Here is a 55,946-nt window from a genome sequence, read left to right as displayed (position 1 = left end):
CATCCCTACACACTCGATGTGAAAGACGTGGCCTGGTACAGCGTCTACGAGGTCGGCCACAGGCTCACCGACAAGTTCGACGAGGTGCCCGAGGGCGACGCTCGGTGCCCGCGCGTGTTCATCACCGGCGACGCCTGCCACACCCACAGTGCGAAGGCCGGGCAGGGCATGAACGTCTCGATGCAAGACGGCTTCAACCTCGGCTGGAAGCTCGCCCACGTGCTGACGGGCCGGGCCTCCGAGGAGCTGCTGAAGACGTACTCGGGCGAGCGGCAGGTCATTGCGAAGAACCTGATCGACTTCGACAAGGAGTGGTCGACGCTGATGGCCAAGAAGCCCGAGGAATTCGAGAACCCCGAGGAGCTCGCGGAGTTCTACGTGCGCACGATCGAATTCCCCGCCGGCTTCATGACCCAGTACGCGCCGTCGATGCTGATCGGCGATGCGGCGTATCAGGGCCTGGCCGAGGGGTTTCCGGTGGGCAAGCGCTTCAAGTCGGCTACGGTCGTGCGCGTGGCCGACGGCAACCCGATTCACCTCGGTCACCATGCTCAGGCCGACGGCCGGTGGCGCCTGTATGCCTTCGCCGGCGAACGGGCGCTCGGCGGTCGGGAGGCGCTGGCCGAGTGGGCCGTATGGCTGGAGACTGCCCCGGAGTCGCCGCTCGTGCGACACGTCGCCGCAGGCGCAGAGTTCGACAGCGTCTTCGATGTGAAGGCCGTCTACCCCGAGGCCCACATCGACGTCGACATCTCCTCGGTGCCGACGGTCTTTCTGCCGCGCACCGGGCCATTCGGCCTGATCGACTACGAGAAGGTCTACGCGGCTGCGCCGGAGCGGAGCATCTTCGCGGAGCGGGGCATCGACTCTTCGCAGGGATGCGTCGTGGTGGTCCGCCCCGACCAGTACGTGGCCCACGTGCTTCCGCTGTCGGCGAAGACAGAACTCTCGGAATTCTTCGCGGGTGCGATGCTCCCGGCCACAGCGCTGGTTGAGTAGCGAGGAAGGAACCGACTATCGAAACCACGGGGTGATTTCGATACGCCGGCTCGTGCCTCGTGCGGCTACTCAATCAGCGCATCGGGCACCGCGCGCTCAATAACTCGCGCGTCGCTCGAAACGTGCTCCGTTAGCGCGCTGAGACGCGAAGTGATCCACCGGTCCGACGGCTAAGTGAGGACATTTTCGTTGCACGTCGTGCCGTAGCGCTGAATGTCGGGGCCGGATCGCTCGGGCTTTTGCGTGTCGAGCAGATTGTCCTCGTTTAGCCCGGCGGGGCAGCCTTTAGGCGACCACGGCGGGGTGATTTCGATACGCCGGCTCGTCCCTCGCGCGGCTACTCGATCAGCGCAGCAGAGGGTGATCGCTCAGTAGCTGGCTCGGCCCTCTTCGGAGCCCTCGGCGACGTACTTCGCCGCCAAGCCCTCCGAGGCTCGGGCGAGCAGCGCGACATCGGCTCCGACGAGAATGAACGACGCCCCGGCAGACAGGTAGCGACGCGCGAGCGGTTCGGCGAAGGCGTTGACCCCCGCCGTCGCCCCCGCCGCCACGGCTGCGGCGATGCAGCGCTCGACCGCGGCGACGACATCCGGGTGATCCTGCTGACCGAGCACGCCCATCGAGGCGGCCAAGTCGGAGGGGCCCAGAAAGATGCCGGCGATGCCGTCGACCGCGAGGATCGCGTCGATGTTCTCGACCGCCGCGACCGACTCGATCTGCACGATCACCGAGATGCGCGACGCGGCGGTGGCGAGGTAGTCGTCGGTGCGGTTCCAGCGCGAGGCGCGGGCGAGAGCAGACCCCACACCCCGGATGCCGCGTGGCGGGTAATGCACGCTGCGTACGGCGAGTTCGGCGCGTTCCGCGGTGTCGACCATGGGAACGAGCAGCGTCTGGGCGCCGATGTCGAGGTACTGCTTGATGATCACGGGGTCGAGCACCGGGGGGCGCACGACGGGCAAAATCGGGTAGCCGTGCACTGCCTGCAGCTGGGCGAGCAGGGATTCGACGCTGTTGGGCGTGTGCTCGGCGTCGATGAGCAACCAGTCGAGCCCCGAACCTGCGCACAGTTCGGCGATCAGGGGGCTGCCGCTGCAGACCCACATGCCGGCGAGCGACCGATCGTGGGAGGCGAGGGCGGCGGCGAAGCCGGCATCCGGATCTATGGGGCTCACTGGAATCGGCATGTCACCACCCCGAGCGGCCCGTAGTCGGCGAAGACCGAGTCGCCCGCGTAGACCCACATCGGCCGGGTGAACGAGCCGGCGAGAATGAGCTCGCCCGCCTTGAGGGTGTCGCCGTGCGGAAAGATCTTGTTGGCGAGCCAGGCCACGCCGTTGGCCGGGTTGTTGAGCACGCCGCCCGCGAGCCCGGTCTCTTCGATTCCCTCGTTGCGGTAGAGCATGGCGCCGGCCCAGCGCAGATCGAGTTCGTCGGGGCGAACGGGCCGACCGCCGACGACCATGACGCCCATGGCCGCGTTGTCGCTGATGGTGTCGACGACCGTGCGGCCCTCCATCTCGATGCGCGAGTCGAGGATCTCGAGCGCGGGCACGACGTATTCGGTGGCCGCGAGCACGTCGAACAGCGAGCAGTCGGGCCCGCTGAGATCGGCCTTCAGTCGAAAGGCGAGCTCGACCTCGACCCGCGGATGTGAGTACCCGCCCCAGTCGAGCACGCTGCCGCTCTCGAGCACCATGTCGTCGAAGATGAGTCCGTAGTCGGGCTCGGTGATGCCGGTGGCCGCCTGCATCGCCTTCGAGGTGAGGCCGATCTTGTGGCCGACCAGTCGTCGGCCCGCAGCCTCATTGCGCGTGCGCCAGAGCGACTGCACGGCGTACGAATCCTCGATGGTCATCTCGGGATAGCGGGCGGTCAACCGCGGAACGGGGGTGCGGGTGCGTGCCGCCTCTACCAATTCGTCGGCGATCGCAGCGATCGTCGTGTCGTCGAGCATGACGTCCTCGTCTCTTCTCGCTCCCCGTGCGGGCCGCTACTTATGCTGACACGAAGATAAGGGTGTGCATCGTTGATCTTATCGTATACGATCCAAGCATGACGTACGAAGAAGTCCCGTCCGAGGCGCTCGTGACCCCCTACGACTCCACCGGAGCTCAACGCCCCGGCAAGGTCATCGCGCTGCACCTCAACTACCCGAGCCGCATCGCCCAGCGCGGGCGCACGCCGGCCCAGCCCTCCTACTTCGTCAAGCCCAGCACCTCCGTGGCCTCGAGCGGCGTCATCGAGCGCCCCGCCGGAACCGAGTTGCTCGCCTTCGAGGGCGAGATCGCCCTGGTGATCGGTACGAGCGCTCGCGGCGTGAGCCAGGCGGATGCGTGGGCGCACGTCGCCGCCGTCACCGCGGCCGACGACTTCGGCGTCTACGACCTGCGCTACGCCGACAAGGGATCGAACCTCCGCTCCAAGGGCGGAGATGGCTTCACCCCGCTCGGCCCGAGCCTCATCGACGCGCGATCCGTCGATCCCGCCGCCCTGCGCATCCGCACCTGGATCGACGGCGAACTCGTGCAGAATGACACGACCGCCGAGCTCGTCTTCTCGCTCGCCCAACTGGTCGCAGACCTCTCGCAGCTCATTACGCTCGAGCCCGGCGATGTGATCCTGTCGGGCACACCGGCCGGGTCGAGCGTCATCGTTCCCGGCCAGACCGTCGAGGTCGAGGTCGATGCTCCGGATGCGCCGGGCGCGCCGAGCACGGGCCGTCTCGTCACGAGGGTGGTGCAGGGCGAATCCGATCCGGGAGCATTCGGCGCCGGCCCGAAGGTCGACGATCTACAGCGCGCCGACGCGTGGGGCAGCCGAGAGGCCGCCGGCCTCGAGCCGGAGTGGCAGCTCACCGAGGAACGGCGGGCCAAGCTCGCCTCGGTAGCCACCGCGACGCTCAGCTCGCAGCTGCGGAAGAGGGGTTACGACGACGTCTCGATCGACGGCGTGCGCCCTCTGCATCCGGGCGAGAAGATGATCGGGCGCGCGCGCACCCTGCGCTTCATTCCCGCCCGCCCCGACCTGTTCGCCAGCCACGGGGGCGGCTACAACGCCCAGAAGCGCGCCTTCGACGGGCTGAACCCCGGCGACGTGCTCGTCATCGAGGCGCGCGGTGAGGCCGGCACGGGAACGGTCGGCGACATCCTGGCCCTGCGCGCCCAGGTGCGCGGCGCCGCCGGAATCGTGACCGACGGCGGCATCCGCGACATCGCCGCGGTCGCCGCTCTCGGCATCCCGGCCTATTCGCAGGGCGCGCATCCGGCTGTTCTCGGTCGACGTCATGTTCCGTGGGACGTCGATGTCGCCATCGCCTGCGGCGGCGCAGCGGTGCAGCCGGGCGACGTGGTCGTGGGCGACGGCGACGGCGTGCTGGTGATTCCGCCGCAGCTCGTCGACGAGGTCGTCGAAGCCGCCATCGAGCAGGAGCGCGAAGAGGAGTACATCGCCGAGCAGGTCGCCGCCGGTGAGCCCGTCGACGGCCTCTACCCGATGAACGCGGCCTGGAAGAAGAAGTACGTCGCCGCGAAGGGTGAGAACCGTGGCGAGTGAGTCTGCGAAGGGCGAGGTCGTGACCGAGAGCAAGTCCGAACTCGCGTACCGCTTCGTCAAGGCGCGCATCGAGAACGGCAGCTACACGCCCGGGTTCCGGCTGGTACTCGGGCAGATCGCCAAGCAGCTCGAGGTGAGCGTCGTGCCGGTGCGGGAGGCGATCCGTCGGCTCGAAGCCGAGGGCGCGGTCACCTTCGAGCGAAACGTCGGCGCGCAGGTGGCGATGGTCGACGAGCGCGAGTACTTCTACACGATGGAGACGCTGAGTCTCGTCGAGGGCAGGGCCACAGCTCTCTCGGCGCCGTTCGTGACCGCGCTCGACCTGAGCGAGGCGCGCGACATCAATGCGGAGATGCGCGACTGTCTCGACCATTTCGACCCGCACCGCTTCACCGAGCTCAATCGGCAGTTCCACGCGGTGATCTTCGAGCACTGCCCCAACCCGCACATCCTCGATCTCGTGCACCGCGGCTGGAACCGCCTCGCCGTGCTGCGCGATTCGATCTTCGGCTTCGTGCCCGGCAGGGCCCAGGAGTCGGTCGACGAGCACGAGCGCCTGCTGCAGCTGATCGAGAGCGGTGCCGAACCGCTCGAGCTCGAGCTCGCCGCTCGCGCCCACCGAACCGGAACGCTCGACGCGCTCCTCAATCACCAAGCGAATCAAGGACGATGACCATGACGACAGAGACACCAGGTACCCAGCCGACCGCGCCGACACAGCACATTCCGGATGGCCTGCCCGAGCGCATCCGGCATTTCATCGGCGGCGAGTTCGTCGACAGCGTCGGCGGCGAGACCTTCGACGTGCTCGACCCGGTGACGAACGAGAACTATGTCGCCGCCGCCGCAGGGCAGAAGGCCGACATCGACCTCGCGGTCGCGGCCGCCCGCAAGGCGTTCGACGAGGGTCCCTGGCCCCGCATGCTGCCGCGCGCCCGTTCGCGCGTGCTCAACAAGATCGCCGACATCGTCGAGTCGCGGGATGCCCGGCTCGCCGAGCTGGAATCGTTCGACTCGGGCCTTCCGATCACGCAGGCCCTCGGCCAGGCGCAGCGGGCCGCCGAGAACTTCCGCTTCTTCGCCGACCTGATCGTCGCCCAGTCAGACGACACCTACAAGGTGCCGGGTCGGCAGCTGAACTACGTCAACCGCAAGCCGAAGGGTGTCGCCGGACTCATCACGCCGTGGAACACGCCATTCATGCTCGAGAGCTGGAAGCTGGCACCGGCACTCGCCTCGGGCTGCACGGTGGTGCTCAAGCCCGCCGAATTCACGCCGCTGTCGGCGAGCCTGTGGGCAGACATCTTTCGCGAGGCGGGCGTGCCCGACGGCGTGTTCAACCTCGTCAACGGCCTCGGCGAGGAGGCCGGTGACGCGCTCGTGAAGCACCCGGATGTGCAGTTGATCTCGTTCACGGGCGAGAGCTCGACGGGCCAGCTGATCTTCGCGAACTGCGCTCCGACGCTCAAGGGCATGTCGATGGAGCTCGGCGGCAAGTCGCCGGCCGTCATCTTCGCCGACGCTGATCTCGACAAAGCGCTCGACTCGACCCTCTTCGGTGTCTTCTCGCTGAACGGAGAGCGGTGCACGGCGGGCTCGCGCATCCTCGTCGAGCGCAGCGTCTACGACGACTTCGTGGCGCGCTTCGCGGCCAGGGCTAAGAACATCGTGGTGGGCGACCCGCACGATCCGAAGACCGAGGTGGGGGCGCTCGTGCACCCCGAGCACTTCGCGAAGGTCATGAGCTACGTCGAGATCGGCAAGGAGGAGGGCCGGTTGGTCGCCGGCGGCGGTCGCCCCGAGCACCTGCCCACGGGCAACTACGTGCAGCCCACCGTCTTCGTCGACGTGAAGCCGGATGCCCGCATCTTCCAGGAGGAGATCTTCGGCCCGGTCGTCGCGATCACCCCGTTCGACACCGAGGAAGAGGCGCTCGAACTCGCGAACGGCGTCAAGTACGGACTCGCCGCGTACATCTGGACCTCGAACCTCGAGCGGGCGCACCTGTTCGCTCAGGCGGTCGACTCGGGGATGGTGTGGCTCAACTCGCACAACGTGCGCGATCTGCGCACTCCGTTCGGCGGCGTGAAGGCTTCGGGCCTCGGCCACGAGGGTGGCTACCGCTCGCTCGACTTCTACTCCGACCAGCAGGCCGTGCACATCACTCTCGGCGACGTGCACACCGCGCGCTTCGGCGCGACAAGTCCCGCCGCCCGCTGACCTCACCACCACCTTTGACGAAAGACGATTCAATGACGAATTCCACCCCGGTTCCCACGCCCACCGAACTCACGCCGCCCGACATCCTGCGCTGTGCCTACATGGAGATCGTGGTGACCGACCTGGCGCGGTCGCGCGAGTTCTATGTCGACATCCTGGGTCTCGTCGTCACGGAGGAGGACGAGAACGCGATCTATCTGCGCAGTCTCGAGGAGTTCATCCACCACAACCTCGTGCTGCGCAAGGGCCCGATCGCGGCCGTCGCCGCGTTCAGCTACCGGGTGCGCACGCCCGAAGACGTCGACCGCGCAGAAGCCTGGTATCAGGCCCTCGGATGCCGCACCGAGCGCAATCGCGACGGCTTTGTCAACGGCATCGGCGACTCGGTGCGGGTCACCGATCCGCTCGGCTTTCCGTACGAGTTCTTCTATTCGGTCGAGCACGTCGAGCGCCTCGCATGGCGCTACGACCTCTACGGCCCGGGCGCCCTCGTGCGCCTCGACCACTTCAACCAGGTCACTCCGGACGTGCCGCGCGGCCGCAAGTACCTCGAAGACCTGGGCTTCAGGGTCACCGAAGACATCCAAGACGAAGACGGTGTGACCTACGCGGCCTGGCTGCGCCGCAAAGACACCGTGCACGACACCGCGCTCACCGGCGGCGACGGACCCCGCATGCACCACATCGCTTTTGCGACGCACGAGAAGCACAACATCCTCTACATCTGCGACAAGCTCGGTGCGCTGCGCAAGAGCGACGTGATCGAGCGCGGCCCCGGCCGGCACGGCGTCTCGAACGCGTTCTACCTCTACATCGCCGACCCGGATGGTCACCGGGTCGAGATCTACACGCAGGACTACTACACCGGTGACCCCGACAACCCGGTGGTGACATGGGATGTGCACGACAATCAGCGCCGCGACTGGTGGGGCAACCCTGTGGTGCCCAGCTGGTACACCGAGGCGTCCCTCGTGCTCGACCTCGACGGCGAACCGCAGCCGGTCATCGCCCGCACCGACGCCAGCGAGATGGCGGTCACGGTGGGCGCCGACGGGTTCTCGTACACCCGCAAAGACGACACGGTCGAGGGCTTCAAGCTCGGGAACACGCTGTGAGCCTCGTGGCCGGATAGCAGTCAGGGCTCGGCCGTGAGGGCGGTTCGGAGGGAATCCACCAGTACCTCGAGACCAAGCACGTGCTCACCCCAGAACTGTTCGCGTGAGCGCCGCGCTGGTCGAGTAGGCCGCCCGCGGCCATATCGAGACCCCTGCGACAGTGGTTTCGATACGTTCGTTCCTCACTACTCAACCAGCGCGGGCGTCAGTGGTTTCAATACGTTCGTTCCTCACTACTCAACCAGCGCGCGGGCGATGTCGGCCACGGCGACCGTGCGACCGGTGCGGGCCGACTCCTGCGCCGCCAGCACGATGTCGAGCGTACGCAGACCCACGCCACCGTCAGGCTGGGGCTGCGTTCCCGTGCGCACCGCGTCGATGAACCGCGAGAGCAAAGCCTCGTCGAAGTTCGGACCGTAGGGTGCCTCGATCGGCAGGCCCGTCGCGGTGTCGAGGCCGCGTGCGCGCGGCCCGAAGAAGTCGACGGCCACGGTACCCGCGGTGCCGGCCACGGTCACGGAGACGCCGCCCCAGGTTGCCGCCGTGTCGGGCTGGCTCCACGAGCAGTCGATGGCGGCGATCACGCCGTTGTCGTAGCTGATCGTGACGAGACCCGCCGTCTCGGCGCGGGCGCGCTCGGCGTGCAGTTTCTGGTTGGTCACGGCGGTCACCGACACCGGGGCCGTACCCATCAGCGCCTCGAGCAGGTCGGCGATGTGCACGACATGATCAACGAGAGCGCCTCCGCCCGAGAGCTCGGGATCGGTGAACCAGGCGCGCTCGCTGGGCAGTTTGCCGTTGTTGCTGCCGCGAACAGAGAAGATCTGACCGAGCTGCCCTGCGTCGTACTCGGCCTTCAGACGCGCGAAGGTGCTGGCGAAGCGCACGGGGAACGCGACCATCAGGATGACGCCTGCGGCGTCTGCCGCCTCGAGCATCGCCACACCGTCTTCGTGACTCGTGGCCAACGGCTTCTCGCACAGGATGTGCGCCCCGGCCTTGGCCGCGCGTTCGACGTCGGCCCGGTGGCGGGCGTTCTCACTGGTGACGATCACCGCATCCGGTTGCCACGCCATGAGCTCGTCGTAACTGTCGACGTACTCGACGCCCAGCTGTTCGGCGAACGCACGACCGCGCAACTCGGTCGCTGGATGCTCGCCGGGGTCGGAGGTGAGGAGGCTCACCGAGGGCATGTTTCTGAGCAGTTCGATGTAGCCGCGAGCGTGGGTGTGCGCGAACGACATGACGGCGATCTTCAGGGGGCGATCGGAGGTGTGCATCGTCGTCTACTTTCCGTCGAGGTCGGCGGCAGAAGCCTGGGCTGAGGGCAAGTCGATGTCGACGGGTTGCCCCGTCTCGAGCGAGAGTAGAGCGGCGTTCGCCAGTCGAACGGCCTCGGCGCCCTCGGCTGCCGACACCCGCGGCACGGCACCGCCGGCGAACGCATCGGTGAACTCGCGCAGCTCTGCGAAGTAGGGGTTCTCTGCGGGGTCGACCTCGGGCAGCAGCCCGCTCGGCCCGTCGACGCTGGCGAGGTGCGCGATGTAGTTTCGTTCGGCCGCAGATGAGTGGGCGAGAGACCCTTCAGTTCCTGTCACCGAGTACTCCGTGGTGAACGGCAGGTGCGACGGCCCCCAGATTCCGGCGATGTGGCTGATGGCTCCCGAGCTGTGGGTCAGCAGAACGTGCGCCGCCTCGACGGGCGTCGTCGCATCCCCCGCCTGAGATGTCACCGCAGACACACGCACGACAGGTCCGGCCACCCATCGCGCGATGTCGATGTCGTGGATCATCTGGTCCATGATGATGCCGCCCGACAGCGCGCGATCGGCGAACCACGGCGTGCGGGTCGGAAAAGCGCCGGAGCGGGAGAAGCGCAGAACGGCCAGGTCGCCGAGCCGGCCCGAGTCGACCGCCTCTTTCAGCAGCACGTACTCGGGAAAGAACCGCACGACGTGGGCGGGAAACAGCATGAGGCCGAGCTCATCTGCGAGTGCCGCGAGCTCGTCGACCTCGGCATCGGTGCGGGCCAGCGGCTTCTCACTGATCACGTGCTTGCCGGCCTCGAGCGCGCGCTTCACCAGGGAGTGGTGGGTGAAGGTCGGGGTGGCTACGTCGACGAAGTCCACCGCCGCCAGCAGCTCATCGATGGTGTCGACGACGGTTCCGCCGTAGCGTGCGACCAGCTCGGGCGCGCCCGCCTCGGAGTAGACGTAGACGTCGGCACCGAGCGTGAGCAGATGCGGCAGGTGCGAGTTGCTGATGCCGCCGGCGCCGATGAGGCCGATGCGGAGCGGGGTGTGTGTCATGGCTGTCTTTCCGTCGGGGGAGGAGAGGTGGGCGGATGAAGAGCTGGCGGGCGCGGCAGTCATCGCCTCCGGGCGATGACGTCGCGAATTCGGGGCAGGTGGATGCCTCTGGCCGCCATCACCGCGCGGGTGCGGCGACGTTCGCGCAGCAGGGCGATGATGCCGACGGCCCAGATCGGGAACTGCACGAGGAAGGCGAGCTTGAACGCGGCGAGTGAATAGGTCGCGGGAGTTCCCGCGCCCTGCACGTCCATCGCGATGCCGATGAACAGGATCGCTATGACGCTGGCGAGGAAGCCGCCGCCGTTGACGATTCCCGTGGCGGTTCCCAGCCTCTGGGCGGGGTTGTGCGCCCGGGTGAGGTCGAACGCGATCATCGAACCGGGTCCACCAGCGCACAGCGCCGCGACCAGCGCGAAGATCACGGGCAGGGGAGCGGCGCCCGGCCAGAGGATGACCACCGCCCAGAGTGCGGCCTGGGCTCCGACGACCGCCAACACGATCCACGATCGGCGCAGCGGATGCCGGGCGGACGCGGTGCCGACGACGGGGCCCAACACGAGCCCGACCAGCACGTAGAAGGTGAAGATCAGCGACGCGAGCTGCACAGACAGTCCGAGTCCCTCGACGAGGAACGGGTAGCCCCACAGCAGCGCGAACGCGTTGCCCGCGAACGGCGTGGAGAAGTGCGACCAGAACGCGAGCCGCGTGCCCGGGTGCTTCCAGGCATCCACAAACCCTTGGCGCAGATCGGGGCGGCTCGTGACGACCGTGATCGCGCCGGTCCGTTCGGGTTCGTTGCGCACCGCGGCGAAGGTCAGGATGCCGGCCAGCGCACCGACACCGGCCAGCGATACGAACGCGGTCGGCCAGTTCGTCGCGTGCAGCAGAGCGGCCAGCGGAATGACCGAGACGATCTGGCCGAACTGGCCGAGCAGTCCGGTGAACTGGATGATGATCGGGGCGCGCTTCACCGGGAACCACGCGGCAATCACCCGCAGGATGCTGGGGAAGATCGCGGCATCGCCGGCGCCGAGCAGAACACGGGCTGCGATAGCGATGTGCACGTCGGGGGTGAGAGCCATCACGAGCTGTCCGGATGCCATGACCAGCATTCCGACGGTCATGACGCGTCGCGAGCCGAAGCGGTCGAGCAGCAGGCCGACGGGGATCTGCATCGCCCCGTAGACCAGCAGCTGCAGCACGGCGAAGAGAGCGAGCGTCGACGCGTCGGCGTGGAAGCGCGCCGACGCCTCGGTACCCACGGCCGAGAGCGAGGTGCGGTTCACGATCGAGACGATGTAGGCCAGAACGCCGGCGCCCCAGATGAGCATCAGCCTCCGGTCGAGCGCACTGCCGGCAAGCGCGGGCCTAGGCATCGGCTGCTCCCTGCGGCCCCGAGCTCAGCGAACGGAGTGTCTGCCGGGCGAAGCCCGCATCCGGAACCCGATCGGCCCAGCCGATGATCGCCGCGCCGATGAGGCCGCCCACCGCGCCGAGTTCGGATTGCTCGATGCGCGGGGTCGAGCGCCAGCCGAGCCGGGCGGCGATGGCCTCGCGGAGCGGCACGATCAGGATGTCGCCCGCCGCCGAGACGCCCCCGCCGATCACGATCACGGCGGGATCGAGCACGGCGGTGATGCCCGCGAGCCCGACAGACAGGGCGTCGACCGCGTCGGCCCAGACGCGCGCGGCTACCGGGTCGGTGTCGAGAGCGGATGCGATCGCCCGGGTCGACGACGCGACGGTTCCGCCGTGCTCGCGGTACCTCTGGAGGATCGTGGTTCCCGACGCGTAGGCCTCGATGCACCCGCGCTGCCCGCACGTGCAGAGCACGCCGTTCGGAACGACCTGCATGTGGCCGAGCTCGCCCGCGGCGCCGGTGGCTCCTTCGATGAGAACCCCGCCCGAGACGACGGCAGACGAGACCCCGGTGCCGATCGGAACGATGAGGGCGTTGTCATACGCGACGTCGTAGCTCGCGCCCTGATCGGTGCCGGATGCGCCGGCGCCCCGGGTCGCCCGCTCTGCGACGGCGGCCGTGCGGGCGTCGTGGCCGACGCTGACGACGACGGCGAACTCGGCCTCGAGCAGGCTCCGCAGCGGAAAGTCGTCCCATCCGAGATTCGCGGCAAAGCGCACGGCTCCCGACTCGGGGTCGACCAGGCCGGGCGAGGCGATGCCGATGCCCGCGGTCGTGAAGCCGGCCGCCGTTGCCTGCTCGATGAGCTCGCCCGCAATGGTCAGAACGCTCGCGTAGGCGTCGCGGCCGCTATCGAACGTCGCGGTGGTCTGTCGTGCGACCACCGTGCCCGCGGTGTCGACGGCCGCGCCCTTGACCGTCGTGCCGCCGATATCGATCGCGATCACGACCTCGAGGGCCGAGTGGTGCGGGTGGATCACAGAACTACTCTCTGTTCTCAGACGAAGGTCGGGGGTGTGTACTCGGTGTGTTCAGGCGGGCATCGCGTCGTCGAGCTCTCGAACGAGTTGCTCGATGCGGGCCGGTGCCAGCACCTCTTCGAGAATGAGGTGCGCGGCTCCCCGCACGCCAGCGTCGCCGGGGCTTCGCGCGGCGCGCACGTCGAGGTCGTTGCCGACCAGCGGAAGGCAGCGTTGAAAGAGTTCGGCCCGGATGGCGGCGACCAGGGGCGCCGACGCAGACATGGCCCCGCCGAGGATCACGTCGCGGGGATTGAAGAAGTTGACGATCGACGCGAGGACACCGCCGATCGACGTGCCAGCGCTGCGCAGTATGTCGACGACCTGGGCGTCGCCCCCGCGCCCGAGTTCGACGACGTCTGCTGCGGTCTGCACGGTGTAGCCCAAGTGCGACAGCCGCGCCACGATCGCGCCGCCACTCGCCACGGATTCGAGGCAGTTCGGGGTGCCGCAGACGCACGAGATCGTGGAGGTGCCCTGCACAGAGGTGTGGCTGATCTCCCCGGCCGCACCGCCGGCACCGCGGTGCAGTCGACCGTCGGACACGATGCCGCATCCGATGCGGGTGCCGAGTTTGATGGCCAGAAGCTGGTCGCTGCTGTGGTCTCCCATCGTCTGCTCGGCCAGCGCGATGAGGTTCGCGTCGTTCTCGACGACCACCGGCACGCTGGTGAACTCTCTGAACAGGCCGGGCAGGTCGGCGTTGTGCCAGCTGGGCATGAACGAGGGAAGAACGACGCGGCCGCTCGGGTATTCGATCGGCGCGGGGAGGCCGATGGCTACGCCGAGAAGCCGAGTGTCGTCGAGAGCGTTCGTGGCGATGAGGCGTCGCAGCGCTGCCCACAAGGCCTCGGCGGCAGCGGCCGGGCCGTCTTCGATGGCCACGGGCACATCTTCTACGACGAGCAGCTTGCCTGCGAGATCGGCGATGCCGACTTGCACGTGGTGAGCACCGACATCCATCGCCCCGACGAACCCCGCGCCGGTCGAGACCTCGAGTGAGCGGGCCCGCCGGCCGCCGCGGGACCGCTCGTCGCCGGCCTCGCTGACGAGGCCGAGTCGAATGAGAGAGTCGATTCTGAGCGATATCGTCGAGGGCGCCATACCGATGTGGCGCGCGAGCGCAGAGCGAGAGGTGGCTGTGCCGGAGCGGATCAGGCGAAAGATGTCGCCCACCGATCCCGGGGCGAATTCCGCCTCTCGGAAAAGGTCTGCTCGTGTCATACACTCACCATATAGGCCGAGAATCGAACGAAGTCGTTCGAATCACAAACTACTTGCGGTGGCAATCAAACGGTAACTCGTGTGAAACATAGGAACCATAGTTTTTACCCAGGCACCCGATTCAACCCCTTTCGCTCCATCACCCCCACACTCAGTTCCCCCCCCAGCAAGTCGAGGAGTCAGCATGAATGGCAAGAAACGTTCCTGGACAGGAGTCATTGCCGTGTCCGTCGCGGTCGCCCTGTCGCTCACCGCCTGTGCTCCCGGAGCAGGGTCGGCTCCCGCCGAGTCGAGCGGCCCGGTGTCGAAAGACGTCGCCGGAGCTGGCGACGTCACCCTCACCGTGTGGGATCAGAACACGGATGAGGGCATCACCGACGCGCAGGAGAAGCTGAACGCGGCCTTCTCGGCCAAGTACCCGAATGTGAAGATCGACAGGGTCACGCAGTCGTTCGCAGACCTCAAGACCACTCTCAAGCTCGCGCTCTCGGGCGACAACCCGCCTGACGTGGTTCAGGCGAACCAGGGATACCCCGACATGGGTGCGTTCGTTCAGGGCGGTCTCATCCGTTCGCTGAACGACTACGACGGACTCTACGACTGGAGCTCGTATTACCCGGAGTCGCTGCTGAAGATCAACTCGTTCAGCGCCGATGGCAAGACCTGGCAGGGCGACAACCTGTATGGGATCTCGCAGACCGGCGAGGTGGTGGGCATCTACTACAACAAGAAGATCCTGACTCAGCTGGGCGTCGAGGCTCCGACCTCGCTCGACGAGCTCGAGAAGGACATGGCGGCTGCGAAGGCCGCCGGCATCCTGCCCATGGCCTACGGCGACATCGAGAAGAGCCCGGGCATCCACCTCTTCGGAGTGGTGCAGGCAGCGATCGCCGGGTCGGACGCGGTGAACAAGCTCGTCACGGGCGCCGACGGCGCGTGGACCGACGACGCGTCGGTCACGGCGGCGAAGACCATCCAGGACTGGTCGAGCAAGGGCTACATCACCGAGGGCGCCAACGGCGTCTCTCGCGATGATGCCCTCGCCCAGTTCGAGGCCGGCCAGTCTGCCTTCTACATCGTGGGCACCTGGAAGCAGGCCGCGATCTCGGAGGCGATGGGTGACGATGCCGGTTTTACCACGCTCATCCCCAAGGGTGCGGATTCGCCGGTGACGACGGGCGGCGAGGGTCTTGCATGGGCCGTCACGACGGGCTCGAAGCACCCGGATGTCGCTGCCGCCTACATCGACTTCATCAACAACGCAGACGCGGCCAAGACGTTCATCGACGAGAACAGCCTGCCCTCGGTGATTCCGGCGGACTACACGCCGAAGCCGGGTCTCGAGACGGATGTCTTCGACACGTACGGCAAGGTCACCTCATCGGGTGGGCTGGTGCCGTACCTCGACTACTCCACGCCCACGTTCTATGACACGCTCACGAGCGCGGTGCAGCAGTTGACGGACAAGCAGGTCACGCCCGAGGCCTTCACAGAGATCCTTCAGAAGGACTACTCCGGCTTCGTGGGAAGCAAGTAAGGACTCCGTATGACCGTCACCACTCGGCTTCGCTCGGGTGAGACGCGACCGGCGGGTGCGGCCCCGAGCCGCGCTCGCCGGCGCCGCGTCGCCTCGCTCAAGGCGTTCCTCTACGTCGCTCCGGCGCTCGCGTTCTCGCTGATCTTCCTCATCGTGCCGACGCTGCAGACGGCGTGGTACTCGCTCTATGACTGGAACGGCCTGAGCGTCGCCACCTGGGCCGGTGTGCAGAACTACATCGACATCGTTCAAGACGAGCAGCTTCGCGACTCGTTCATGCACGTGGGCGTGCTCGTGGTGTTCTACTCGTTCCTGCCCATCGCCATCGCCCTGCTGCTCACGATGGTCATCTCGCGGGCACATGCCCTTCGCGGCATGTCTTTCTTTCGCACGGTGCTCTTTCTTCCCCAGGTCATCGCATCCGTGGTGATCGCCACGACCTGGCTCTCGATCTACTCCCCGAACGGGCTGCTGAACACGCTGCTTCGCGCCATCGGGCTCGATTCGCTCACGCGTGTGTGGCTGGGCGACTTCAACACCGCGCTCGTCTCGGTGGGCTTCGTCGGAACCTGGCTCAACGTCGGCCTCTGCCTCGTTCTCTTTTTGAGCGGGGTGGGCAATGTGCAGCCAGAGCTTTTCGAGGCCGCTCGGCTCGACGGAGCGAGCGGCCTGCAGGAGTTCTTCGGAATCACGCTGCCCGCGTTGCGCGGCCAGATCACCGTGGCCCTCACCCTCACCGTGGTGTCGTCGCTCAAGACCTTCGACCTCGTCTACATCACCACGCGCGGAGGCCCAGGCAACAGCACCTCGGTTCCCGCCTTCGAGGCCTACAACCGCGCGTTCAACTCAGGCCAGGTCGGATCGGCCGCAAGTGTCGCGGTCGTGCTGACCATCGGCATCCTGTTGATCACGGCCCTGATCGGGCGACTGCAACCGAAAGACACCGAATGAAGCTCTCGCTCGGCGAAAAGCTCGTCACCTACCTCGTTCTCGTCATCTTCGCGGCGTTCGCGCTGGTGCCGCTGCTCGGCGTCGTCATCACCGCGATCAGCCCGTCGAGCTCGACGAGCGGGTTCCGGATGCCCGAGACGATCGACCTCGGCAACTTCGTGGAGGCCTGGGATCGCGGTCACTTCGCTCAGTACATCGTCTCGAGCCTCATCGTGACGATCACCGTGATCGTCGTCACCACCGTGCTCAGCGTGATGGCCGGGTTCGCCTTCGCCAGGCTGAAGTTCTTCGGGTCGAACATCATGTTCTTCGTGCTGCTCGCGGGTCTGCTGCTGCCGGCCGAAGCGTTCATCATTCCTCTGTACTTCAACCTGCGGTCGGCGCATGTCACCGACAGCTACTGGGCGCTCATCCTGCCGCAGATCGCGCAGTCGCTCGCATTCGGCATCTTCTGGATGCGCAACCAGTTCATGTCGTTCCCCGGTGAGGTCATCGAGGCGGCCAGGCTCGACGGCGCAACCGATCTGCGCACGCTGTGGCAGATCATCGTTCCCCCGTCGATTCCGTCGATCATGACGATGTGCCTGCTCGTGGCCATGTGGACGTGGAACGAGTTCCTGATTCCGCTTGTGATGGTGACGCAAGACAACCTCCGCACCGCGCCCCTGGGGCTCGCGTTTTTCCAAGGGCAGCACGCGACGGACTACTCGCTGCTCGCGGCGGCGGGCATCATCATCGCCGCCCCCATCGTCGTGTTGTACTTCTTTCTGCAGAAGCGCTTCATTAGCGGCATGCTCGACGGCATCTCGAGCCGATGACAGGCAGGAACGTGACTGTGAACGAGGCAAACGACCACGACGCGCTGTTCGATCTGCTCGCGATCGACGAGGCGGACCGAGCAGACTGCGTGCGCGTGCTCCAGCGTTCGGATGATGCGGAGCAGGTCGCTCTGGTCACGGCGGCGCTGCTGCGCAGCTTCGGCAGCTTCAACCAGATTCGCGTCGACGAGCCCACGCAGGAGCCGCTCGTCTGGCTGAAGGCGTTCTTCGAGCTCACCCCGCACGTGGTGGAGTGGAGCCGTCGTCACGACATTCCTGAGCGCGTGACGCGCGACACGCTGGCCGACGTCGGGCGCCACCTCGCTATCAGCCGCCGGGTCACGGGAGAGTTCGGACTGCAGACCTGGCGGTGGCTCACGTACCACTTCACGGTGCGCATCTTCGCTTTGGGCAGGCTGCAGTTCGCACTCGAGCGGGCGGCGCCCACCTCCGAGGTCGACGGAGTGATCAAGGCGGGCGACTGGGTGCTCGCGGTGCACATTCCCGAGTCCGGGCCGCTGCTGCCCGACCTCGTCGACGAGAGCCTCGCGTCGGCCAAGGTGTTCTTCGCGGAACACTTTCCGCAGCATCCGGTGTCTGTGGTCACCTGCGATTCGTGGATGCTCGACCCCTTTCTGCTCGACCGCGTCGCGCCCGAGAGCAACGTGGGATCGTTCGTGCGCCGCTTCACGCCGATCGGCCACTCGAGCGACGGCCACACCGACGCGCTGTACTTCGTCTTCCGCACCCGCGACCTGAGTCGCCTCGACGAGCTGCCGCGCGACACGTCGCTGCAGCGCGCCGTGCTCGAGCGCTTCGAACTCGGCGAGACATGGCAGGTTGCGTGGGGGTATCTGAGGCTCTGATGGGGCGGTCTTTGTGGCGGTGTCGGGGCATCTTCGTGGCTGTGTCAACGGGCCGCTGTGAGGCGTGCTAGGATTTCATCTGGTCTTGACCTGCGCCCTTAGCTCAGCTGGATAGAGCGTCTGACTACGGATCAGAAGGCCAGGGGTTCGAATCCCTTAGGGCGCACAACACCATCAGCCCCCGACTCTACGGAGTCGGGGGCTTTTTTGTTTAAGCCACCGGCCAGCCAATCGAGACTGACCTCGGTGAGGCGTGCCCAGTTGACGAACACCGACGCGACAGGCTCCGACTTCCCGGTCTCGTAGTTGCTTACCGATCCTCGTGACACGCCCAGCGCGTCGGCTAGGTCGCCCTGTTCAAGTCCTGCCATCAGCCGCGCCGCACGTAGCCGACCGTGGATTGTTGTCCTGCTCTCGGTGATTGTCATGAGGACAACTTTATAGCTGTCATGTGGAAATAATCGACACGCCGCGAGCAATGCAGACATTCGTACGTGATGCCATCAGGTTGAACTCATGTACAAATTCTCCACATTGTGGATAACCCTGTGAGTGACCTGACCAATTCAGGCGGTTACATCGTTCGTCGCATGCTCGACGTGGACGAGAACTACACGACGATTCCGAACGCGTACCTGCGCGACCGACGCCTCTCGTACAAGGCCAGAGGCATCCTCGGTGACCTGCTCTCGCACAAGGAGGGCCGCAAGGTCAGCCTCAAGGAGTTGGCTGGTAGCCCCGACGACGAGCGCGACAACGCCGAGGGTATCGCCGCCGTGCGTACCGGAGTCAACGAGCTAGAGCGTTTCGGCTACCTCGTTCGCGAGAACCAGAAGGCCCGCGACTCGGGCAAGTACTACACCGTGTGGGCGCTTACAGACCCGACTGCGCCTCTGTTCGAGATGCCCAAGAAAACCGCATCTCAAAATCGCACACGGCCAGATTTGCCATTCGATAATCGCACGGCCACCGCATCCGATAATCGCACGAATAAAGAAACCTACTTAAGAAACCTATCTAAAGAGACAGCCCAAGCCGGTCACAGTACAGGCGAGCGAGAGATTGAGGCGCAGCGCGCCCAGCCTTTCCCGGTCGCTGTCGCTCCCATGGCCTCCGGCCCGGAGAATGACGCCTCTGGCGGCTCGCTGTTGGACGCTGACGCGTCAGAGCGCTACCGCGCTCACGTGGCTCAGAACCTCGCAGACGGCACCACCACCTCGCGCACCTTCGACATGAAGGCGTCACTTCGCCGCGCCGTCGAGCCGGTCGACCACGAGATGCCCACGCCGTGCCCCAAACACAAGTTCATGCCCTGTTTTCCCAACCCGAAGACAGGCATCTGCCCGTCGTGCGGGACTAACTACAACACCGGAGAAGTCGCATCATGACCGAGACACAGCAGCCCAAGCGCCCCACATGGTCGGAGGTCGCACGCCGCGACCTCTACGACCAGTTGAGCGCACTTACCACCGAATACCTCACAGAGGCCCGCCTGTGGCACGACGAGCCAGGACACGAGACAGTCGCACGCGCAGCATCGCAAGTGAGCTTCATGGCACAACTCGTGCAAAGCGACTGTGCCGAGAGCATCATGCGCCTCGGAGATGACTGGCTCAAAGCAGCACGGAGGACGCTCCCCGAGGTGCGAGCGATCCGCGAACGCCGCACCCTGATCGGCGGTGCACGATGACCCCGCTTGAGTTCTTCATCTACGGCACCATCGCAGTCCTCGCATGGTGGCTATTGCTCGAAGTCAGCGAACGCAGCCGCACCGAGTGGCACCCCCTCGGACGCTGCCCCAAGTGTGGCCGTGCGCTGATTCCGTACCCGGCGTGCAACGAGTGCGACTCGTGCGGCTACTGCGACGACGGCCAGCCAGCGGAGGCGCACGCATGAGCCGCCACCACCGAGCGCAGAAGTGGTCAACCCACAGCCCGAAGCTCCGCAAGATCATCCAGCCGCAGCTACCCCAGAAGTGCATCGACTGCCCACATCCTGTGATGCCCACCGACAAGTGGCAGGTAGGACACCGCAACGCAGCGGGCACCGGTGGCCCGCCCACCCTCGCCAACGTCGGACCCTCGCACGCCTGGTGCCCGTACTGCCGCAAGCGGTGCAACCAAGTCGCGGGCGGCAAGCTCGGCGCCCGCATCTCGAACCGCAACCGCAACGCACGAAGGGACATTCGCGAATGGTAGGCAACTGTGAGGCGTTCGGCTTCCTCGATGATCACAGCCTCAACGATGTGATCGAACACGAGTGCGTGCGAGAGGCGGGCCACGCGCCGCCGTGTGTCATGCGTGTCGTGACTGGCGGCGGCAGTGAGCCGTGGTCACCAGCATCACCATGGTCGGCGGCGACTCGATGAGCGCGCAGGCGGTCGAAACGGTCGCGGATGACGCGTTTTTTGACAGAACCCCCATACCTCCGCTCGGGGGCAGAACGACTTTCCCTCCCCAACTGTGGGAAAAGGTAAGAAACCGGGCGATCCCGCCGAGATGGGTCGGGCGGCTCGATGACACCCCTGAGCTTCGTCAAGAATTCCTAAAGGGCGCGTCGATGATGGGCTTCGAGCTTGTCGACCTCGATGACCCCGAGGCGATCCGGGCTCTTCGTGAGATGGACCCGCCCCGCGATCCGCTCATGCCGCAGCAGCTACTCATCGCGGACGCCCTCAACGCCGGGAACAAGCGGTCAGTCGTGGAGATACCGCGCCGCGCCTCGAAGACGACAACGATCCTGTGCTGGTGCCTCGGTCGGTGCGCCTCACGTAACCGGTACAAGGTGACGTACTCGGCTCAGACCGGCAGTGCCGGGACCGCCACGCTCGATGAGTGGGCACGCGACGGCCTCGACCGCATCGCCCCGCCCGACGAGATGGACCTCGCCCCGTGGATGCGTGGCCGCAACTACAAGCCCAAGGCGCAGACCCGGCACGAAGCTCTGTTCGGCATGAGCATCGAGACTGCCGAGGCCGCACCTGTCGGTCGCGGCTTCAAGGTCCTCAAGGGCAACACCAAGACCGGCATCTACTTCGACAACGGGTCGAGCTTCGTCGTCCTCAAACCCGAGGCAGGCGCCTACCGAGGTAAGGCTGCTGACATCTCTTGGCTGGACGAAGCTCAGGAGATTGACCCCGAGGACGGCGCCGCTCTGCTCGCCGGAATCATGCCCTTGCAGGACACCCGCCCGGGTAGTCAGATCGTCATCAGCGGCACCGCAGGAGAGGCGCCGGTCGGCCCGTTCTGGAAGTTCCTGAGCATGCTCCGAGGCGGTAACCCGACCATGGGTGGCATCGACTTCGCCGCCGATCCCGACACGGATTGGCAGCTACTCGAAGACGAGACTTACGCGCTCGATTTGCTCGAGACCGTGCACCCGGGCGTCGGCACCCTGACGAACCGCGAGTCGATGGCTGAGAACTACCAGACGATCCCGTTGCCTCAGTGGGTCCGCGAATACCTCTCGATCTGGCCCGAATCGTTCGGCGTCAAGGCCATCGACCCCGGCTTGTGGGACTCGCGTGGCTTGGCCCGCAAGAAGCCGATCCCGGCACGTGTGGCCTTCGCCATGGCGATCAAGCCCCGGGGCGGCGTGGCCGCGATCTGTGCCGCGTGGCGCGACTCCAAGGGCATCGGGTACGTCGAGCTTGTCGCTTACCAGGGCGGCACAGGTTGGATGCCCGAACGCGGCCAGACCCTTACGACGACATACCGAGGCTCGACCATCGCCTACGACACGATCTCATCCGAAGCTCTCGCGACCGTGACCGAGATGAACCGCCTTCGACCCAAGCCCCGCGTGCGCAAGCAGACGTGGCCCGAACTCGCCGCTGGATGCGTCCAGTTCATGCGCGACCTGGAGAACGACAAGCTACGCCACTTCAGGCAGAAGGACCTCACCGCCGCGACCGACAAGGCCACCCGCCGCGAGGTGCGAGGCGAGAACGGCCAATGGCTCTGGGGCGCCGACAGCACCGACGACATCACACCGCTCATCGCCGCGACCAACGCACTCGCGAACTGGGACAAGTACTACGCCCGCGCAGCCACCGCAGGACCATCCACGCCGATCATGGGGGACTAACCGCAATGACCATCAAACTCGACATCTCGCCCTGCTCTGTCATCGTGGTCTGCACCGACTGCCCCCACTGGCAGGCGTTCGCCGGAGCGACCCGCGCAGACGGTCGCCGGGTCGCCGCCGCACACGAGGAACTGACGCACCCCGACTCTCACCAATGGCGCGACGCGGTGACACGACACGCCGCCGATTCCATCGAACTACGGACGCATTCGGATAGTTCTCGTCGTGGGAATACGCGACAGACTCGGACTCGGCAAGCGCACTAGCGACCTGCTCGCCGTCGGACAGCAGGGGATCAAATCCCCGCTGTCCGAGGGCGCGCTTACCGGCGTCGTATTCGGGGATCTGTTCGAAGGCTTCGACCTCGCCGCGACCCTGCCCCTCTCCCGCTCGCAAGCCATCGCGGTCCCGGTTGTCTCGAAGGCCCGTAACCTCCTCGTCGCCACAATCTCGAAGTTCCCCCTGGTCGCGCTCAAGGGCGACGCGGTTCTCGATTCGAGCCGCCAGCCGACATTCCTCTACCGGACCAACACCGCCGTCAACCCGCAGACCCGCATGGCCTGGACGATCGATGACCTGATCTTTCACGGCTGTTCGGTCTGGTACGTCGAGCGCAGCGGCGAGGCGATGGACACCGGACGCCGCCCGATCCTCCACGCCGCGTGGGTCCCGTTCGATGACTGGTACATCGAGGACGGCACGATGTTCATCGATGACACCGCTGTCTCGGATGACGACTTCATTCTCTTCGACCACGTGTTTGAGGGCCTTCTCACGGTCGGGAATCGCACCCTTCGCGGCGCACGCGACACGGAGGAATCGTGGGTCGGTCGCGCTCGCAACCCGATCCCGCTCATCAACCTCAGGCAGACCGACGACCAGCTGACCGAGACCGAGGTCAAAGCCCTCGTAGACGCGTGGGCCAAGGCCCGGATGTCGAAGAACGGCGCTATCGGTTCCACTCCGCCGTCTATCGAGATTCAGGCGCTCGGCGATGTCTCGACCGACCTCATGGTCGAAGGCCGCAACGCGGTCCGCACCGACATCGGATCGTTTCTCAACATCCGCGCCTCAATGCTCGACGGCACCGCAGGCGTCGACTCCCTCACCTACACGACCAACGAGGGCGAGCGGAACCAGTTCTACGAGTTCGACCTGCCGTTCTGGACCCTCTTCATCGAGGCCCGCCTGTCGATGGATGACGTGGTGCCGCGAGGCGTCCGCGTCCGCTTCGACAAGTACGACCTGTACAACCCACCCACCGCCACCGGAACCCCAACAGAGGACTAACACTCATGGCAACCAGCAAACCCAAGACCACCGACGCGCCCGCCGACGACGACGGCCTCGACTTCCCCGACGAGGCACCCGCCTCGACGCCCGCCCCTGATGGCGAGCAGACGGCAGAGCAGGCCGCAGCGGAATGGATCGATGACGGCAGCGCCACCCGCGCCGCCGCGCTCATGGCCGCAGCGGCGTTCAAGGCCTCCGCGAACATCTCGGTCGCCGACCTCATCGACACCGCCCGCGAGCTTGAGCCCTACCTCAACGGCGTCACGGTCGCGATCACGGGGACCGTGGTTGACCTGTCCGAGGGCGGTGCCGCCGAATGACCAACGTCCAGATTGAGGGCGGGACCCTCTTCGCGAATCAGGCCGACCGCATCGTGTCGGGCCTGCTCGTGCCCTATGGCGAGGTCGGGCGCACCAACCTCGGCAAGTTCTCCGTGGACCCGGGAATCATCACGATCCCGCCCGATGTGACCGTGCTGGGCGCGAACACCGACCATACCCGAGAGAACCCCGTGGCCAGGTTCGTCACGGCTGTCGAGACCGAGGCGGGAATCGTCGCCTCGTTCGCCATCGGGAAGAACCCCGAGGGCGATCTGCTGCTCGCCGAGATAGCGGACACGACCAACCCGGATGCCCGCCGCAGCCTCTCGTCGGAGGTCAAGAATCTCGTCATCAGAGCGGGCAAAGCGGCGGGCGGCGTCCTGTTCGGTGCCGCCTTCGTCAAGGCCGGCGCTTTCCCCTCGGCCACTCTTCTCGCCGCAGATGTCGGCGAGGACGAAGAGATCGAGGACGCGCCGCTCGCCGATCCGAAACCGGACGGCGAACCGACCGTGACCGTCGAGAAGTTCACCGACGAATTCACGGATGAGGACGGCGTGAAGCACAAGCGCACCACCACGACGACGACCAAGGTCGACGGCGGCACCACCACGATCACAACCGCAACAGTCATCGAAGAACCAGAAGGAGACCCCGCCGTGGGAAACAACCTGCCCAACACCCTCATCGCTGGCAAGTCCGGCGAGAAGGCAAAGCCGCACCTGTCCCTCGCCGAGGTCGGCGCGATCCTCTACGCCTCCCGCATGGGCAACGTCGACAAGGAGGCCCTGCTCAAGGTCGAAGACCAGAACGGCACCAGCCTCTTCGCCGCCCTCGCTGACGTGAAGTTCGACGGCACAGGTGGCCTCGCCCCGGCGATGGGCCAGCCGCAGTGGCTCGGCGAAATCTGGCAGGCCGTCGTCTACCAGCAGCAGGTCCTCCCGCTGTTCGCCCACGAGAACCTGACCGCGATGACGTGGCAGGGCTTCAAGTGGGTCACCAAGCCCAAGGGCGGCGACTGGGCCGGTAACAAGACCGACGTGCCCGGGAACACGCTGAGCCTGCTCCCGGTCACCGGCACCGCCGACCGCTACGCCATCGGCCACGACATCGCCCGCGAGTTCGTGGACTTCAACGTCGTCGGATTCTTCGAGTCCTACGCCAAAGCAGTCGGTGAGGACTACGCCGCATGGGCAGACGGCAAGGTCCTCGCCAAGGTCCTCGCCGGAGCGACCCCCCTCGCAGGCGATGCTCTCACCACGCTCCCCGGCGTGGCAGGCGGCACCATCGGCTCTGCCGCCTCGGCCATCGTTGACGGCATCGCCGCCATCGTGCCGACCGGCACCATGCCCGACTTCGCTCTCGTCGCGACCGCGCTCTGGAAGCAGATGGTCAAGATGCCGCAGTCGAACGTTCTCGGCTACCTGAATGCCGCGCTCGGCTTCAAGGAGGGCGAGCTTGACGGTTTCAAGATTCGCCCGAACGGGCAGATCGGAACGGGCAAGGTCCTCGTCGGCGCCCGACAGGCCGCGACCGTCTACGAACTGCCCGGAGCGCCGATCCGCATCGACGCCCTCGACCTCGCCAAGGGTGGCGTCGACAAGGCCGCGTTCGGCTACTGCGGTACCAACATCAACGACGCCCGCGCACTGCAACTGGTCACCGCCGCCACGCAGTAACAGACCGGCTGGCCCGCCTCGGACACCGATCCCGTGCGCGGGCCAGCCCCCCCACCCTCTACCCGAAAGGGCCACCATGGCACTCGGCAAATGGCTCACCGTCGAACAGATCGAGGATCTGTGGGAAGACGACGCGCCCTCAGAACCGAAGCTCACGATGGTCGTCCGCGCCGCCCGATCCGACTGCCGCCGCTACGCGATGGTCCCCATCGACACGCTGAACGACGACGACGAGGAACAGGGCGACCTCATCGCAAGCTTCCACGACGCCCAGTTCATGCAGACCAAGAACACGTGGAACGCCTCACGAGTCGACGCCGACGGCGGCACCGGGGAAGGCGACTTCATCGTGCGACCGTTCCCGCTCGACTGGCAGGTCAAGGCCAAGCTGCGACCCAAGGGCGGGGCACCGGCCATCGGATGAGTACCCCACGCCAGACCCTCGCCACCGTACTCAAGCCGCTCATCCCGACCGGCTGGAGGATCGTTCCTGACGAACGAACCACGGGCATCTCCGACCAGACCAAGGTCACCTTCAAGCTGACCCAGATCACCCGCAATGCCGCCGCCCCGCAGGCCGCGCACGACATCGAGTTCATCGTCACCATCACCAGCCCCCGCGAGGACATCTCGAAGGCAGAAGACGAACTGGACGACGACGTGGTGACGCTGCTGCACGCACTCGATACCGCCGGTATCCCGTGGACGGTAGCCACAAAGGTCCTCGACAAGGACCGGCTTGGCTACGACATCACCCTCACCCTCACCAGCGAAAAGGACAAGCACTAATGGCAAACATCGCCGTCAAGCCCCGCGTCTTCAAGAACTACGGACTCAAGATCGACGCCGACAACTACGAGGCCCATGTGTCGGCGGTCTCGCTCGATCCGGCTGTCTCGACCCAGACGTGGAAGGGCGCCGCCCCGGGCGCGGTCTTCACCGACATGGGCGACCCCGTGTGGACGGCTGGCCTCTCCTACGCGCAGGACTGGGAGACCCCGAACAGTCTCTCTGCGTACCTGCTCGCGAACGTCGGCAAGAAGAAGCTCATCGACTTCTACCCCCTCGCGTCTGGCCCCAAGTTCACCGTGACCGGCCTCATCGTGCCCGGATCGGTCGGCGGCGCCATCGACGCGTTCGGGCAGTCCACGGTCACGCTCGGCGTCGACGGCCAGCCGGTGTTCCTGCCGGGTGCTGTCGGCGTGCCTGCCACGACCAGCGTGACCCCGGTATCGGGACCCGTGGCCGGTGGCACCCTGGTCGAATTGAACGGCTCGGGATTCAGCGGCGCCACCTCGGTTCTGTTCGGCACCGTACCGGCTACCAGCTTCATCATCGAATCCGACAACACCATCTTCGCCATCACCCCCGCAGCGGCGGCGGGATCGAAGCCCGCGAAGGTCACCACTCCGGTAGGCGTGGCGACGGTCCTCGGCGCGTACACGTTCGTCTAGGCCGTCATGCGAATCAGCGTCTTCAACTCGAAGGAACTTCAAGGCGTCACCGTCGCTATGAAGTCTTTCGACCGCGAAGTCGCCAAACAGATTCGCAGGGTTACCAAGGCCGTCGTCGCTCCCGAATGGTCGAAGGCCGTTCGTGAGCATGCCAGCACCCGGCTACAGCAGCGGGTGCTGGCAGACACCTCTCGTGTCGCCGTGTCTGACCAGAACGTCACGCTCAAATCGGCCTCGGTCGGGCGAGCCCTATCGGGTGGAATCAAGCCCTCGGAGGCCGTGGCCGCAGCCGAGTTCGGCGCGAACCGTGGCGAGTTCACCACCTACCGAGCGACCTCCAAGAAGGGCAAGACCTTCAACGTTCGCCGCCGCACCAAGGCCCAGCTTCCCGCCCGTAAGAAGACCGGCCACGCGGTCTATCCCGCCGCCGCCGACATCATCCCCCGCATCGCATCCCTGTGGGTCCAGACCACAGTCCGCACGTTCTACGAACTGATTGAGAAGAGGTAACCCCGATGGCTAAGGGCATCAGCATCGGCGTAGCGTCCGACACCCGCGAGTTCTCAAAGGGTGTCAAGGACGGTGTTATCAAGCCTCTCGAAGACGCCTCGGACGCTCTCGACGCCGTTGCCAAGGACGGCGACAAGGCGGGCGACAAGCTCGAAAAGGCGTTCGATGAGGCACGCAAAGACACCTCCAAATTCAAGGACGAGCAGACCGAACTCGGGCGCGCCATGCAGCGCGCATCGAAGGAGGGCGGCGACTCCTACCGGACCAACGTCAAGGATGGACTCGACAGCGGCAAAGAGTCCCTCGGCGAGTTCAAAGACGAGGCCCAATCAACGGCGAAGGAGACCGCCGCGTCGTTCGATGGCTCGGCTGACTCCATCGTGGGCGCGTTCCAAGAGATTGCTGCGAACGCGTTCGGCGGATTTGGGCCTGCCGGAATGGTCGCCGGTCTCGCCGCAGCTGCCGGTATCGGCATCATCTCGGCCGCGATGCAGAACGGCGACGAGACCGGCGAAAAGCTGCAAGCTCGGATCGGGGAAATCACCGACGAACTGATCGACTCGAAGCGCGGCGGGGTCTCTCTCGACTACCTCGTGGACAAGCTCAAGTCGCTGGCCAGCGAGGCCGAAGATACGAACCTCGAAGACCTCGCTAAGACCGCGAAGGACTCGGGCAGTGACTTCCGGGATCTCGCACAGGCGTACTCAGGCAACGCCGACGGCCTGAAAGACCTCCGTCGCCAGGCTGACGACTACCTCAAATCTCTTCGCGATCAAGCGGATGCCGTGGACACCACGACCAACGCGGGCGTTAAGGCGTACTCATCTCTGATCAAACAGGCCGACGCTCAAGAGACCTACCTCGGTTATCTCGACCAGTCGGTCGATGTCGCCAAGACCGCAGCGGAGGCCCAGGAGAACTACGCGAAGGCGGGCGGTCCTGAGCTTGAGCAGAAGGCCGCGATTCTCGCCGGTCTGTCGGATCAGATCAGCGACGCCGCGAGTTCGTGGGAGGACTACCAGAACAAAGAAACGGGCGCGATCGACATCGCCGCCTACCTCGCGAACATGCAGGCCCGCATCGACGCGAACAACAACTATGTTGCCAACCTCGACATCCTCAAGGCGCAGATGACCCCGGAGGCATTCGAGCAGGTCATTCAGGGCGGGCCAGACCTTGCCCCTTTGGTCGACTCTGTGGCCCACGCCTCGCCCGAAATTCAGGCTCAATTCGCGGCCACCTATGCCGCCGCCGCTGCGCAGGCGAACGGCGAAATCGCGGGCATCGACAGCAACGTGGATGTCACCGTGACGACGAAGGCCGACACGAAACCGGCCACCGCCGATCTGTTCAAGGTCCGCGATGACAAGTCGATTATCACGACCATCGGCACCAAGGCCAACACGCAGCCCGCCGCCGACCAGATCGCCGCCGCCGCAGCGCAGCCCCGGACCGCCACCATCGAGGCGACCGTGGACCTGTCCGGCGCTCGAACCGCGCTCGAGAACTTTGTCAACAAATCGCGTACCACGACCATCACCGTCAAGGCGCAGACCCCCGACGGAAAGCAGGTCTACTAATGCCCCAGATCAGCCACGGCGGCATAACCATCAACCCGTTCCTACTGACCTACTCGTGGGACGAAGAGATGAACAACATCCGTCACAAGATCATCGGACGCTCTGACGACGACATCACGTTCAAGCCCGCGAGCCTGCGCGCCGGGACCCTCGGAGTCCTCTGCATGGACGAGGCCGAAGCCCTCGCCGTACGTGCCCTTCACCGCGACCCGGGCACGTTCGTTCTGGTCGATGACGAGGTGACCTCGGCGTCGATGACCTATGTCCCGGTCGGCACAATGCGTGTCGGTATCGACCCGGAGACCCTGACCCGGTGGCTGCTCGCCATCGAGTTCCAAGAGGTGCCCGCGTGACCCTCTCTATCCACACCTACTCCGCGAAACTGACCACGCCAGACGCGCCCCTCTCGATCAAGGGCGGGTCGATAACGCTCGATGAGGGTTGGTCGCCCTACGTCCGGGGCACCATCACCATCGCTATCCCGGCCCTCGCCACGCTCGCCCGCCTCGACCCGCGCACGAACCCCCGGCTGTCGGTCTCGGCGGGCTGCACGTTCCAATGGAATGGGGTGGACCTGAACGGGTTCTATCTACCCCCAACCTCCCGCACCTTCAACGTCGTCCTACGAGAGCGCACGGTTGACCATGTGGCCGGAGAGGTGACCCTCACGCTCGCCTCGGATGAGGCCCTGCTGCAGGACTACGCCCTCGTTGCCACCGCGCCATTCGAGCGCCCGGACCCATCGGGCCTTGCCGCGATCAAAGCCGTTCTGACGATGGCCCTAGGAGTGACCCCGGTAGTCGCCGCAGCTATCACCACGAAGACCTTGACGAACATGCTCCCCAACCCAGGCGGCGAAACGAACGTCGCCGGGTTCGTGACCGCGGGAGGTAACGGCGTCGCGGTCGGTCGAAATAGCTCGGTCAGGCGGACCGGCACCGCCTCAGTCGCCGTCTACACGGATGGCGGCGCCTCGATGGCCGTCATCATCGCGCCGAACGTCAACCCCATCAGCGGGCACGTCGTGACCCCGGGTAAGTCCTACACCTTCAGCGCCTACTCGCAGGCCAATAAGCAGTACTTCGCGTCGGTCGCGCTCCGCTTCCACGATGTCAGCGGCACCATGATCGGCGGCGACGTGGCGACCGAAAAGAAGCTGCTCACGACCGACTCGTGGCAACGCTTCACCGTGTCCGCGGTGGCCCCGCCCGGTGCCGTTTACTGCTGGCCGATCTATTACCCGGACACGCCGCCCGCGGGCGTGACCTACTTCCTCGATGACCTCATGCTGCACGAGGGAAGCTCGCCCCTTCCCGCGTTCTCCGGCGCCACCGCCTCGACTCCCGACGTCACATACTCATGGGTTGGCACGGCGAACGCATCGATGTCGAGAGCCGCCGTCAAGGCATATGTGGACCCTGCCGCGACCGTGTGGAAGCCGGGAATGACGGCATGGGATTACCTCGAACCCATCCTGAGCTCGTTGCAGATGAGGCTCTTCTGCGACGAGTCCCGGGTGTGGCGGCTGGTCGATTCGAGTTACGTCGTCGCCGGGTCGCTCCGCATCTCCGAGGCCCGCAACCTTGTCAACGCAGCCGACCAGATCAGCCGTGCCGGTGCCGGTGAGTGGTACGACGCCGTGGTCATCGAGTACACGTGGACCGAAGCAGACGGAGCAACGAGAACGGCCTACGACGCCGCGAGCGTGCCCGGTTTCACGAAGGTACTTTCCCTCAAGTACGACACCCCTTATCCCGGTCCTGGCGCCGCTGACTACATCCTCAAGCGGGCGCAGGGCAAGGGGCGCCTGCTGACCCCCACAGCTATCAGTGACTACTCGGCTCAGCCCGGGATGGAACTGGTCGGCACGTTCCCCAACTCGCCCGTATCGACCGGTTACGTCACCGCCGTCACGTGGTCATTCGAGGACGACGAAATGGATGTCACCTCTCGTGGTCTCACCGACACACCCCTGACGGCTTGGGCACTCGCCCCGGTCGGACGCCGCTGGCAGGACATCGCAGCGGGCGTCAAGTGGAACACCTACACCCCATAGAAAGGCGCCCCCATGGCCAACGGAGACGCAGCCGCCGCGAAGGGCATCGCGGTCGTACCTGCCAGCAAAGACCTCAAGCTCGGATACGACGACATCAACCGCGCCCTCGACCTCATCGCGGGCCTCATGGATTCGGTTGCGAGCGTGCAGACCGCCGCCCTCGCCCTGCTCCCACCGGGCACCTCAATTCAGGGTTACTGGCGGGTAGCCCCAACCGGGTACGTCCTCGAAGCGGGCCAATACCTACTCAAGGCTGGAACCTACGCCAACCTTTACGCGGCCATCGGCGACATTCACAACGACGCCGGGACCCCGACCGGTTACTTTCGGGTCCCCGACAGCCGCGGGCGGGTGCAAGCAGGCCTCGCCCCAGCCGCGTTCGGCAACCCTGACTTCACCTTCCTCGGTGGCACCCCCGGCGTGTATCAGGTGAGCCTGACCGCAGCGCAGAACGGCACGCACACCCACGGCGTCAACTCCGTGATTCAGGGCCTCGTCGGTTACGCCGTGGAGATGCAAGGCACCGGCACCATCGGTCGCGGTATCACGGGACCCACGAACACCGGGACCGACGCGTCGGGCAGTGGGGCGCCGCACAACAACGTGCAGCCGACCATCATCGTCAACCGCGCCCTCAAGTTCTAACAGGCCTCAAACGCTTTGTAATTACACCCGCATAGGAGAGAACCAAATGGCACGAAATGGGCACCTCGACATATCCACCCTTGTCGACTGGGACGGCCACGGGAACTACCTGACCCCCGAGGCTTACAGGCAGTGGCTCGCATGGCGGCTCGCCGTCTATCGCGAGACCGGCGAGTGGATGTTCACCAGCGAGGCATACCGCCCCGAGGGTAACCGCGGCGACCTCGCAGCGGGCAACTACAACACGCAGTGGTACTGGTGGGAATGGTACGACGGCGACAGCCGATTCGCCGCCCGCCCCGGCACCACCTCGGCCCATGGGCTAGCCGAGGCCGTCGACATCATCTCGACCGTCTACGGGAACAACGGCGACTCCGAGATGCACCACACCATCGAGCGGCTAGGACGCCTCTACGGATGGGTCTTCGACATCCCCGGCGAACCCTGGCACGCCCACTACATCGGCAATCCGACCATCACCGCAGCACTCGACATTCAACCCCTAGGAGACGAAAACATGGCATGGACCGAAGAAGAGGCAACCCTCGTACGCGAGATTCACGCATCACTCAGGCAGCCCGACCGCGAGGGATTCCCCGGCGCACCCTCGACCATCGATCAAATCCAGTATCTCGCTCAGACCCTGCTCGGTGACCCGGGGACCGCTGAGCGAGTCCGCATCGAAGCTCTGAACAGGTGGCTTGTCGGGCGCCTCGGGACCGAGGACGGCCCCTCGCTTGTCGACCGCGTGCTGGCGATGGAGAAGAACATCGGACTGATCCTCGCGAAGCTCGCCTAACCCTGCCCCGATCACCCCTACAAGAGAAAGCAACACATCATGAACAAGACCGCAGTATTCATCACCTTCGCATCGGTCGCGACGGTCTCGATCATCACGGCTGCAGTTCTTCTCGCCGTGCGCCCGGATGCCTCCGCGACCCTCATCCAACTCATCGGTACGGCCCTCGCCCTTATCGCGGTGTTCGCCGGAACGGTCTACGGCCTCGGCAAACAGGGTGAGAAGATCGACACCATCCAGCGCCAGACCAACGGCACCAACACCGCCCTGCACGCCGAGAACACTCGCTTGACGAACCTTCTGATCCAGCGCGGCATCAACCCTGACGCCGACACCATCGAGGCCCGCAAGCCTGCCCACGCCCGCGAGTAGCAGCAGGCACGACAAAGCCCCGGGAGCCTCACGCTCCCGGGGCTGTTCGTCGTTACTTCCCGTACCTCTGTTGCGCCGCCTGCCGCGTGATTCCCAGCGCCGACCCTACCCACGCCCACGACCGTTCAAGCTCGGCGCGCTGGCCCGTGACAGCGGTCACGATAGCGTCGTCAAGCTCGGCCCGAAGACTCATCAGCGCAGCCAGTTCCGGCTCATCAGCTTGAGCAACACGCCGACCCCCGGCCCGGATCATGCGCCGCAGCATCGACAGGTATTCCTCGGTTTCAACGGCCATGACCTAAGCCCTCATCCCCATCGATTGACTGTCAACCTCGCCTTGACGCTCCCAGCGCCCCGCTCCGAACGCTCGAACGGACTCGCCAGCAGCGGCATCGACCGTGCGTCGCAGCGCGTCATTCGGCACGACGACATAGCGTCGCGTCGTCGCGGGCGACGAATGGCCTAGGAGGTCTTGCACGGCGAACACGTCACGGTCGACGGCATAGGTCCGCGAGGCGAAGCTGTGCCGCAGCGTGTGCAGTGTCCACTTGCCCGGGAGGAGGTTCGTCGCGAGCTTGCCGACCCATCGAGGCGACAGGTGGCCGTCATCGTCGCCCGGGAACGCATACCCGTAGCCGAGGGCACGAAGCTCGAACGCGAGCCGACGAGTCAGGGGCACGGGGCGATCCTTGTTGCCTTTGCCGTGGACGATGAGGGTCCAGCCAATGAAGTCCTCCACGAGGTCATCCGAGTGCACGACGGCGATCTCGCCTCGGCGCATCCCGGCATCGTGAGCGAGCCGCAGCACGAGGCGCATTCGCTGGTCGGCCTTGAGCAGCGCCGCCTCGAATAGCTCTTCTGGGATCGGGCGGGGCCTCGGCTGACCGGGCTTGACCTTCCCGAGAGCAAGGGCAGGATTCGCCTCGCATCGACCGGTCTCGACCGCCCACGCGTAGAAGCTCCGGAACGTGGTGCGCCGCCCGCGCCGGGTCTCTTGCGCCCACTTCTGGGAACCGCACCACTGCACGAGTTCATCAGCGGTCAACACCCACGGCTCGGAGTGGATGCGTCGGGCGAGGTGCTGCAAGTGCGACCGTCGCGAGTCGACGGTCGGCTTAGGCGCGCCGACACTGGCTTGTGCGTGCAGGTAGTCGGCAATGGCCGCGATCCACCCCGGAGTCATTGCGTGTGGCCGGGTGTCTGGGGCCGATAGATGTGAATGCATACATCCACCGTGCGCGACAGATGAGACACCGCGTCCCTACGCTTGGCACTCCGTGTCTCAACCACCATGAACCTCCGTCAGCGATGGATGCTCGGGCGAGGGCACTGTGGGAGGCCCGCTCATGTGTGCACCGGAGAAGATCAGGATGGCAAAGACGACGACCGCAGCGAAGGCGAGCGGGAGTCCCCAGGCCCTCACGCGCTGACCCCCCGAATGGCCGCACGCACGAGAGCGAACGCCGCGAGATACGGCGCAAGCGCTCCCGGATCAGCTACAGAACAGAAGGCCAGGGGTTCGAATCCCTTAGGGCGCACAACAGAAAGCGACTCGCGAAAGCGGGTCGCTTTTTTGTTTGCCCTGCAAAGACGCGAATCCTGGCGGGTTTCAATAAGAAGGCTCCCGGCGGCGTGCCGGGTGCCCGATGGGGCAAAACTGGTTTTGACAGCAACCGTGACAGCAACGTGGGTGGACACGGTCTCGAAATCGGGCATTGTCGCTCCGATCTTGGCGTTGCTGTGCTTCCAGGTCCTCGAGGATGATCGAGTAGATCTCGTCGTCGATCAGGTCATCGAGGAAGGCAGCTTCGAGGTCGTCGAACGATCCCGGAACGTAGTTCAAGAGGTCGTCATGTTGGCCCGCTGTCCGGCCATCTCGGATGGTCTCGGAACGAATGACCTCCCGCCCTCCATGCGCACATTCATGGCCCCAGCGGGTTTATCCAAGGGCCGAACAACAGGTGCGATCACAACCGTGCTCTAGCGGCTGAATCGTTGAGCTGCCTGATTTACTGGGCGCATGACCTATGTACCGAGCGCCATTGAGCCGTGGAGCGACGATCCTCGCAGCACTTTCGAGATCGATGGACGATCGGACTTCGCGAAAGTAATTAGTTCAAGGATCGATGCCTGTGTGCAAGGACAGGGTTCGACTGTTTTCGGAGTAGTTGGGCCGTGGGGAAGCGGAAAATCGAATTTGCTCGCCAAGATCAAGGTTCACCTCGACAAGGAATGGACAGTCGTAGATTTCAGTCCGTGGTCGGTATCGGACAGCACAATGCTCACGAGCGAGTTCGTAGCCACGCTCGCCGCGGCTTTTCCCAAAGCGAAGTCGCTTCGAAAGCGTTTGGTCGAATATTCGCGTTATGGCACGCCAGCGTTGAATCTGATTCCGTCGGTGGGCTCTGCGGCATCAAAACTACTCGACAAGGTCTTGTCAGATATGGCTGCGCGGCCACCTTGGCACGTCGAATTTGGCCAGTTAAGTCAGGACATCGAAGATCAGGGAACTCGCGTGCTTGTAGTTGTCGACGATGTCGACCGGCTCGATGCAGATGAACTTCGAGGACTGTTCCGAGTTATTCGTCTGGTAGGCCGATTCACGAACGTTCACTACTTGCTTGCATATGACCAAAACACCATCGAACAGTTGCTATCTAGAGCTGGCTCAGGGGGCTATAGCTCTGACTACACCGAGAAAATTGTTCAATATCCCTTTGAGTTGCCACCCGTACCTAAGGTGGTGCGACGGCGTTGGAGTCGAGACATAGTTGAGGAATTGGTCACGCCGGCTGTTCGCGATTCAAGCCGTTATGGCTATGTCGACCAGCTGGAAGAGTTGATAGCGATCCTGGCTAACGGGCTAGAGACCCCGCGCGCTGCACATCGGCTCAGAGAACAGATCGTTAGCCTCAAAACCTTGGTTCAAGGAGCTGAAGTCGATGTCCTCGACTTTATTGCGATTACATGGATTCGTGTGACGCATCACCGTCTCTGGGACCACATAAGACTTCATCCGGAGGAATACTTTGGCTGGAGAGGAAACGCCAGCTCTGAGGCTCAAAATCAACGAGATGATCTCGTGGCGAGTCTCCTGGATCGGGGAGAGTTGGAACCAGCTCAAAATGCATTGAGATTCCTATTTGCTCCAGTCGATTTACCTGCTGCATTCGCGATGCGGGAATGGAGAATGCATAGTTCCCGATTTTTCGAACGCTATTTTCTAATCGGCGTGTCCCAGGACGATGTAAGTGACCGGATGATCGGTCGCGCATTAAGAGTGCTTGAGTCCGGCGATTCCTGGACAGAAGAAGTTGATCAGCTTCAGGACATCGTCACGGGCGAGGATGAAGATCGGGCGGCATTGGCGCTTGAGGCCGTTAACCGAATGCGCAACGCGCAGGCCCTCCCTTCAACTCACGTGCTTAACTTCGTCGGCAATGTCCGATCATCCCTTGCAGAAACGTCATTGGTTGCTGACGCCCGAGGCGCAGGATTAGAGGGATGGCTCAACCGCGAAATATTCCTGGCTCTTCACGGGAAAGTTGTTCAAACTTCCGAGCTTGTCCACCGATACGGCTTCGAACAGTTGACCTATAGTGCCTACTTGGCGCGGAGGCAGATGAGAGGAGCAGTCGAAGAGGTTCGCACCGTCTACCGCGAAATGGCGTCTCTATGGCTGCAAACGATCCGAAATGAAACTCTGACGGCAGTAATCAGCCGGTCAGAGTTGATACCGATGACCTCGTTTCTTATCTGGATTGCCGACCTCGCAGATGAGCGGGGGTTTTTGGCAACTAAAGTCTCCGACGCCGAGTCAGTCCTGCAAATAGCCATGGCGTTTATTGGGTTCAACGAATGGGTAGGTGCGGGGGTTCATTATGAGGTCCAATTTCGCGAGCAAGAGTTCCGATTTAGTCTCGGGAACGCTTTGACTTCCTCCTTGCTGACAGGCCTTCCGGCCCGAATTCCCATACCCGAGTATGAAACGGATGAACTTCCAGAACGTATACTCAGCGATGCACAGCGCCGAGACATTGCCCTCCAGAGGTTAGCGGCGCTTGAGGTACTGGAGGACGAGGGCCGCGCAACCACGTCTAACTGATGGTTCGAATCCATGCAGTAATGTATCTGCACCGAACGGTAACCCTGCTACCCTTCGCACGTGGACGAAATCATCGCGGCGATCTTCGGCGCAGATATCTGGCAAATAGCGTTGGCTGTCGTCGTCGCCGTAGCAGGTTCAAGTGCAGCTAGCGCATGGATTACCAGCGCATTTACATCGTCGGGCAACAGTAAAACTTTCCGCCGGGACGTCCGTCATCAAGCCCTCGTCAAGCTTGGAGCCGCATATCAACTTTTTTCGACCGTTGGTGCCGCCGCTCACGTTTCCACAAATGATGATGAGGAACGGATTGCACAAGTTTCGGCGGAGGCTCGGGTCGCGGTGGCCCAAATAGGCGATGAGAATTTGCTTACTCTGGTCGACCTATTCGTGCTTGCGGGCGAACTGTATTCTGCGAAGGATGAAGAAACAAGTTACGTGTCATTGGACGAGAAATTTATATCTCTCGTCCAGAAAATCACCAAGGGCATACCCGCCAAGTAGCTGCCATGCGGCGGCCGTATCGCTTAGACAGCAGCTTTCTCGCGCGTCTTACTTTTGATCGCGAGGTCAGGGTGCCTACTGGCAGCGCGCTTCATCTCCGTCACAAGGTCGTTTGATGCCCCTACAAGAGTCACCGAATTTACTCCGTGCTCGTCAAGGGAGGTGATTAGCGCATCGACAAAAGAGGGTGCAGCTGCCAAAACTGCTCTCGCGGAAATTTCAACCTCTTTTGCACTGGCAACGTCTCCGGCGAAAGCATCCTCAACTAAGTTGTAAGCAGCGTTTCGAGTCCCTACGAGTCGGGGAAGAACAATCGTGGTAGTCATCAAAGTCCCCTTACTGAATCGACTAATACTAGTTTAACACCGAAGCGCTACGGAAACTGGGAAGTTTACGCTCATTATTTTGCGAGTGCGATCACTTCACCGTGAGCGACCAATCCGCGGATCACTCCGCCCAAACTTGCAAAACGGCCATCCACGTTGTGTCTGTTGAATGTAACGAATGAATCTCCGCTAGCGAGATTCAAATTTCCACCGATATTGATGAGCGTTTCCCGAATGGTAGAAAGTCCATAACCGCGAGTTGCGTCTCGGGATGAACTTACACCGGGAGTGACAGCGAGTGTAAGAGCATGTGCGTGGCTCGAAGCGCCTCTCGTTGCAAGTTTCGCGAGGGGGCCTACGCCCGAATCTGCAAGAGCAAACTGGTATCGCCTTTTGTATGGAAAGTACTGGGCAAACAGGAAACCCATATCCGTCCCAGCGTGCGAAGGGATATTTTCGCCCAGTTCGCAAACAGCGCGGTAAAGGTTTTTCGCCGTTTCTTCATCATGATCCTTCGCAAACCAGAAGACACTCTCGGCGAGGCCAGCGACGGATTCCGAATTAGTTACTGGTACGAGTTCAACCATTCTCATTCCCTGGTCCCTCTCGCGTATCTGCGGGAAGTCATGTGAGACAAAACGCTGACTCATAAATTCAGGAAGATGAGTGCGAGTGATGTAGCGGGCTACGTCGGGATTTCTTGGGGCGCGGACTGAGACCGCCACTTCCTGCCGCGTCAACCAGTCAATGAGGGAGGCGAGAGAAACAATGCCATGAGGCAAGGCGAACGTAACTGATCCCAGGTCAATCTCGACTTCCCGTGGGAGCTCATCGAGATCGAAAGCCTCCCAGGGTGCGGCGAAATGGAGATCTCGGCCAAGAATTAACTGCACCAACTACGACCCCCAAGGTTCGTGGATCGTTTAGAAGAGAAATGACGTCTGATCAGGATTGATCGTCACGTTAAGAAAGCCCCGCCGATCCGAGACATCCGCGATATCTCTGGCAAGTTCGGGCGGGGCGGACAGCACAACGATTGATTCAGCGCGGCGTCGATTCAGCTCTCGCAAGAGCTCATCTGCGAAAGAGATAGTAGATGCGACGACAATCCCGCCATCAATAAGTACGGTCAGCCCTGCGAGGTTCTCAGAGACCGACGCGGAGTGCAGTATTCGACCTGCAGCCGATCGGGTGCCGACGAGCCTCGGGAGTGATATCCGGACATAATCACTTCTCATTCGAGTCACCTCCGCTGTTTGTCGCATCAACAGGTTCAATACCTATCTCCCTGCCGGTAGGGAGGATTCCCTGAATGAGCACGCCCGCCGCCGAATTTGACAGAGAACGACGAACTAGCCCGGCTGGACCTTCGATCCGGAATGCTGATCCCGACATGATTGCGAAGGTTCCACCCCTCTCCAGAACGTATCTCGACATACTTGCCAGGCCAAATCCTCGACCAATTTCCTGAGTTGCAGATACGCCTGAGGTCATTGCGAGGTCCAGCGCTTCAAGGTCATCAGTGGGACCCAGGCTGGCCAAGGACGTACGCATTCCCACTCCACCATCTGCAATGGCGAATCGGAGGGTGTCCGTCTCGTCTAATTCGGCTGCAAAATAACCTGAGGCTCGACCTGAATGAAACAGAATATTGTCGCCGGCCTCGCAGAGACAGATATAGAGAGCCGCAGCTAGGTCGGCATCTCTTTCAGCACCCCATTCATGGAGACGCAACGCCAGATTCTCTACATTGTTTTCCACCCCGAAACTGGTTACGTCGAGTGTGTCCGGCTTCATGGCCCACATGGGCAGCGAGTGAAGTACAGACCTCGAATCAAGAAAGCTTGCGAACCCCCTGTCCACGAGTGCCAGTGCTGAGGCGTGCGAAGACGGAGCAATAAACCTGGGCTGGCGACCTTCGCTTAACAAACGGTCAATTTCGATGGCTGCTGTCGTTAGAGATGCAGGGCGAATGAGCTCTAGGTTGCGAAAATCGATGATGTCGGAGCGATTCTGATAGAGCGGACCTGAATGCACCACGCTTCCTGCTAATCGCAGCCCCATACTCCCTCCCGGAGAGAACAATACACACCGTTGCAAGTCCGGCAGGTTCCCGAAAGCATTCCGACGAACGGCTACCCCAACCTCGCCTTGCCCAGTAGGCCTCCAGAGCTGTGAGAACTTTCTTTACTCATTCAAGCGCCGGGCAAGCCCGGCGGGGCCGAGCTGCGGTGCGTCCGGTCCTCGCTTCGCTCCGGTCCGGGCGCTCCTCGTTCGACCCTGTTCGAGTTGACTGGTTAAACAGCAAGACCCGCCGATCCACGAGCGTGGGGCGAGTCCGCTTCCTAAGGATATCGACTTCGGTCAAGTCTCATGGCTCTCGGCTGGTTTTCGATGGCAGCGTGACCGACCAATATACGAGGTGCTCGTCGAGCGATAACGCTGCGGCGATCGGCTCCAGCGCCAGGGGTGACAAGGAACCGTCCCAATGTTCGGTCTGGCCGTGGTGCTGATTCATCCTGTCGGCGAATCGTCGAGCGGAGTCGGTTGCATTGAGCACTACGATTTCCAGGAGTCGAGCTGCGTGACGATTTGCCATCAATAAGAAATCCACGACATCGGCTCGGCCACGAGCGGTGAGATCCCGAATCCTTCGGCTGTCGTGGCGAGTGAGGCCCACTTTGTAAAGACCCTCAGCATGAACGCGCAGCACGTAGACCAGGTGCGGTTCCCACCAGCGCTGGGCCAGCTCGTAGTCGGATGCTCCATACCGAAGGCAATCTCGGGTGTGGTTTTGGTCACGTCGGCGCTGAGCAACCACCCACTCAAGATCGACCGGAGGATGGTGCGCGCCACTCATGCCCAGCGTCCTCTGACAGCAACCGTGACAGCAACCTAGCGCCGTCCTAGGAGATCCAGCGAGAGCGGGGGAGCAGAGCAACCCTCGTGAGAACGGCAATATGAACGTCGGCGCATGGCCCGAACCTTTCTACGGATCAGAAGGCCAGGGGTTCGAATCCCTTAGGGCGCACAACACCATCAGCCCCCGACTCTACGGAGTCGGGGGCTTTTTCTCTGCCCGCGCGCTCTCCGCTCGGGCGCTCTATTTCAGGAAGAACAGGCTCGTCGCGTGCGAAGTGACGGGGATTGGGGCGCTTTTCCTGAATACGGGCAAGCGGCATCGATCACTGCAGCGATCGCAGTGGGAGTGGAAGTCTCATCGGGCGGCGAACTATCGTCGAGTAAATGTTCTACAACGACTGGTTCCAGATCCCGTACCTCGCGTTCATGGTGGCGCTTTTCATCGGTGCCATCGTCCTTCTGGTCCTCCTCGGACGCCTGATACTGGCGGCGACGGCGGCCCTTCAGAGCTACAGGCGGGTACAAGAAGTCAAGATCGAGTTGCTCATCGCGGATGGAACCGACGAACCGAAACTCTGATCAAGCGGTCAGCGGCGCTCTTAGTCAGGCAGAACCGGGTCGTCGCGTGCGAAGTCGTCCAAACCAGAGCAGTTTTCCTGGATACGAGCGCGTCGCCGCTGCTGCTCAGGCCTTGCCGCCTGGAGGGCCGATCATCAGCAGCGTGGTCATGATCACGACGAGTGCAACGAACAGGCCGCCCGCCAGCGGGATAGGCCGCTGGATCGCCCAGCGGAACACGCGATCGAGCGGGCGCGCGTCTCGGGGGTCGCTTGTCGCTTCCGTGCGCCATCCGCCCTCGAGGTTGCCGCGGCGGGCCAGCCAGCGCTCGGTCGGGATCGTGGCGTAGGGCACGACGGCGGATGCGACGGCGAGGGTCGCCATGCCGAGGTGCCACCGCTGGTTCACGGCCACGACGCCGGCCTGCAGCGCGTACGCGATGAAGATCAGTCCGTGGATGAACCCAGCGATCGACACGGGCCAGTCGCCGACCCCCACCGCGTACTTCAGGATCATGCCGACGATGAGCAGTGTCCAGGTGATCGTCTCGAGCAGGGCGAAGACGCGGAAGAGTCTCTCGGGCGTGAACGTACGAAGGGAGGCCATGCATCCAGTGTCTCGTATCGTCGCTGGGTGACCGTAGCGTAGAGGCATGGCACAGCTTCCCCGCGCCGTGCGGCCCTTCGCGACCGGTCAATACCGGCTGCTCTTCGGCGCGCTCACGCTGTCGCTGTTCGGCGGAGGCATGTGGCTGGTGGCCCTCGTGTGGCAGGTCATCGAGCTCGGCGGAGGCCCTCTGCAGCTCTCGATCACGGCGACTGCCACGAGCATCGGCATGGTCGGCGCCACTCTGATCGGCGGAGTCGTCGCCGACCGGGTGCCGCAGCGACTGATTCTGGTGGGCATCGAGGGCATCAAGCTCGTGAGCATGGCCAGCATCGCCGTGCTCGCGCTCACCGGTTCGCTCGAACTCTGGCATCTCGTCGTCGCGGCGGCTCTGCTGGGCATCGGCGAGGGATTCTTCTACCCGGCGTACTCCGCGATCCTGCCCTCGCTTCTTCCGGCCGACGACCTGCTCGCGGCGAACGGCATCGAGGGAGTGCTTCGCCCCGCTGCGATGCAGGCCGCCGGCCCAGCACTCGCGGCCGGACTCATCGCGGTCGGTGGCCCGCCCCTCGCCTTCGTCGTGATCGTCGTCGTTCACGTTCTGGCGCTCGTGGGCCTCAGCCTCATGCGCAGCGTGCCCGTCGTGCGCGACCGCTCGGCCGACGCCGCGCATCCGCTCGTCTCTGTCTACCGCGACATGCGCGAGGGCGTCGTGTACATGGTGCGCACCCCGTGGCTGTTCGCGACCCTGCTGTTCGCGTTCGGCTGGGTGCTGGTGCTGCTCGGCCCGATCGAGGTGCTGCTGCCGTTCGCCGTGCGTGACCAGACCGGGGGAGGAGCCGGCTCGTTCGCCCTCGTGCTCGCGGCCTTCGGCATCGGTGGCGCTATCGGCTCGATCGTCGTCGCGTCTCGCCGCCTGCCGCGCCGCTACCTCACCGTCATGGTGCTCTCCTGGGGCATCGGCTCGGTTCCCCTGGGGATCATCGGGTTCACGACAGAACTCTGGGTCATGGCCGCCGCCGTCTTCATCGTGGGGTTCACCGGCTCTGCCGGCCAGGTGATCTGGGGAACGCTGCTGCAGCGCCGTGTTCCGCGCCACCTGCTGGGGCGGGTGTCGAGCCTCGATTTCTTCGTGTCGCTCGCGCTCATGCCGGTGTCGATGGCGCTCGCGGGCCCTGTCGGCGAAGCGGTGGGCCTGATGCCCACGTTCCTCGTCGCGGGGATCGTGCCCGTCTTCTTCGCCGTCGCCGCCCTGCTCATCGCCCGCATGCCGCGCGACGAGATCGCGCACCCGTTGGATGCGACGGGTCCCGTCGACGAGGTCGCGTGACGCTAGCGGTGAGGTCGCGTGACGCCGGCGCTCGGGTCTCGTCCGGCGTGGATTGCGACGCGCGTCTAGCGGAGTCGGCCCGCCTCTCCAGTAGCGTTCAGATGTGACCGATCTTGTCGACGGCGAGCCGCTCGCCGCATCCCAAGCCATCCTCAATCCACTGAGCGATTCCGCCATCTTCCTCGTGCTGACGATCGCCCCTGGCGGAGAGCAGCTCGTGCACGACGCACTCGGCGATATCTCCGGCCTCGTTCGTTCGGTGGGCTTTCGTGTTCCCGACGGCGTGCTCACCTGCATCACCTCTATCGGCTCGGATGCCTGGTCGCGGCTCTTCGACGGCCCCCGGCCCACAGAGCTGCACGTCCTGCCTGAGTTCCACGGAGCGGTGCACTCGTCTGTCTCCACGCCGGGCGACGTCCTGTTTCACATCCGTGCCAAGGGCATGGACCTCTGCTTCGAGCTGGCGAGCCTCCTCGTCGAGCGGTTCGGGGGGATGTCCGCCGTCGTCGACGAGGTGCACGGGTTCAAGTACTTCGAGGAGCGCGACCTGCTCGGCTTCGTCGACGGTACCGAGAATCCGACAGGCGCCCTCGCCGTGAAGAACGTGATCGTGCGCGACGACGAGCCCCAGTTCGTGGGCGGAAGCTACGTGGTCGTGCAGAAGTACCTGCACAACCTCACCGCGTGGAACACGCTCACGGTCGAGCAGCAGGAGCAGGCGATCGGTCGAGGCAAAGCCAACAACGTCGAGCAGGCCGAAGAGAAGAAGGCCCCGAATGCCCACACGGTCTTGACCGTGCTGACGGATGCCGATGGCAACGAACTGAAGATCGTGCGCGACAACATGCCGTTCGGCCGGGTCGGAGAGGCCGAGTTCGGCACGTACTTCATCGGCTACGCGAAGACGCCCGCGGTCACGGAGCGCATGCTGAAGAACATGTTCGTCGGCGACCCCGAGGGAAACTACGACCGCATTCTCGACTTCTCGACAGCGGTCACAGGGTCGCTGTACTTCACACCTACGGGCGACTTCCTCGACGACCCACCGCCGCTCCCGAGCTGACGACTGCTGTCCGCTCGACTGTGCACTTCCCGTCGGTGCGAGCGAGCATCCATAGGCGCATTCTGCCCAGTCGGCAGGGTGTCGTCGTGTGTCGAAAGCACGGTTCGGTACTTTCTCACTGAGTACTGCCACTCTGTAGATCCGACGCGCCAGCGTCGTGGGAGAGAAGGGGGCCATCATGGCTGACAAGAAGACGAAGAAGTCGACCTCGAAGGCGACGAAGAAGTCGACCGAGAAGACCGCATCGAAGACCGTATCGAAGACCGCGAAGAACATCGAGAAGAAGCTCGAGAAGGCGGCGCGCGAGGCGATCGCTGCCGCGGAGACCGCGGTGAAGAAGGCGCGCAAGGCGGCGAGCGAGCGTTCGAAGGAGTTGCGCAAGCAGGCCGAGAAGGTCGGCCGTGACCTCGAGAACGTCGTGAAGGATGCCGAGGCAGAGGCCAAGAAGGCCGCGCCGAAGACAGCCGAGCCTGCCGCGAAGAAGCCGGCAGCGAAGAAGCCCGAGACCGCCGCGAAGAAGGTGGCCGCGCCGCCCATCGCGTCGGCACCTCCGGCGACGAAGCGTGGACTCGATCTACCGAAAGCATCCGCACCGAAGGCATCAACCGCCAAGGCGGCACCGAAGACCGCGGCCGTCGCGTCGACCAAGCCGCCGACCCTCGTCGAGCTGCGCGCTCAGGCGAAAGCCAAGGGAGTCGTCGGGTACTCACGCATGAGCCGCGCCATTCTGGTGGAGCGTCTCAAGGACTAGCCCTGGTGCTGCCCACTGCGCCGGTCGAGTAGGCCGGCCACGGCCGTATCGAGACCACTGCTGACAGTGATCTCGATACGCGGGCTCCTTCGTCGCGCCGCTACTCGATCAACGCGTGATTGGGCTTCTTCGTCGCGCCGCTACTCGATCGGCGCGTGGATGGCCTCGGTCGTCGCGCCGCTAGTCGATCGGCGCCCCGGTGCCACGACGCCGAGCTACGCGACCGAACGTCGCTCCCAGTACGAGGAGCGCCAACGCCGCGAACAGCGCGAGTGAAGCGTCGGCTCCTGTGGCCGCGAGGCGGGTCGGAGCGGCTGCTGCCGGCGAGCCCGGATCGCTCGGACCGGCCGACGCGTCTCCGCGCAGCGCCAATCCGACGACCACCGGATCGTGGTCACTCGAGCGGTAGGGGTCGGCCCGGTAGAGGTCGAGCGCGTTGTAGTTGTAGCGGCTGTACTCCAGGGCGATCGACTCGACCGAGTTGATGTTCCAGATGTCCGTACCCGTCACATCCGCCGCAGCCGCGCTCGATGCGAACACGTGATCGAGCGAGCCGACTTCGCCCTCGAACGCGTAGCTCTTCTTGCCCGTCGCCTCGCCGATGTCGGTGTAACCGGCCGAGAGGATCACGTCGATCGGGTCCTCTTTCTCGTAGGCGTTGAAGTCGCCGCTCAGCAGCACGCGGTCGATGCCTGTCTCGGCTTTGCGTGCAGCGGCGAAGGTCACGAGGGCATTGGCTTGCCGGACTCGTGATGCGTTCGATCCGCTCTGCCCGTCGTTCTGATTCGCGTCCGCGCCTGTTCCCGAACTCTTCGACTTGAAGTGGTTCACGATCACCATGAACTGGCTGGCGTCGTCGCCGTCGGCGAGAGCGAACACCTGCGACAGCGGATCGCGGGCGTTGACGAACGCCGGGTCGTCGAGGATCACTGAGGCGCCGACGGTCTTGATGACGGCCGGTTTGTAGATGAACGCCGTGCGAATCACGTCTTCATCGGCCGGAATCGCCGAGGGCGAGGGCACGAACGCCCATGTGTCCGCCCCGGACGCGGCATTGAGGGCTGCCGTCAGCTGGGCGAGCGACGCGTCGCGTGGCTCTCCGAAGCGGGCCGAGTTCTCGATCTCCTCGAGAGAGACGACATCGGCGTCGAGCGCATTGATGGCCGAGACGATCTTGGCCTGCTGCCGCTCGAGGTCCTCCTGCTCTGCGGCGCCGCGGGCGTCGCAGCCCTTGTTCACCGTCACTGGATCGCCCGACCGATCGGTGTAGAACGAGCATCCGGTGAGCTCGTCGCCCGTGGTCGAGAAGTAATTCAGTACGTTGAACGAGGCGACGGTCGCGTCGCCCCCGACCGCAGCGGGAGTGGGCTTGCGCGTGTTCTCGAAGGTCGCGGGCTGCACGTCGGCCGCGTTCGACGGAGTCAGCTCCTGGGTCGGTTGCAGGCTCCACGCGTCGAAGCGGTAGTCGAGCACGACCGGGCGAGTGAATGTCACTGCTGCACCGATACGCACCGGATTCTCGATGGTCAGATACGGCAGCGGCTTCGCCGTGTTCGCCGCACTGCTGAAGTTCGTGCTCGCTCCGTCGTCGAGGGTCACCTTGGCCGCGGTATTCGCCGCCTGGAGCGCTCGATACTCGTCGCTGCCCGGCTCGGTCACCGACGTCGGTGTCGTCAGCGGCTCGGATCCCGCTACGAGCACCACCGACCCGAAGAAGTTCGTGTCGTAGTTGTCGGTCACCGTGTAGTCACCCGCGGGGGCGATCAGCATGCTCTCGAGGGATTCGCGCTGGGCGGCGTCGGTGGGGACAGCGACGGTGGCGGGCGCGGGCGGCGTCACGGTGTCGGTCAGCACGGTCAGGCCACCGGATGCGACCGTCACCTCGGTCAGGCCGTCATGTTCGGATGCGGTGCCGGTGACCTCGACGTATGTGCCGATGGGGGCCTGCGGCACTGTCGCCGACGAGTAGACGAACAGGCCGTCGGATGCCGTGTGCGTGGCCAGGTCGAGCGCGCCCCCGGTTCCCGGAGTTTGGATGACGTAGCCGTTGAAGCCCCCGGAGGGGTAACTGGCGGTGACGACTCCGCGGGTGATGACGGTCTGCCCGGCGAGAGGACTCGTATTCGTCGTGCCCTGGATGTCGGCGATCGTGGCGCTGACCGGCGGACCTGAAGGTACCTCCGGTTCTTGACCGCTGTTCTCGGGGGTTGGGGCAACGTCGGCGAAGTCTGCCGAGTTCACGTCGCTGTCGATGGCACTGACGCGGGTCAACGAGGTGGTCACAGACGGCGTCGGAGCCGCGGCGCCCTCGAAGGTGTTCGACGAGCCGTAGCCCAGAAGGTCGACGACGGCCGGGTTGTTCACGAGGGACCCGGTGGCCGGCGCGGTGAGCGCGGTCGTCTGATTCGCGAGGAACAGGGTTCCTCCTCCGCCGGCGAACGAGAACCCGGCCGTGGCGTCGGGGGTCGGCAGGGCTGCTCCGTTCGCGGCATTGCTCGTGCCTTGAATGAGGTAGTGCCCACCGGCGGCGATGGATCCGGTCAGTGGGAGGACGCCGGTGGGGTCGTTCGGATTGCCCGCGGCGCGGTACTGCAGCGACATCGTGCTCAGATCGACAGCGCTGTCGGTCGGGTTGTAGAGCTCGACGAACTTATTGACGTAGCTCGCGCCGACTGATCCGCCGTTCACGTACGCCTCGTTGATGATGACACCGGTGCTGGCCGCAGAGGCCGGCGCAGTGATCATCGGGGCGGTAGCGAGCGCGAATCCGGCAGCGAGTGCCAGGCCGGCTCTGAGACGGCGATGGTGCGTTCGGGTCATGGAGATCCCTTGTTCGGATGACGAGTGGTATCCACCCATCCAAGGGACAACGTGCGACATCAAGGAGACGCGCGTGTAAACAACAGGTTTAAAGTCCCCCTGTTAAGGGGGTGTTGGGCGTGTCTGGGGGGAATGCGCTACGCCCTCGAACCGCAGCGTTTAGACGTGCCCTCGGGGCGGATTCGTCGCGCCGTTCGGCTCTTCGGAGAAGATGAGCCCCTGGCCACTGTTTGCCGATGACGTGAGAATCTCGAGCCACTCGCGGTTCAGCGTGGGCATCTTGCCGCCGAAGAACTTGAAGTAGAGCGGAATCGACTTGTCGAGCCAGATGCTCGAGCGTCCGTCACCGATGGCCGGATCGTCTTTCCACGAGAAGAAGAAGCTTTCTCCACGACGCAGCTTCGAGCCGATCACGATCTGCAGGTGCGTCAGCGCCCGGTCGTCGAACTCGATCTCGATGTCGGAGTCACCGTATAGCAACTTTCCCATGATGTCCCCTCGTGCCTTACTGCGCCGCTGCGCGCGATGATCCTCCCACATTAGGCGAGACAGAGCCCGAATTATGACTCGACGCGAAGAGTTCCAGCGCGTCGTCAAGGCTGCGGGCGGTATGGGATGCGACGCCACGATTCACAAGAGTCACCTCGAAGACGGATCCGCGGGCTTCGATGAACCCGAGCAGTGACGCGGCGTCGTGAGCTGAGACACGAGGATCGGAGACTCGCCATTCTGTCGGCGAGAGTTTGACCAGCGATACGGTCTGTTGAGTCGGCGAGGCGGTGCTATGTGCAATCACGCTATTCCTGCTCTTTCTTCGCTCCTTTCGCGAAGTCTGCGAATCGAAGCTCTCACCAGTCTCGGTGAGAGCTCCGATTCGTGGCAGGGCTAGATATCGCCCGAAGAGCGTGAATCACTTCCGGAGCCCGCTCCCAGCTTCGGTCGCCGCAGGATGAACAGAGTCACGCCGACGGCCACCGCGACAGCGGCGAGAGCTCCGCCGCTCCATGTCAGCACCGAGACGAACTCGTCGTCCGACGTCGCTGCGACCGACGAGGAGTCGGAGCCGGCCGATGCACTGTCGCCAGCGCTGTCGGCCGCCGTCGGGCAAACGGGTGCGGTCGCGGAGCCGGTCGAGGCCGGCTGCCCCGCATCCGGCTGCCAGGTGAACGAGAACTTATTCGAGACCGGATGCCCGTCGGTCGAGACGACACGCCAGAGCACCGTGTAGTCACCGGCAGGACCAAGAGCGGCCGCCGTCGAGATCGAGGGTCCCGCAACGGTCACGCATCCGTCGCCGTAGAACAGGCCGTCCGGGCCTTGAACCTCGAGGGCTCCGGCCGATCCGGTGTTCTCGCCGCCGAAGTCGAGCAGCACATCGTTCGTCGTGATGACGAAGTCACTCGGCAGGACGGTGAGCACGGATCCCGCTTCCGGGGTCGACGACACGAGGTAGTTGTGCGCCGACGCCGCCGGAAGCTGACCGATCGCGCCGACGGTCAGCGCGCCCGTTCCGAGCAGCGCAAGCGCGCCGATCGCCACGGTCACGCCACGCGACAGTCTCGACGAAACGATGCGCATGAGCCTAAGCCGCCCGCGAGCGACGAGTGGCGACGACGGCGATGACGACGCCGACGGCACCCACGACGAGTCCGCCGATGCCCAGAACGCGTGCCAGCACGTCGTCCGACGAACCGGAGGCCGCGTTCGAAGCCGAGCCCGACGCATCCGACGAAGCTGAGGCCGCGTTCATGGGGTCACCATCGGCCTCGGTGGCCACGGCCTCGGTCACGGCGATGCTGGGCGCAGGATGCTCGACCGAGTCCTCGTCGGCCCCGTCGGCCGGAATCTCGTTCCAGTTCGTCGACCCGGTCTCGCAGGTCTGCAGAACGGGGAAGTCGAGGGTGGTGCCGGCGGCGTCGGCAGGCAGCTGCAGCGAGAGCGCGAAGGTGTCACGGTAGCCATCGGCCAGCGGAGTCTTCGCGGTGTAGACGACCTGCCCGACGCGCTCCGTCGCCGTCGCGCCATGAGAATTCGTCGTGGGCGTGGCAAGCGGGGCCATGACCTTCGACACGTCCCAGTTGGGGTTGATCGTGGGCGTCACCGACGGGATCGACTCGGGCACGTCGATCGTGATCGACGTCGTGGCCGACCCGTCGCATCCGTGCGGAACGGCGAAGGTGAGCACCGTGTACGAACCGGCGGCGGTCGCTGCGGGGGTGACGCTCACGTGAGCGCTTGCCGAGAGGGGCACAGCGACGGCCAGCAGAACGCCGAGGCCGAGGCCGGTCGAGGCGAGGGTGAGCGAGGTGGATTTCTTCATGACGGGTCCTTGAGAAGAGTGCGGAGGGCGCCTCGATGGCGCGGATACTCCGGCGAAGTGGATGCGCGGGGTGCGCGAAAATGTCTCGATGCGCGGGCGGGTGCCGGGCCGAGAAGAAAGAGGAGAGGTCAGGCGAAGAGCGGTGGGCCGCGGTGCCAGAGGGATGCGCGCAGCACGGCAAGCATGGCCGGGGCGTCGATGCGGTGCACCCGACCGAGGCGGATCGCGCGCGGAGCGAAGGTGGGCGCCGGAAGAAGGAGGGCTGTGAGGCGGGTCGCACGCAGGACCGCGGCGGCACACAGGCCACGAACAGCGCGCTCACCCCAGATGATCGCGGCGAAGGTGGCGACTGCCGCGAACACGTGGCCTGCCACCATGGCGACATCGACGGTGATCGCGAGAGCGCTGGATGCCGCGGGGCCGCTCGGTGCGAACATGGCGGCCATATCGTGGCCGCTGTGCGCGCCCCGGGCGGTGTCGAGCGTCTGTGCCGCGGGCGTGGCGATGAGGCTGAAGAGCGTGTGGAAGAAGACCTGGCTCACGGCGACCGATGCGCCGATGCGCCAGTACGAGAGGCCGCGCCCGGCGAGTGCCACGCAGATCATGGTCGAGAAGGCGAGGGCCAGCGAGAGCGCCGCGATGCTGGGCGCGCTGCCCCCGGCGGCGGCGTGCGAGAAGGCGGCCACAAACGTCGAGAACCCTGCAGCGAGCGTGCCGCGAGCGACGCGTGTCCAGCGTGTGCTCATCGTGCTCCTCGTCTTGCGATCGCCCTCAAGTCTATTCGGACCTCTCTCTCGCCAAATCCGCTCCCCGCTAGTCTGGTCAGCAGGATTGTGTCGAGTGTTAGGAACCTCCGTGAGTCTTCCCCCGTATCCGACCGGCCCCGAGCGGGGCGGCGAAGCAGGTCGACCACAGGTTCCCCCGATGCCGGCGCAGCAGTTTCCCCAGCAGCAGCAGCCGTCGTATCCGCCGCAGCAGGCCCAACAGTTTCCCTCGCCATCACCGCAGCCATACGCATCCGGATCACCCAAGCCCCCACGCACGCGACCCCCACGCACGCGCGGAATGAGCTGGTGGCAGTACCTGATGGTCGGAGTGGCCGCGGTGCTCTCGATCGCGCTCCCCGTCTCGGGAGGCGTCTACTACATGGCCAATGCTCGACTGATCGCCGACCGCCAGTCCGTCGCCGACTACAGCCCGAGCGACGACATCTCGTCGCTGGTCAAGCGTGCCGATCTGAACGACGTCGGCACCTTCATCTTCTACACGAGTCATCCCGAGCTGAACACGGCAAACGAGTTCAACACGGCCTGCGGAATCCGGCCTGAGCAGTTCCTCCTCGGGTGCTACACGGGCGAGACCATCCACCTCTACGATGTCACCGAAGAGCGCCTCGACGGGCTGCGCGAGGTCACGGCGGCGCACGAGATGCTGCACGCGGCCTTCGATCGCCTCGACAAGAAGTCGCAGGATCGTCTGGGCGACTTGCTCGAGAAGGCCTACGAGGAGCACGGCGACGATCCGGAGCTCGCAGACAGGATGGACGCGTACGCGGTCTCGCAGCCCGGCACCCGCATCACCGAGCTGCACTCGATCGTCGGCACCGAGTTCGCCGATCTCGATCCCGAGCTCGAGACGTACTACAAGCGCTACTTCGACGACCGCAGCGTCGTCGTCGACCTGCACGCCTCGTACATGAAGGTGTTCAGCGATCTCGAGCAGCAGACGACCGACCTGTCGAACCAGATCCTTGCGCTCGCAGACGAGATCGAATCAGACACCGCGACGTTCAACGCCGACCAGACCCAGCTCAACGCCGACATCGACGCCTTCATCGCCAAGAACCAGGCCTATGGGTACTCGAGCGATCCCGCCGGCTTCGACGCCGACAAGGCCGCTCTCATCGCTCGCGACACCGAGCTCGAGACACGCAGGACGGCTATCAACGACAAGACGACGCGGCTCGGAGACTTGCAGCAACAGCTTCGCGACCTCGACGCCGACGCACAGGCGCTGAACCGCAGCATCGACTCGACGATCGTGCCGGGCGAAGGGATCTAGTCGCCCGAGCCGCCCGGCTCGCCCAACGCACGGTCTTTCGAGATCGACGCGTACGCATCCAGCGCCGCCTTGCGCGACTCTTTCAGATCGACGAGCGGCGGCGGATAGGTCTCGGCATCGATGTCGGGAACGAAGCGGCGGATGTACTCGCGGTGCGGGTCGAATTTGGAGGCCTGCAATTCGGGATTGAACACGCGGAAGTACGGTGCCGCGTCGACCCCTGAGCCCGCCACCCACTGCCAGTTCACCGCGTTGGCCGCGGGGTCTGCGTCGACCAGGGTGTCCCAGAACCACCTCTCGCCCTCGCGCCAGTCGATGCGCAGGTTCTTCACGAGGAACGAGGCCACCACCATGCGCACCCGGTTGTGCATGATGCCGGTCTGCCACAGCTCGCGCATGCCCGCGTCGACGAGCGGGATGCCCGTGCGACCCATCTGCCACGCCTCCATCACGACGTCGGTCGGCTCGGCCCACGGGAAGTCGTCGAAGGCGGGCCTCATGTTCGAATGCGTGATCTGCGGCCAGTGGAACAGCAGGTGGTACGAGAACTCGCGCCACACGAGTTGGCGCAGAAACGCGCTCGCCCCGTCGGCGGCTCGGGCGCCCTCCGAGGTGCGCCTGTCGAGCGAGGCGACGAACGAGCGGGTCTCGTGCCACACCTGGAACGGGCTGATCTCGCCCCAGCGCAGATACGGCGAGAGACCGGATGTCGCATCCTGCGCCGGCAGATCCTGCTCGGCCACATACGACGAGAGTTCGTCGGCCAGGAACGCGCGCAGCCTCTCGAGTGCGGTCTTCTCGCCGGGGGTCCACGCCTCGCGCAGCCCGCCGGCCCAGTCGGGGGTTGTGGGCAGCAGGTTCCAGTCGGCGAGATCGTCGCCGGCAACACCGGTGAAAGCCGTCACGTCGTCGTCGACGGGCAGCGGATGCCGCGGCTCGGGTTGCGCTAGGCACGACCGGTAGAACGGCGTGAAGACGCGATAGGGAGCGCCCTGCCCGGTGAGAACGGTCCAGGGCTCGAACATCAGCGACGCCTGCGAGCTTCGCGCCTCGACGCCCGCAGCCCGCAGCGCTGCCTTGATGCCGGCATCCACGGTTCGTTCGGCCTCGCCGTAGCGACGGTTCCAGAAGACGGCGCCCGCGCCGGCGTCGGCCACGACGGAATCGATGACGTCGGCGGCCGCTCCGCGACGAAGCGTGAGCTCGAGGCCGATGTCGCGCAGCGACGAGCCGAGCGATTCGAGGCTGTGGTGCAGCCACCAGCGGGCCGCGCCGCCCAGCGGCCTGAGGCCGGAGCTGGCGTCATCCAGGATGTAGAGGCACACGACCGGCTCGCCACGCTGGGCGGCCTCGTGCAGGGCGGGGTTGTCTGCGACCCGCAGATCGTCGCGAAACCAGACGATGCTGGGGGCGCTCATCTGGCGGTGACGCTGTCGTAGAGCTTGCCGGTGAGGCGCGCGAGGTCTGTGAGCTCGTCGGGGGAGAGGGCGGTGTTCATGCGGGTCGTGATGGAGCGGCCGTGAATGCGGGCGGCGTCGCGGAAGAGAGCGAATCCGGCGTCGGTGAGCGCGACCAGGGTTCCCCGGCCGTCGTTCGGATCGGTGAGCTTCGTGACGAGACCGCGCGCGGCCAGGCGATCGACGAGGCGCGAGATGCTCGGCTGGGTGAGCAGCACGTTCTCGTTGAGTTCGCGGATGCGCAGGGTTCGGTTCTCGCTGCGGGTCAGGGTGAAGAGAACGTCGTATTCGTTCAGCGATATGACGTCGGAGGGGAACTCCGAGGCGATCTGTCGCATCACCGCGACTTGAGCGCGGAAAAGCGACTCCCAGGCTTCGACGGGGGAGGCTGGCTTAGTCATGGAGTTCCTCTCGTGGCTCCACATTAGGGCGGCCACGGAGGAATCTCCGAAATAGCAGGGGCGGGTTGACATCCGGTTAGGTCTGGAGCGTTCGCAGACAGACAGAAAGCCCGTCGTAGAGGCTAACGACGGGCTTTCTTCCCTTGCACCAAGAGTGTCCTGCAATCACATTCCGCGTTACTTGCCACAGCAAACAACTAACGCTCTAGAACCATATAACGGTTGAGTAACGGAGCGCTAGTTACCAAAACGTTATTTTGCTGGGAGTTGTCTGTGAGCCCCTGTTTGGGGGTCAGCCCTAGCGGTCGACGCGCACTCGACCGGCCAGCTGGGCATTACTTGCGATTGTCGTTATTGGTCGGGGGGAGATGAATTTACATTCCGGTAACAAGACGGATATGTATTTGTTTCGAGAACTTGATTATCTGAGGTCGTCCTCGGCGAGGGCGCCTGTCGACTCGAATTGGGTCTGGCAGGGAGGCACTCTCGATCATTTGTATCGAATCGTGGGTCTAACGCGCCGCGGCGTAGGCCATCCACGGCCGCGCGGCCGCGTTCTACGTGACCGCCTCGCTTACCTCGCAAGGAGACTCAATGTCCAGCGCACTGGTCGTCATAGATATGCAGAACGGCTTTGTCCACCCCGATGGCTCGCTGCCGAGCCTCGGCATGGGAATGTCCAACATCGGCTCGGTGATTGCCGAAAACGCCGCCGTGATCAGGGCAGCTCGCGCAGCCGGTCTGCCGGTCATCTACACCCGGAGCGTTTTCCGACCCGGAATGGTCGATCTTCCGATGCGCATGGAGGGCTTCCTCCCGCCGAACTTCGAGTTGCTCGAGCGTGGCAGTTGGGACGCGGACATCCACTCGGACTTGACCCCCGAAGAAGGTGATGCGGTGATCGACAAGAATCGCTACGACGCCTTCTTGAATACGCCTCTGGAGCAGGTACTGCGCACGCTCGATGTCTCGAGCGTGCTCGTTACGGGAACTGTCACCTCGATCTGCGTGGAGTCGACGGTTCGGTCCGGCTACATGCGTGACTTCGACATGATCGTCGCATCCGACTGTGTTGCAGGTGCGCCGGGCCAGCATGAGGCTTCGCTGAACATCATGGGCGCTGCGTTCGCGACTGTATTGCCATGGCAGGAAGCAATCAGCCGGCTTACCGACACCTCCGGGGCTGCGCCAGCATCCGTCCCCGCGTAAGTGTAGAGGAACCGACGCGGCGATCGTTTCGCAGCAGAGCCTGCGAAGGTTCTGCTGCTTCCGGGGGTGGCGGATCTCTACTTCCGGTTCGACGCGTTAGTTCGGCCATCTGCGGTATGGAGACCTCAGAGTAGGGACCTGGCCGGTGCGGAAAAGATGCTTGCAAGCAACACTTGTTGGAAAGCAAGAAGACGGCCAACGTCGCCACTTGGCGTTGGGCCCGTCTTCTTGCTTTCTGATCAGCTCAGTTGTTAATGCGCGAGCACGGGGGCCGCGGACCCAGCGTCGGAGCCCTGGGGGAGCAGTTCGGACTTCGTGCCGCGGATGAAAACTGCTGCGATGATCGACGCCAGCACGAGTCCGATGGCCGCTGCGATGAAGGCCACGGAGTAGCCGCTCGTGAATGCGTCGAGCTGCGTCCCGCCGCCGTCGTAGCCGGCGACGGTCGACGCGTAGAGCGCCGTGAATACTGACAGGCCGATGGACCCGCCGATCTGCAGAGCCGAGTTCAGGGTTGCCGAAGCGGCGCCCGCATCCTGTGGCGCGACGCCCGTGAGTGCGAGGTTCTGCAGCGGGACGAAAATCATTGCCATGCCGATTCCCACGACGATCAGCGCGGGCATCACCTGCACGAAGTACGATCCGTCGGCGGTGATCAGGCTGAGATAGGCGAGGCCTGCAGCGGAGATGAGCGGGCCGACGATCAGAAGCGGACGTGGTCCGACAGTTGACAGCAGCTTGGTGGC

General features: G+C 64.5%; 58 protein-coding genes, 1 tRNA gene and 1 pseudogene (1 of these 60 running past the window's edge). 36 read left to right on the top strand and 24 right to left on the bottom strand.

From position 1 onward, the window contains the following. On the top strand, positions 1-999 hold the 3' portion of the coding sequence (locus CCK87_RS14390; RefSeq protein ID WP_086462120.1) for an FAD-binding monooxygenase. Its footprint begins 900 nt before the window's first position; 999 of the gene's 1,899 nt are visible here — the last part of the coding sequence; its start codon lies beyond the left edge, outside the window; it ends in the stop codon at positions 997-999. A gap of 368 nt (positions 1,000-1,367) precedes the next feature. Here CCK87_RS14390 and CCK87_RS14385 read toward each other — a convergent pair whose 3' ends face one another. Together CCK87_RS14385 and hpaH are read right to left on the bottom strand one after the other, a co-directional pair. Then, a complete protein-coding gene (locus CCK87_RS14385; RefSeq protein WP_086462343.1) occupies positions 1,368-2,105 on the bottom strand; it encodes an HpcH/HpaI aldolase/citrate lyase family protein in 738 nt (245 codons plus the stop codon). 65 nt (positions 2,106-2,170) lie between these two features. Beyond that, positions 2,171-2,956, bottom strand: a complete 786-nt coding sequence (hpaH, locus tag CCK87_RS14380) for a 2-oxo-hept-4-ene-1,7-dioate hydratase (RefSeq protein ID WP_086462119.1) — start codon at positions 2,954-2,956, stop codon at positions 2,171-2,173. A 98-nt stretch (positions 2,957-3,054) separates the two neighbouring features. Here hpaH and CCK87_RS14375 point away from each other — a divergent pair, with 98 nt between their 5' ends. Genes CCK87_RS14375 through hpaD form a run of 4 tightly spaced genes read left to right on the top strand, consistent with a single transcriptional unit; the run spans position 3,055 to position 7,889 of the window. After that, entirely contained in the window at positions 3,055-4,554 is a 1,500-nt protein-coding gene (locus CCK87_RS14375) for a fumarylacetoacetate hydrolase family protein (protein WP_086462118.1), read from the top strand. Then, on the top strand, positions 4,544-5,227 hold the full coding sequence (locus tag CCK87_RS14370; RefSeq protein WP_170927302.1) for a GntR family transcriptional regulator: 684 nt from the start codon (positions 4,544-4,546) through the stop codon (positions 5,225-5,227). The genes CCK87_RS14375 and CCK87_RS14370 overlap by 11 nt, the downstream gene beginning before the upstream one ends. Before the next feature lie 2 nt (positions 5,228-5,229). Beyond that, complete coding sequence (gene hpaE, locus CCK87_RS14365) at positions 5,230-6,774, top strand: 5-carboxymethyl-2-hydroxymuconate semialdehyde dehydrogenase (RefSeq protein ID WP_086462117.1); 1,545 nt, start codon at positions 5,230-5,232, stop codon at positions 6,772-6,774. Between the two features lie 32 nt (positions 6,775-6,806). Further along, the gene (gene hpaD, locus CCK87_RS14360; RefSeq protein WP_086462116.1) at positions 6,807-7,889 is read left to right on the top strand and encodes a 3,4-dihydroxyphenylacetate 2,3-dioxygenase; all 1,083 of its coding nucleotides are present in this window, start codon (positions 6,807-6,809) and stop codon (positions 7,887-7,889) included. Positions 7,890-8,122: 233 nt separating this feature from the next. Here hpaD and CCK87_RS14355 read toward each other — a convergent pair whose 3' ends face one another. From CCK87_RS14355 to CCK87_RS14335, 5 genes are read right to left on the bottom strand one after another with little or no spacing between them, the layout of a single operon-like run. After that, complete coding sequence (locus CCK87_RS14355) at positions 8,123-9,169, bottom strand: Gfo/Idh/MocA family oxidoreductase (protein ID WP_086462115.1); 1,047 nt, start codon at positions 9,167-9,169, stop codon at positions 8,123-8,125. 6 nt (positions 9,170-9,175) lie between these two features. Beyond that, positions 9,176-10,198 (bottom strand): Gfo/Idh/MocA family oxidoreductase, encoded by a 1,023-nt coding sequence (locus CCK87_RS14350; protein ID WP_086462114.1) that lies wholly within the window; start codon positions 10,196-10,198, stop codon positions 9,176-9,178. Positions 10,199-10,257: 59 nt separating this feature from the next. Beyond that, on the bottom strand, positions 10,258-11,577 hold the full coding sequence (locus CCK87_RS14345) for an MFS transporter (protein WP_086462113.1): 1,320 nt from the start codon (positions 11,575-11,577) through the stop codon (positions 10,258-10,260). Beyond that, entirely contained in the window at positions 11,570-12,601 is a 1,032-nt protein-coding gene (locus CCK87_RS14340) for an ROK family protein (RefSeq protein WP_170927301.1), read from the bottom strand. Before CCK87_RS14340 ends, CCK87_RS14345 begins: the two co-directional genes overlap by 8 nt. A 51-nt stretch (positions 12,602-12,652) precedes the next feature. After that, the gene (locus CCK87_RS14335) at positions 12,653-13,864 is read right to left on the bottom strand and encodes an ROK family protein (protein WP_086462111.1); all 1,212 of its coding nucleotides are present in this window, start codon (positions 13,862-13,864) and stop codon (positions 12,653-12,655) included. A gap of 184 nt (positions 13,865-14,048) precedes the next feature. On the opposite strand from CCK87_RS14335, the gene CCK87_RS14330 reads away from it, so the two are divergent. From CCK87_RS14330 to CCK87_RS14310, 5 genes are all read left to right on the top strand, one after another. Continuing rightward, a complete protein-coding gene (locus CCK87_RS14330) occupies positions 14,049-15,401 on the top strand; it encodes an extracellular solute-binding protein (protein WP_086462110.1) in 1,353 nt (450 codons plus the stop codon). Between the two features lie 9 nt (positions 15,402-15,410). Then, on the top strand, positions 15,411-16,352 hold the full coding sequence (locus CCK87_RS14325; protein WP_086462109.1) for a sugar ABC transporter permease: 942 nt from the start codon (positions 15,411-15,413) through the stop codon (positions 16,350-16,352). Continuing rightward, positions 16,349-17,170, top strand: coding sequence for a carbohydrate ABC transporter permease (locus tag CCK87_RS14320; RefSeq protein ID WP_086462108.1), 822 nt, complete (start codon positions 16,349-16,351; stop codon positions 17,168-17,170). Before CCK87_RS14325 ends, CCK87_RS14320 begins: the two co-directional genes overlap by 4 nt. An 11-nt stretch (positions 17,171-17,181) precedes the next feature. Continuing rightward, entirely contained in the window at positions 17,182-18,036 is an 855-nt protein-coding gene (locus tag CCK87_RS14315; RefSeq protein WP_140162876.1) for an acyltransferase domain-containing protein, read from the top strand. 92 nt (positions 18,037-18,128) lie between these two features. After that, a tRNA-Arg gene (locus tag CCK87_RS14310) sits at positions 18,129-18,202 on the top strand. On the opposite strand, the gene CCK87_RS14305 is transcribed toward CCK87_RS14310, so the two are convergent. Beyond that, positions 18,168-18,464, bottom strand: a complete 297-nt coding sequence (locus tag CCK87_RS14305) for a helix-turn-helix transcriptional regulator (protein ID WP_086462106.1) — start codon at positions 18,462-18,464, stop codon at positions 18,168-18,170. The two genes, CCK87_RS14310 and CCK87_RS14305, sit on opposite strands and share 35 nt — an antisense overlap. Positions 18,465-18,584: 120 nt before the next feature. Between CCK87_RS14305 and CCK87_RS14300 the strand changes: the two genes are divergently transcribed. The 17 genes from CCK87_RS14300 to CCK87_RS14215 all read left to right on the top strand — a co-directional run bounded on the left by CCK87_RS14300 (position 18,585) and on the right by CCK87_RS14215 (position 32,827). Continuing rightward, complete coding sequence (locus CCK87_RS14300) at positions 18,585-19,424, top strand: hypothetical protein (protein WP_086462105.1); 840 nt, start codon at positions 18,585-18,587, stop codon at positions 19,422-19,424. Continuing rightward, on the top strand, positions 19,421-19,726 hold the full coding sequence (locus tag CCK87_RS14295) for a hypothetical protein (RefSeq protein ID WP_086462104.1): 306 nt from the start codon (positions 19,421-19,423) through the stop codon (positions 19,724-19,726). Before CCK87_RS14300 ends, CCK87_RS14295 begins: the two co-directional genes overlap by 4 nt. Before the next feature lie 202 nt (positions 19,727-19,928). Continuing rightward, entirely contained in the window at positions 19,929-20,234 is a 306-nt protein-coding gene (locus CCK87_RS18120) for a hypothetical protein (protein ID WP_140162875.1), read from the top strand. A 361-nt stretch (positions 20,235-20,595) separates the two neighbouring features. Continuing rightward, complete coding sequence (locus CCK87_RS14280; RefSeq protein ID WP_140162874.1) at positions 20,596-22,122, top strand: hypothetical protein; 1,527 nt, start codon at positions 20,596-20,598, stop codon at positions 22,120-22,122. 225 nt (positions 22,123-22,347) lie between these two features. Next, on the top strand, positions 22,348-23,412 hold the full coding sequence (locus CCK87_RS14275; protein ID WP_170927300.1) for a phage portal protein: 1,065 nt from the start codon (positions 22,348-22,350) through the stop codon (positions 23,410-23,412). 5 nt (positions 23,413-23,417) lie between these two features. Continuing rightward, the gene (locus tag CCK87_RS14270) at positions 23,418-23,735 is read left to right on the top strand and encodes a hypothetical protein (protein WP_086462099.1); all 318 of its coding nucleotides are present in this window, start codon (positions 23,418-23,420) and stop codon (positions 23,733-23,735) included. After that, positions 23,732-25,411, top strand: a complete 1,680-nt coding sequence (locus CCK87_RS14265; protein WP_086462098.1) for a hypothetical protein — start codon at positions 23,732-23,734, stop codon at positions 25,409-25,411. The genes CCK87_RS14270 and CCK87_RS14265 overlap by 4 nt, the downstream gene beginning before the upstream one ends. A 76-nt stretch (positions 25,412-25,487) precedes the next feature. After that, entirely contained in the window at positions 25,488-25,835 is a 348-nt protein-coding gene (locus CCK87_RS14260; RefSeq protein ID WP_086462097.1) for a hypothetical protein, read from the top strand. Beyond that, positions 25,832-26,200, top strand: a complete 369-nt coding sequence (locus CCK87_RS14255; protein WP_086462096.1) for a hypothetical protein — start codon at positions 25,832-25,834, stop codon at positions 26,198-26,200. Before CCK87_RS14260 ends, CCK87_RS14255 begins: the two co-directional genes overlap by 4 nt. Continuing rightward, on the top strand, positions 26,200-26,865 hold the full coding sequence (locus tag CCK87_RS14250) for an IPT/TIG domain-containing protein (RefSeq protein ID WP_086462095.1): 666 nt from the start codon (positions 26,200-26,202) through the stop codon (positions 26,863-26,865). The genes CCK87_RS14255 and CCK87_RS14250 overlap by 1 nt, the downstream gene beginning before the upstream one ends. A 6-nt stretch (positions 26,866-26,871) precedes the next feature. Further along, positions 26,872-27,375, top strand: coding sequence for a hypothetical protein (locus CCK87_RS14245; RefSeq protein ID WP_086462094.1), 504 nt, complete (start codon positions 26,872-26,874; stop codon positions 27,373-27,375). A 5-nt stretch (positions 27,376-27,380) separates the two neighbouring features. Continuing rightward, positions 27,381-28,955 carry a hypothetical protein gene (locus CCK87_RS14240; protein ID WP_086462093.1) on the top strand — a complete coding sequence of 525 codons (1,575 nt, stop codon included), beginning with the start codon at positions 27,381-27,383 and terminating at the stop codon, positions 28,953-28,955. Beyond that, positions 28,955-29,308, top strand: a complete 354-nt coding sequence (locus CCK87_RS14235; protein ID WP_086462092.1) for a hypothetical protein — start codon at positions 28,955-28,957, stop codon at positions 29,306-29,308. Before CCK87_RS14240 ends, CCK87_RS14235 begins: the two co-directional genes overlap by 1 nt. Then, positions 29,305-31,011, top strand: a complete 1,707-nt coding sequence (locus CCK87_RS14230) for a hypothetical protein (RefSeq protein ID WP_086462091.1) — start codon at positions 29,305-29,307, stop codon at positions 31,009-31,011. Before CCK87_RS14235 ends, CCK87_RS14230 begins: the two co-directional genes overlap by 4 nt. A 12-nt stretch (positions 31,012-31,023) precedes the next feature. Next, on the top strand, positions 31,024-31,656 hold the full coding sequence (locus tag CCK87_RS14225) for a tail fiber protein (protein ID WP_086462090.1): 633 nt from the start codon (positions 31,024-31,026) through the stop codon (positions 31,654-31,656). A 46-nt stretch (positions 31,657-31,702) separates the two neighbouring features. Continuing rightward, positions 31,703-32,455 (top strand): hypothetical protein, encoded by a 753-nt coding sequence (locus CCK87_RS14220; protein WP_086462089.1) that lies wholly within the window; start codon positions 31,703-31,705, stop codon positions 32,453-32,455. Between the two features lie 39 nt (positions 32,456-32,494). Beyond that, a complete protein-coding gene (locus CCK87_RS14215; protein WP_086462088.1) occupies positions 32,495-32,827 on the top strand; it encodes a hypothetical protein in 333 nt (110 codons plus the stop codon). A 52-nt stretch (positions 32,828-32,879) separates the two neighbouring features. Here the strand turns inward: CCK87_RS14215 and CCK87_RS14210 are convergent, their stop codons facing one another. The 3 genes from CCK87_RS14210 to CCK87_RS18360 all read right to left on the bottom strand — a co-directional run bounded on the left by CCK87_RS14210 (position 32,880) and on the right by CCK87_RS18360 (position 34,543). Continuing rightward, on the bottom strand, positions 32,880-33,122 hold the full coding sequence (locus CCK87_RS14210) for a hypothetical protein (protein WP_086462087.1): 243 nt from the start codon (positions 33,120-33,122) through the stop codon (positions 32,880-32,882). A 3-nt stretch (positions 33,123-33,125) separates the two neighbouring features. Next, the gene (locus CCK87_RS14205; RefSeq protein WP_212638243.1) at positions 33,126-34,052 is read right to left on the bottom strand and encodes a tyrosine-type recombinase/integrase; all 927 of its coding nucleotides are present in this window, start codon (positions 34,050-34,052) and stop codon (positions 33,126-33,128) included. 194 nt (positions 34,053-34,246) lie between these two features. Then, on the bottom strand, positions 34,247-34,543 hold the full coding sequence (locus CCK87_RS18360; protein WP_170927299.1) for a hypothetical protein: 297 nt from the start codon (positions 34,541-34,543) through the stop codon (positions 34,247-34,249). 304 nt (positions 34,544-34,847) lie between these two features. Here CCK87_RS18360 and CCK87_RS14195 point away from each other — a divergent pair, with 304 nt between their 5' ends. Together CCK87_RS14195 and CCK87_RS14190 are read left to right on the top strand one after the other, a co-directional pair. After that, positions 34,848-36,932, top strand: a complete 2,085-nt coding sequence (locus tag CCK87_RS14195; RefSeq protein ID WP_086462084.1) for a P-loop NTPase fold protein — start codon at positions 34,848-34,850, stop codon at positions 36,930-36,932. A 60-nt stretch (positions 36,933-36,992) separates the two neighbouring features. Continuing rightward, positions 36,993-37,436 (top strand): hypothetical protein, encoded by a 444-nt coding sequence (locus tag CCK87_RS14190; RefSeq protein ID WP_086462083.1) that lies wholly within the window; start codon positions 36,993-36,995, stop codon positions 37,434-37,436. Positions 37,437-37,459: 23 nt separating this feature from the next. Here CCK87_RS14190 and CCK87_RS18115 read toward each other — a convergent pair whose 3' ends face one another. The 4 genes from CCK87_RS18115 to CCK87_RS18100 all read right to left on the bottom strand — a co-directional run bounded on the left by CCK87_RS18115 (position 37,460) and on the right by CCK87_RS18100 (position 40,622). Further along, positions 37,460-37,762, bottom strand: a complete 303-nt coding sequence (locus tag CCK87_RS18115; protein ID WP_140162872.1) for a hypothetical protein — start codon at positions 37,760-37,762, stop codon at positions 37,460-37,462. A gap of 74 nt (positions 37,763-37,836) precedes the next feature. Further along, entirely contained in the window at positions 37,837-38,655 is an 819-nt protein-coding gene (locus CCK87_RS18110) for a hypothetical protein (RefSeq protein ID WP_140162871.1), read from the bottom strand. A gap of 334 nt (positions 38,656-38,989) precedes the next feature. Next, complete coding sequence (locus CCK87_RS18105) at positions 38,990-39,802, bottom strand: ATP-binding protein (protein WP_140162870.1); 813 nt, start codon at positions 39,800-39,802, stop codon at positions 38,990-38,992. Between the two features lie 331 nt (positions 39,803-40,133). Beyond that, positions 40,134-40,622 (bottom strand): hypothetical protein, encoded by a 489-nt coding sequence (locus tag CCK87_RS18100; protein ID WP_140162869.1) that lies wholly within the window; start codon positions 40,620-40,622, stop codon positions 40,134-40,136. A 386-nt stretch (positions 40,623-41,008) separates the two neighbouring features. On the opposite strand from CCK87_RS18100, the gene CCK87_RS14175 reads away from it, so the two are divergent. Continuing rightward, the gene (locus CCK87_RS14175; protein WP_086462080.1) at positions 41,009-41,203 is read left to right on the top strand and encodes a hypothetical protein; all 195 of its coding nucleotides are present in this window, start codon (positions 41,009-41,011) and stop codon (positions 41,201-41,203) included. 105 nt (positions 41,204-41,308) lie between these two features. Here the strand turns inward: CCK87_RS14175 and CCK87_RS14170 are convergent, their stop codons facing one another. Further along, a complete protein-coding gene (locus tag CCK87_RS14170) occupies positions 41,309-41,788 on the bottom strand; it encodes a DUF3817 domain-containing protein (RefSeq protein WP_086462079.1) in 480 nt (159 codons plus the stop codon). A 46-nt stretch (positions 41,789-41,834) separates the two neighbouring features. Here CCK87_RS14170 and CCK87_RS14165 point away from each other — a divergent pair, with 46 nt between their 5' ends. The 3 genes from CCK87_RS14165 to CCK87_RS14155 all read left to right on the top strand — a co-directional run bounded on the left by CCK87_RS14165 (position 41,835) and on the right by CCK87_RS14155 (position 44,932). After that, positions 41,835-43,118 (top strand): MFS transporter, encoded by a 1,284-nt coding sequence (locus CCK87_RS14165; RefSeq protein WP_086462078.1) that lies wholly within the window; start codon positions 41,835-41,837, stop codon positions 43,116-43,118. Between the two features lie 103 nt (positions 43,119-43,221). Then, positions 43,222-44,181: a Dyp-type peroxidase gene (locus CCK87_RS14160; RefSeq protein WP_086462077.1), complete on the top strand. Its 960-nt coding sequence runs from the start codon at positions 43,222-43,224 to the stop codon at positions 44,179-44,181. 178 nt (positions 44,182-44,359) lie between these two features. After that, positions 44,360-44,932: a hypothetical protein gene (locus tag CCK87_RS14155; RefSeq protein ID WP_140162868.1), complete on the top strand. Its 573-nt coding sequence runs from the start codon at positions 44,360-44,362 to the stop codon at positions 44,930-44,932. Positions 44,933-45,112: 180 nt separating this feature from the next. On the opposite strand, the gene CCK87_RS14150 is transcribed toward CCK87_RS14155, so the two are convergent. Then, positions 45,113-47,752, bottom strand: coding sequence for an ExeM/NucH family extracellular endonuclease (locus CCK87_RS14150; RefSeq protein WP_086462075.1), 2,640 nt, complete (start codon positions 47,750-47,752; stop codon positions 45,113-45,115). Positions 47,753-47,911: 159 nt separating this feature from the next. Continuing rightward, positions 47,912-48,241, bottom strand: a complete 330-nt coding sequence (locus CCK87_RS14145) for a hypothetical protein (protein ID WP_044442452.1) — start codon at positions 48,239-48,241, stop codon at positions 47,912-47,914. Positions 48,242-48,314: 73 nt separating this feature from the next. On the opposite strand from CCK87_RS14145, the gene CCK87_RS18655 reads away from it, so the two are divergent. After that, positions 48,315-48,437, top strand: a complete 123-nt coding sequence (locus tag CCK87_RS18655) for a hypothetical protein (RefSeq protein ID WP_283160438.1) — start codon at positions 48,315-48,317, stop codon at positions 48,435-48,437. A gap of 200 nt (positions 48,438-48,637) precedes the next feature. Here CCK87_RS18655 and CCK87_RS14140 read toward each other — a convergent pair whose 3' ends face one another. The 3 genes from CCK87_RS14140 to CCK87_RS14130 form a co-directional block, all read right to left on the bottom strand. Then, positions 48,638-49,330, bottom strand: a complete 693-nt coding sequence (locus tag CCK87_RS14140) for a copper resistance CopC family protein (protein ID WP_170927298.1) — start codon at positions 49,328-49,330, stop codon at positions 48,638-48,640. 4 nt (positions 49,331-49,334) lie between these two features. Continuing rightward, positions 49,335-50,072 carry a YcnI family protein gene (locus tag CCK87_RS14135; protein WP_086462073.1) on the bottom strand — a complete coding sequence of 246 codons (738 nt, stop codon included), beginning with the start codon at positions 50,070-50,072 and terminating at the stop codon, positions 49,335-49,337. Positions 50,073-50,200: 128 nt separating this feature from the next. Next, positions 50,201-50,818 carry a hypothetical protein gene (locus tag CCK87_RS14130; RefSeq protein ID WP_086462072.1) on the bottom strand — a complete coding sequence of 206 codons (618 nt, stop codon included), beginning with the start codon at positions 50,816-50,818 and terminating at the stop codon, positions 50,201-50,203. Between the two features lie 109 nt (positions 50,819-50,927). On the opposite strand from CCK87_RS14130, the gene CCK87_RS14125 reads away from it, so the two are divergent. Further along, entirely contained in the window at positions 50,928-52,133 is a 1,206-nt protein-coding gene (locus CCK87_RS14125) for a hypothetical protein (RefSeq protein WP_140162867.1), read from the top strand. Here CCK87_RS14125 and CCK87_RS14120 read toward each other — a convergent pair. Beyond that, positions 52,130-53,551 (bottom strand): deoxyribodipyrimidine photo-lyase, encoded by a 1,422-nt coding sequence (locus tag CCK87_RS14120; RefSeq protein ID WP_086462070.1) that lies wholly within the window; start codon positions 53,549-53,551, stop codon positions 52,130-52,132. The two genes, CCK87_RS14125 and CCK87_RS14120, sit on opposite strands and share 4 nt — an antisense overlap. Continuing rightward, entirely contained in the window at positions 53,548-53,991 is a 444-nt protein-coding gene (locus tag CCK87_RS14115; RefSeq protein ID WP_086462069.1) for a MarR family transcriptional regulator, read from the bottom strand. Before CCK87_RS14115 ends, CCK87_RS14120 begins: the two co-directional genes overlap by 4 nt. A gap of 594 nt (positions 53,992-54,585) precedes the next feature. Here CCK87_RS14115 and CCK87_RS14110 point away from each other — a divergent pair. Further along, complete coding sequence (locus CCK87_RS14110; RefSeq protein ID WP_086462068.1) at positions 54,586-55,200, top strand: isochorismatase family cysteine hydrolase; 615 nt, start codon at positions 54,586-54,588, stop codon at positions 55,198-55,200. Between the two features lie 251 nt (positions 55,201-55,451). On the opposite strand, the pseudogene CCK87_RS14105 reads toward CCK87_RS14110, so the two are convergent. After that, positions 55,452-55,946: pseudogene (locus tag CCK87_RS14105) on the bottom strand (MFS transporter); the annotation flags it as partial.

The organism is Agreia sp. VKM Ac-1783 (assembly GCF_900177765.1).
Taxonomy (GTDB): domain Bacteria; phylum Actinomycetota; class Actinomycetes; order Actinomycetales; family Microbacteriaceae; genus Agreia.
Note: the sequence above shows the minus strand (reverse complement) of the source record. Positions and strands in the feature narration are given on the sequence as shown.

Bases quoted from the DNA above. Each gene is read 5' to 3' on its own strand.
- CCK87_RS14195 (WP_086462084.1), top strand. From the start codon at position 34,848: ATGACCTATGTACCGAGCGCCATTGAGCCGTGGAGCGACGATCCTCGC.
- CCK87_RS14155 (WP_140162868.1), top strand. From the start codon at position 44,360: ATGGCTGACAAGAAGACGAAGAAGTCGACCTCGAAGGCGACGAAGAAG.
- CCK87_RS14220 (WP_086462089.1), top strand. From the start codon at position 31,703: ATGGCACGAAATGGGCACCTCGACATATCCACCCTTGTCGACTGGGAC.
- CCK87_RS14270 (WP_086462099.1), top strand. From the start codon at position 23,418: ATGGCAACCAGCAAACCCAAGACCACCGACGCGCCCGCCGACGACGAC.
- CCK87_RS14335 (WP_086462111.1), bottom strand. From the start codon at position 13,864: ATGACACGAGCAGACCTTTTCCGAGAGGCGGAATTCGCCCCGGGATCG.
- CCK87_RS14210 (WP_086462087.1), bottom strand. From the start codon at position 33,122: ATGGCCGTTGAAACCGAGGAATACCTGTCGATGCTGCGGCGCATGATC.
- CCK87_RS14330 (WP_086462110.1), top strand. From the start codon at position 14,049: ATGAATGGCAAGAAACGTTCCTGGACAGGAGTCATTGCCGTGTCCGTC.
- CCK87_RS14355 (WP_086462115.1), bottom strand. From the start codon at position 9,169: ATGCACACCTCCGATCGCCCCCTGAAGATCGCCGTCATGTCGTTCGCG.
- CCK87_RS14385 (WP_086462343.1), bottom strand. From the start codon at position 2,105: ATGTGGGTCTGCAGCGGCAGCCCCCTGATCGCCGAACTGTGCGCAGGT.
- CCK87_RS14240 (WP_086462093.1), top strand. From the start codon at position 27,381: ATGGCTAAGGGCATCAGCATCGGCGTAGCGTCCGACACCCGCGAGTTC.
- CCK87_RS18115 (WP_140162872.1), bottom strand. From the start codon at position 37,762: ATGACTACCACGATTGTTCTTCCCCGACTCGTAGGGACTCGAAACGCT.
- CCK87_RS14110 (WP_086462068.1), top strand. From the start codon at position 54,586: ATGTCCAGCGCACTGGTCGTCATAGATATGCAGAACGGCTTTGTCCAC.
- CCK87_RS14295 (WP_086462104.1), top strand. From the start codon at position 19,421: ATGACCGAGACACAGCAGCCCAAGCGCCCCACATGGTCGGAGGTCGCA.
- hpaE (WP_086462117.1), top strand. From the start codon at position 5,230: ATGACGACAGAGACACCAGGTACCCAGCCGACCGCGCCGACACAGCAC.
- CCK87_RS14205 (WP_212638243.1), bottom strand. From the start codon at position 34,052: ATGCATTCACATCTATCGGCCCCAGACACCCGGCCACACGCAATGACT.
- CCK87_RS14165 (WP_086462078.1), top strand. From the start codon at position 41,835: ATGGCACAGCTTCCCCGCGCCGTGCGGCCCTTCGCGACCGGTCAATAC.
- CCK87_RS14280 (WP_140162874.1), top strand. From the start codon at position 20,596: ATGATGGGCTTCGAGCTTGTCGACCTCGATGACCCCGAGGCGATCCGG.
- CCK87_RS14250 (WP_086462095.1), top strand. From the start codon at position 26,200: ATGGCAAACATCGCCGTCAAGCCCCGCGTCTTCAAGAACTACGGACTC.
- CCK87_RS14215 (WP_086462088.1), top strand. From the start codon at position 32,495: ATGAACAAGACCGCAGTATTCATCACCTTCGCATCGGTCGCGACGGTC.
- CCK87_RS14235 (WP_086462092.1), top strand. From the start codon at position 28,955: ATGCCCCAGATCAGCCACGGCGGCATAACCATCAACCCGTTCCTACTG.
- CCK87_RS14350 (WP_086462114.1), bottom strand. From the start codon at position 10,198: ATGACACACACCCCGCTCCGCATCGGCCTCATCGGCGCCGGCGGCATC.
- CCK87_RS14135 (WP_086462073.1), bottom strand. From the start codon at position 50,072: ATGAAGAAATCCACCTCGCTCACCCTCGCCTCGACCGGCCTCGGCCTC.
- CCK87_RS14255 (WP_086462096.1), top strand. From the start codon at position 25,832: ATGAGTACCCCACGCCAGACCCTCGCCACCGTACTCAAGCCGCTCATC.
- CCK87_RS14225 (WP_086462090.1), top strand. From the start codon at position 31,024: ATGGCCAACGGAGACGCAGCCGCCGCGAAGGGCATCGCGGTCGTACCT.
- CCK87_RS18100 (WP_140162869.1), bottom strand. From the start codon at position 40,622: ATGAGTGGCGCGCACCATCCTCCGGTCGATCTTGAGTGGGTGGTTGCT.
- CCK87_RS14245 (WP_086462094.1), top strand. From the start codon at position 26,872: ATGCGAATCAGCGTCTTCAACTCGAAGGAACTTCAAGGCGTCACCGTC.
- CCK87_RS14150 (WP_086462075.1), bottom strand. From the start codon at position 47,752: ATGACCCGAACGCACCATCGCCGTCTCAGAGCCGGCCTGGCACTCGCT.
- CCK87_RS14345 (WP_086462113.1), bottom strand. From the start codon at position 11,577: ATGCCTAGGCCCGCGCTTGCCGGCAGTGCGCTCGACCGGAGGCTGATG.
- CCK87_RS14175 (WP_086462080.1), top strand. From the start codon at position 41,009: ATGTTCTACAACGACTGGTTCCAGATCCCGTACCTCGCGTTCATGGTG.
- CCK87_RS14325 (WP_086462109.1), top strand. From the start codon at position 15,411: ATGACCGTCACCACTCGGCTTCGCTCGGGTGAGACGCGACCGGCGGGT.
- CCK87_RS14305 (WP_086462106.1), bottom strand. From the start codon at position 18,464: ATGACAATCACCGAGAGCAGGACAACAATCCACGGTCGGCTACGTGCG.
- CCK87_RS14260 (WP_086462097.1), top strand. From the start codon at position 25,488: ATGGCACTCGGCAAATGGCTCACCGTCGAACAGATCGAGGATCTGTGG.
- CCK87_RS14115 (WP_086462069.1), bottom strand. From the start codon at position 53,991: ATGACTAAGCCAGCCTCCCCCGTCGAAGCCTGGGAGTCGCTTTTCCGC.
- CCK87_RS14140 (WP_170927298.1), bottom strand. From the start codon at position 49,330: ATGCGCATCGTTTCGTCGAGACTGTCGCGTGGCGTGACCGTGGCGATC.
- CCK87_RS14130 (WP_086462072.1), bottom strand. From the start codon at position 50,818: ATGAGCACACGCTGGACACGCGTCGCTCGCGGCACGCTCGCTGCAGGG.
- CCK87_RS14170 (WP_086462079.1), bottom strand. From the start codon at position 41,788: ATGGCCTCCCTTCGTACGTTCACGCCCGAGAGACTCTTCCGCGTCTTC.
- CCK87_RS14375 (WP_086462118.1), top strand. From the start codon at position 3,055: ATGACGTACGAAGAAGTCCCGTCCGAGGCGCTCGTGACCCCCTACGAC.
- hpaH (WP_086462119.1), bottom strand. From the start codon at position 2,956: ATGCTCGACGACACGACGATCGCTGCGATCGCCGACGAATTGGTAGAG.
- CCK87_RS18360 (WP_170927299.1), bottom strand. From the start codon at position 34,543: ATGCCCGATTTCGAGACCGTGTCCACCCACGTTGCTGTCACGGTTGCT.
- CCK87_RS14320 (WP_086462108.1), top strand. From the start codon at position 16,349: ATGAAGCTCTCGCTCGGCGAAAAGCTCGTCACCTACCTCGTTCTCGTC.
- CCK87_RS18120 (WP_140162875.1), top strand. From the start codon at position 19,929: ATGAGCCGCCACCACCGAGCGCAGAAGTGGTCAACCCACAGCCCGAAG.
- CCK87_RS14265 (WP_086462098.1), top strand. From the start codon at position 23,732: ATGACCAACGTCCAGATTGAGGGCGGGACCCTCTTCGCGAATCAGGCC.
- CCK87_RS14120 (WP_086462070.1), bottom strand. From the start codon at position 53,551: ATGAGCGCCCCCAGCATCGTCTGGTTTCGCGACGATCTGCGGGTCGCA.
- CCK87_RS14145 (WP_044442452.1), bottom strand. From the start codon at position 48,241: ATGGGAAAGTTGCTATACGGTGACTCCGACATCGAGATCGAGTTCGAC.
- CCK87_RS18655 (WP_283160438.1), top strand. From the start codon at position 48,315: ATGACTCGACGCGAAGAGTTCCAGCGCGTCGTCAAGGCTGCGGGCGGT.
- hpaD (WP_086462116.1), top strand. From the start codon at position 6,807: ATGACGAATTCCACCCCGGTTCCCACGCCCACCGAACTCACGCCGCCC.